The organism is Thermocrispum sp., assembly GCF_002919275.1.
GTDB classification, from domain to species: Bacteria; Actinomycetota; Actinomycetes; order Mycobacteriales; family Pseudonocardiaceae; genus Thermocrispum; species Thermocrispum agreste.
The window spans coordinates 115,343-172,417 of sequence record NZ_PKFA01000059.1; the positions used below are offsets into that span (position 1 = coordinate 115,343).

Annotated in this window: 52 protein-coding genes and 1 pseudogene (1 of these 53 running past the window's edge); 30 read left to right on the forward strand and 23 right to left on the reverse strand. The window is 70.9% G+C overall.

What is annotated here, in order from left to right; all coding sequences use genetic code 11:
* Positions 1–251 precede the first annotated feature (251 nt).
* The 4 genes from CXP56_RS15790 to CXP56_RS15805 all read left to right on the forward strand — a co-directional run bounded on the left by CXP56_RS15790 (position 252) and on the right by CXP56_RS15805 (position 5,417).
* Positions 252–2,993 carry a DEAD/DEAH box helicase gene (locus CXP56_RS15790; RefSeq protein WP_286901754.1) on the forward strand — a complete coding sequence of 914 codons (2,742 nt, stop codon included), beginning with the start codon at positions 252–254 and terminating at the stop codon, positions 2,991–2,993.
* Between the two features lie 102 nt (positions 2,994–3,095).
* Positions 3,096–3,698 carry a DUF4333 domain-containing protein gene (locus tag CXP56_RS15795; protein WP_286901730.1) on the forward strand — a complete coding sequence of 201 codons (603 nt, stop codon included), beginning with the start codon at positions 3,096–3,098 and terminating at the stop codon, positions 3,696–3,698.
* Between the two features lie 54 nt (positions 3,699–3,752).
* Entirely contained in the window at positions 3,753–4,961 is a 1,209-nt protein-coding gene (locus CXP56_RS15800; RefSeq protein ID WP_028846033.1) for a GNAT family N-acetyltransferase, read from the forward strand.
* 51 nt (positions 4,962–5,012) lie between these two features.
* A complete protein-coding gene (locus CXP56_RS15805; protein ID WP_051309422.1) occupies positions 5,013–5,417 on the forward strand; it encodes a DUF4333 domain-containing protein in 405 nt (134 codons plus the stop codon).
* Between the two features lie 410 nt (positions 5,418–5,827).
* On the opposite strand, the gene CXP56_RS15810 is transcribed toward CXP56_RS15805, so the two are convergent.
* On the reverse strand, positions 5,828–6,805 hold the full coding sequence (locus CXP56_RS15810; protein ID WP_028846031.1) for a 5'-3' exonuclease: 978 nt from the start codon (positions 6,803–6,805) through the stop codon (positions 5,828–5,830).
* 66 nt (positions 6,806–6,871) lie between these two features.
* On the opposite strand from CXP56_RS15810, the gene CXP56_RS15815 reads away from it, so the two are divergent.
* Both CXP56_RS15815 and CXP56_RS15820 read left to right on the forward strand, forming a co-directional pair.
* A complete protein-coding gene (locus tag CXP56_RS15815; RefSeq protein ID WP_028846030.1) occupies positions 6,872–8,023 on the forward strand; it encodes a M24 family metallopeptidase in 1,152 nt (383 codons plus the stop codon).
* A complete protein-coding gene (locus CXP56_RS15820) occupies positions 8,020–8,475 on the forward strand; it encodes an Lrp/AsnC family transcriptional regulator (RefSeq protein WP_028846029.1) in 456 nt (151 codons plus the stop codon). The genes CXP56_RS15815 and CXP56_RS15820 overlap by 4 nt, the downstream gene beginning before the upstream one ends.
* 57 nt (positions 8,476–8,532) lie before the next feature.
* Here the strand turns inward: CXP56_RS15820 and CXP56_RS15825 are convergent, their stop codons facing one another.
* The 4 genes from CXP56_RS15825 to CXP56_RS19095 form a co-directional block, all read right to left on the reverse strand.
* On the reverse strand, positions 8,533–8,913 hold the full coding sequence (locus CXP56_RS15825) for a hypothetical protein (protein ID WP_051309420.1): 381 nt from the start codon (positions 8,911–8,913) through the stop codon (positions 8,533–8,535).
* A 105-nt stretch (positions 8,914–9,018) separates the two neighbouring features.
* Complete coding sequence (locus CXP56_RS15830) at positions 9,019–10,101, reverse strand: GDSL-type esterase/lipase family protein (protein ID WP_051309515.1); 1,083 nt, start codon at positions 10,099–10,101, stop codon at positions 9,019–9,021.
* Positions 10,102–10,321: 220 nt separating this feature from the next.
* Positions 10,322–11,149: a DivIVA domain-containing protein gene (locus CXP56_RS15835; protein WP_051309417.1), complete on the reverse strand. Its 828-nt coding sequence runs from the start codon at positions 11,147–11,149 to the stop codon at positions 10,322–10,324.
* Positions 11,136–11,645, reverse strand: coding sequence for a MerR family transcriptional regulator (locus tag CXP56_RS19095; protein ID WP_084608747.1), 510 nt, complete (start codon positions 11,643–11,645; stop codon positions 11,136–11,138). Before CXP56_RS19095 ends, CXP56_RS15835 begins: the two co-directional genes overlap by 14 nt.
* 528 nt (positions 11,646–12,173) lie before the next feature.
* Here CXP56_RS19095 and CXP56_RS15845 point away from each other — a divergent pair.
* Positions 12,174–12,647: a hypothetical protein gene (locus CXP56_RS15845; RefSeq protein WP_156899035.1), complete on the forward strand. Its 474-nt coding sequence runs from the start codon at positions 12,174–12,176 to the stop codon at positions 12,645–12,647.
* Positions 12,648–12,775: 128 nt separating this feature from the next.
* On the opposite strand, the gene cydD is transcribed toward CXP56_RS15845, so the two are convergent.
* Genes cydD through CXP56_RS15860 form a run of 3 tightly spaced genes read right to left on the reverse strand, consistent with a single transcriptional unit; the run spans position 12,776 to position 18,606 of the window.
* Positions 12,776–16,108, reverse strand: a complete 3,333-nt coding sequence (gene cydD / locus CXP56_RS15850) for a thiol reductant ABC exporter subunit CydD (RefSeq protein WP_051309513.1) — start codon at positions 16,106–16,108, stop codon at positions 12,776–12,778.
* On the reverse strand, positions 16,108–17,115 hold the full coding sequence (gene cydB / locus CXP56_RS15855) for a cytochrome d ubiquinol oxidase subunit II (RefSeq protein WP_028846026.1): 1,008 nt from the start codon (positions 17,113–17,115) through the stop codon (positions 16,108–16,110). Before cydB ends, cydD begins: the two co-directional genes overlap by 1 nt.
* A 9-nt stretch (positions 17,116–17,124) precedes the next feature.
* Positions 17,125–18,606, reverse strand: coding sequence for a cytochrome ubiquinol oxidase subunit I (locus tag CXP56_RS15860; protein ID WP_028846025.1), 1,482 nt, complete (start codon positions 18,604–18,606; stop codon positions 17,125–17,127).
* A gap of 333 nt (positions 18,607–18,939) precedes the next feature.
* Here CXP56_RS15860 and CXP56_RS15865 point away from each other — a divergent pair, with 333 nt between their 5' ends.
* A complete protein-coding gene (locus tag CXP56_RS15865) occupies positions 18,940–20,664 on the forward strand; it encodes a sensor histidine kinase (protein ID WP_028846024.1) in 1,725 nt (574 codons plus the stop codon).
* Between the two features lie 42 nt (positions 20,665–20,706).
* On the opposite strand, the gene CXP56_RS15870 is transcribed toward CXP56_RS15865, so the two are convergent.
* Positions 20,707–21,372 carry a response regulator transcription factor gene (locus CXP56_RS15870; protein WP_281168961.1) on the reverse strand — a complete coding sequence of 222 codons (666 nt, stop codon included), beginning with the start codon at positions 21,370–21,372 and terminating at the stop codon, positions 20,707–20,709.
* Positions 21,373–21,581: 209 nt separating this feature from the next.
* Between CXP56_RS15870 and CXP56_RS15875 the strand changes: the two genes are divergently transcribed.
* The 4 genes from CXP56_RS15875 (at position 21,582) to CXP56_RS15890 (ending at position 24,713) form a co-directional block, all read left to right on the forward strand.
* Positions 21,582–22,241, forward strand: a complete 660-nt coding sequence (locus CXP56_RS15875; RefSeq protein WP_028846022.1) for a response regulator — start codon at positions 21,582–21,584, stop codon at positions 22,239–22,241.
* Between the two features lie 127 nt (positions 22,242–22,368).
* Positions 22,369–22,788, forward strand: coding sequence for a hypothetical protein (locus tag CXP56_RS15880; protein ID WP_028846021.1), 420 nt, complete (start codon positions 22,369–22,371; stop codon positions 22,786–22,788).
* 188 nt (positions 22,789–22,976) lie between these two features.
* Positions 22,977–23,858, forward strand: coding sequence for a PaaX family transcriptional regulator (locus CXP56_RS15885; RefSeq protein WP_038044209.1), 882 nt, complete (start codon positions 22,977–22,979; stop codon positions 23,856–23,858).
* A gap of 63 nt (positions 23,859–23,921) precedes the next feature.
* Positions 23,922–24,713 (forward strand): type 1 glutamine amidotransferase, encoded by a 792-nt coding sequence (locus CXP56_RS15890; RefSeq protein ID WP_286901738.1) that lies wholly within the window; start codon positions 23,922–23,924, stop codon positions 24,711–24,713.
* 74 nt (positions 24,714–24,787) lie between these two features.
* Here the strand turns inward: CXP56_RS15890 and CXP56_RS15895 are convergent, their stop codons facing one another.
* The 5 genes from CXP56_RS15895 to CXP56_RS15915 all read right to left on the reverse strand — a co-directional run bounded on the left by CXP56_RS15895 (position 24,788) and on the right by CXP56_RS15915 (position 28,200).
* A complete protein-coding gene (locus CXP56_RS15895) occupies positions 24,788–25,627 on the reverse strand; it encodes a class I SAM-dependent methyltransferase (RefSeq protein ID WP_286901740.1) in 840 nt (279 codons plus the stop codon).
* Between the two features lie 191 nt (positions 25,628–25,818).
* Positions 25,819–26,385, reverse strand: a complete 567-nt coding sequence (locus CXP56_RS15900; RefSeq protein WP_286901741.1) for a cysteine hydrolase family protein — start codon at positions 26,383–26,385, stop codon at positions 25,819–25,821.
* A gap of 194 nt (positions 26,386–26,579) precedes the next feature.
* A complete protein-coding gene (locus tag CXP56_RS15905) occupies positions 26,580–27,092 on the reverse strand; it encodes a gluconokinase (protein ID WP_028846019.1) in 513 nt (170 codons plus the stop codon).
* A 116-nt stretch (positions 27,093–27,208) separates the two neighbouring features.
* Positions 27,209–27,523 carry a hypothetical protein gene (locus CXP56_RS15910; RefSeq protein WP_028846018.1) on the reverse strand — a complete coding sequence of 105 codons (315 nt, stop codon included), beginning with the start codon at positions 27,521–27,523 and terminating at the stop codon, positions 27,209–27,211.
* Positions 27,524–27,606: 83 nt separating this feature from the next.
* Positions 27,607–28,200 (reverse strand): D-alanyl-D-alanine carboxypeptidase family protein, encoded by a 594-nt coding sequence (locus CXP56_RS15915; protein WP_051309511.1) that lies wholly within the window; start codon positions 28,198–28,200, stop codon positions 27,607–27,609.
* A 309-nt stretch (positions 28,201–28,509) separates the two neighbouring features.
* On the opposite strand from CXP56_RS15915, the gene CXP56_RS15920 reads away from it, so the two are divergent.
* From CXP56_RS15920 to CXP56_RS15935, 4 genes are read left to right on the forward strand one after another with little or no spacing between them, the layout of a single operon-like run.
* A complete protein-coding gene (locus CXP56_RS15920; RefSeq protein WP_286901742.1) occupies positions 28,510–29,172 on the forward strand; it encodes a phosphatase PAP2 family protein in 663 nt (220 codons plus the stop codon).
* A gap of 8 nt (positions 29,173–29,180) precedes the next feature.
* A complete protein-coding gene (locus tag CXP56_RS15925) occupies positions 29,181–29,864 on the forward strand; it encodes a response regulator (RefSeq protein ID WP_028846016.1) in 684 nt (227 codons plus the stop codon).
* A 50-nt stretch (positions 29,865–29,914) separates the two neighbouring features.
* A complete protein-coding gene (locus CXP56_RS15930) occupies positions 29,915–31,339 on the forward strand; it encodes an ATP-binding protein (protein WP_028846015.1) in 1,425 nt (474 codons plus the stop codon).
* Positions 31,336–31,824, forward strand: coding sequence for a GerMN domain-containing protein (locus CXP56_RS15935; protein ID WP_051309413.1), 489 nt, complete (start codon positions 31,336–31,338; stop codon positions 31,822–31,824). Before CXP56_RS15930 ends, CXP56_RS15935 begins: the two co-directional genes overlap by 4 nt.
* A 36-nt stretch (positions 31,825–31,860) precedes the next feature.
* Here CXP56_RS15935 and CXP56_RS15940 read toward each other — a convergent pair whose 3' ends face one another.
* Entirely contained in the window at positions 31,861–33,384 is a 1,524-nt protein-coding gene (locus CXP56_RS15940) for a flagellar basal body protein FliL (RefSeq protein ID WP_286901744.1), read from the reverse strand.
* Positions 33,385–33,439: 55 nt separating this feature from the next.
* The gene (locus CXP56_RS15945; protein ID WP_286901745.1) at positions 33,440–33,907 is read right to left on the reverse strand and encodes a hypothetical protein; all 468 of its coding nucleotides are present in this window, start codon (positions 33,905–33,907) and stop codon (positions 33,440–33,442) included.
* Positions 33,908–34,162: 255 nt separating this feature from the next.
* Between CXP56_RS15945 and CXP56_RS15950 the strand changes: the two genes are divergently transcribed.
* From CXP56_RS15950 to CXP56_RS15970, 5 genes are read left to right on the forward strand one after another with little or no spacing between them, the layout of a single operon-like run.
* On the forward strand, positions 34,163–35,500 hold the full coding sequence (locus tag CXP56_RS15950; protein ID WP_479267043.1) for an NlpC/P60 family protein: 1,338 nt from the start codon (positions 34,163–34,165) through the stop codon (positions 35,498–35,500).
* A gap of 40 nt (positions 35,501–35,540) precedes the next feature.
* A complete protein-coding gene (gene mobA, locus CXP56_RS15955; RefSeq protein WP_286901747.1) occupies positions 35,541–36,116 on the forward strand; it encodes a molybdenum cofactor guanylyltransferase in 576 nt (191 codons plus the stop codon).
* A gap of 52 nt (positions 36,117–36,168) precedes the next feature.
* Entirely contained in the window at positions 36,169–37,257 is a 1,089-nt protein-coding gene (locus tag CXP56_RS15960) for an AAA family ATPase (RefSeq protein WP_425426095.1), read from the forward strand.
* A gap of 6 nt (positions 37,258–37,263) precedes the next feature.
* On the forward strand, positions 37,264–38,199 hold the full coding sequence (locus CXP56_RS15965) for a DUF58 domain-containing protein (RefSeq protein WP_028846010.1): 936 nt from the start codon (positions 37,264–37,266) through the stop codon (positions 38,197–38,199).
* Entirely contained in the window at positions 38,196–39,179 is a 984-nt protein-coding gene (locus tag CXP56_RS15970; RefSeq protein WP_028846009.1) for a VWA domain-containing protein, read from the forward strand. The genes CXP56_RS15965 and CXP56_RS15970 overlap by 4 nt, the downstream gene beginning before the upstream one ends.
* A gap of 108 nt (positions 39,180–39,287) precedes the next feature.
* On the opposite strand, the gene CXP56_RS15975 is transcribed toward CXP56_RS15970, so the two are convergent.
* Positions 39,288–39,809, reverse strand: coding sequence for a winged helix-turn-helix domain-containing protein (locus CXP56_RS15975; protein ID WP_245566506.1), 522 nt, complete (start codon positions 39,807–39,809; stop codon positions 39,288–39,290).
* 445 nt (positions 39,810–40,254) lie between these two features.
* On the opposite strand from CXP56_RS15975, the gene CXP56_RS15980 reads away from it, so the two are divergent.
* Complete coding sequence (locus tag CXP56_RS15980) at positions 40,255–41,022, forward strand: IclR family transcriptional regulator (protein ID WP_028846008.1); 768 nt, start codon at positions 40,255–40,257, stop codon at positions 41,020–41,022.
* Here CXP56_RS15980 and CXP56_RS15985 read toward each other — a convergent pair.
* The 4 genes from CXP56_RS15985 to CXP56_RS16000 form a co-directional block, all read right to left on the reverse strand.
* Positions 40,952–41,590, reverse strand: coding sequence for a CBS domain-containing protein (locus tag CXP56_RS15985; protein ID WP_286901748.1), 639 nt, complete (start codon positions 41,588–41,590; stop codon positions 40,952–40,954). The genes CXP56_RS15980 and CXP56_RS15985 overlap by 71 nt on opposite strands.
* 130 nt (positions 41,591–41,720) lie before the next feature.
* On the reverse strand, positions 41,721–41,909 hold the full coding sequence (locus CXP56_RS15990) for a CsbD family protein (RefSeq protein WP_028846007.1): 189 nt from the start codon (positions 41,907–41,909) through the stop codon (positions 41,721–41,723).
* 132 nt (positions 41,910–42,041) lie between these two features.
* The gene (locus CXP56_RS15995; protein ID WP_286901749.1) at positions 42,042–42,650 is read right to left on the reverse strand and encodes a LuxR C-terminal-related transcriptional regulator; all 609 of its coding nucleotides are present in this window, start codon (positions 42,648–42,650) and stop codon (positions 42,042–42,044) included.
* Between the two features lie 17 nt (positions 42,651–42,667).
* The gene (locus tag CXP56_RS16000) at positions 42,668–44,902 is read right to left on the reverse strand and encodes a sensor histidine kinase (RefSeq protein WP_286901750.1); all 2,235 of its coding nucleotides are present in this window, start codon (positions 44,900–44,902) and stop codon (positions 42,668–42,670) included.
* A 300-nt stretch (positions 44,903–45,202) separates the two neighbouring features.
* On the opposite strand from CXP56_RS16000, the gene CXP56_RS16005 reads away from it, so the two are divergent.
* The 5 genes from CXP56_RS16005 (at position 45,203) to CXP56_RS16025 (ending at position 51,214) form a co-directional block, all read left to right on the forward strand.
* Entirely contained in the window at positions 45,203–45,454 is a 252-nt protein-coding gene (locus CXP56_RS16005; protein ID WP_028846004.1) for a Smr/MutS family protein, read from the forward strand.
* Between the two features lie 362 nt (positions 45,455–45,816).
* Positions 45,817–46,299, forward strand: a complete 483-nt coding sequence (locus tag CXP56_RS16010) for an SRPBCC family protein (protein ID WP_028846003.1) — start codon at positions 45,817–45,819, stop codon at positions 46,297–46,299.
* Positions 46,296–47,909, forward strand: a complete 1,614-nt coding sequence (locus tag CXP56_RS16015) for a phytoene desaturase family protein (RefSeq protein WP_028846002.1) — start codon at positions 46,296–46,298, stop codon at positions 47,907–47,909. The genes CXP56_RS16010 and CXP56_RS16015 overlap by 4 nt, the downstream gene beginning before the upstream one ends.
* Positions 47,910–48,284: 375 nt before the next feature.
* Complete coding sequence (gene gdhA / locus CXP56_RS16020) at positions 48,285–49,631, forward strand: NADP-specific glutamate dehydrogenase (RefSeq protein ID WP_245566504.1); 1,347 nt, start codon at positions 48,285–48,287, stop codon at positions 49,629–49,631.
* 284 nt (positions 49,632–49,915) lie between these two features.
* Positions 49,916–51,214 (forward strand): S8 family peptidase, encoded by a 1,299-nt coding sequence (locus CXP56_RS16025; RefSeq protein WP_051309400.1) that lies wholly within the window; start codon positions 49,916–49,918, stop codon positions 51,212–51,214.
* Positions 51,215–51,283: 69 nt separating this feature from the next.
* Here CXP56_RS16025 and CXP56_RS16030 read toward each other — a convergent pair whose 3' ends face one another.
* Positions 51,284–52,690: a KamA family radical SAM protein gene (locus tag CXP56_RS16030; RefSeq protein ID WP_286901751.1), complete on the reverse strand. Its 1,407-nt coding sequence runs from the start codon at positions 52,688–52,690 to the stop codon at positions 51,284–51,286.
* Between the two features lie 122 nt (positions 52,691–52,812).
* Between CXP56_RS16030 and CXP56_RS16035 the strand changes: the two genes are divergently transcribed.
* The 3 genes from CXP56_RS16035 to CXP56_RS16045 are packed head-to-tail and all read left to right on the forward strand — an operon-like array spanning position 52,813 to position 56,830.
* Positions 52,813–54,429, forward strand: a complete 1,617-nt coding sequence (locus CXP56_RS16035; RefSeq protein WP_028845999.1) for an amidohydrolase — start codon at positions 52,813–52,815, stop codon at positions 54,427–54,429.
* Positions 54,430–54,482: 53 nt separating this feature from the next.
* Positions 54,483–56,057, forward strand: coding sequence for an apolipoprotein N-acyltransferase (gene lnt, locus CXP56_RS16040; protein WP_028845998.1), 1,575 nt, complete (start codon positions 54,483–54,485; stop codon positions 56,055–56,057).
* A complete protein-coding gene (locus CXP56_RS16045; protein ID WP_028845997.1) occupies positions 56,054–56,830 on the forward strand; it encodes a polyprenol monophosphomannose synthase in 777 nt (258 codons plus the stop codon). Before lnt ends, CXP56_RS16045 begins: the two co-directional genes overlap by 4 nt.
* A gap of 129 nt (positions 56,831–56,959) precedes the next feature.
* On the opposite strand, the pseudogene CXP56_RS19100 reads toward CXP56_RS16045, so the two are convergent.
* Positions 56,960–57,075 (reverse strand): annotated as a pseudogene (locus CXP56_RS19100) (trypsin-like serine protease) (its annotated part continues 274 nt past the right edge of the window); the annotation flags it as partial.

The following is a 57,075-nucleotide window of genomic DNA, read 5'->3' on the forward strand; positions in this document are numbered from 1 at the left end:
CCCTCGTGTGCCCATCCGGTCACGTCCGGCCGGTCAGGAGCCGGCTCACGGTGTCGGAGCGCAGGATGCGCACGGCTCGGCCCACCAAGACTTCGCTGCGCGAAGGCAGCAGGCTGCGGCAGCACGGCGCGACACGCCTGCGACGACGCCGGTGACTGGGCTACGGCGCGTTCCAGGTGGCGGGTGTTCCTGCATGGCGCAAGCTGGTGTGAAACCCTGGCAGTGTGGCAGACAGCCCGATGACCCGGACGATGACACCGGCCGAGCGGTACCGCGCGGCGAAGGAACGGGCCCGCTACCCGCAGCTCACCGCTTTCGCCGCGGACATGGCGTTCGAGTTCGACGAGTTCCAGTTGCAGGGATGCCGCGCGCTGGAGGACGGTCACGGCGTGCTGGTCTGCGCCCCGACCGGCGCGGGCAAGACGGTGGTCGGCGAGTTCGCCGTGCACATGGCCATGGCCGAAGGGCGCAAGTGCTTCTACACCACGCCGATCAAGGCGCTGTCCAACCAGAAGTACACCGACCTGGTCAAGCGCTACGGGCCCGAGGCGGTGGGTCTGCTGACCGGCGACACGGCGATCAACGGCAACGCCCAGGTGGTCGTGATGACCACCGAGGTGCTGCGCAACATGCTCTACGCGGGCTCGTCCACGCTGCAGGACCTGGGCTACGTGGTACTGGACGAGATCCACTACCTGGCCGACCGGTTCCGCGGCGCGGTGTGGGAGGAGGTCATCCTGCACCTGCCCGAGCACGTGCGCATCGTCGGCCTGTCCGCCACGGTGAGCAACGCCGAGGAGTTCGGCGAATGGCTGGTCACCGTGCGCGGTGACACCGCCGTGGTGGTCGACGAGAACCGGCCGGTCCCGCTGTGGCAGCACATGATGGTCGGTGGCAAGCTGTACGACCTGTTCGCCGACGACGGCCGCGGCGAACGGCCGCGGATCAACCCGTCCCTGCTGCGGCGCACCGACGAGGTTGGCAGGCAATACGCCGCCGGCCACTTCCGCGCACCGCGCGGACGCAAGCGGTCCTACCGCAGGCCGCCGCGCTTCCGGCCCCCGTCGCGGGTGGAGGTACTGGAGCGCTTGGATCGTGCCGGACTGCTGCCCGCGATCGTGTTCATCTTCTCCCGTGCCGGATGCGACGAGGCCGTCCAGCAGTGCGTGCGGGCCGGGGTGCGGCTCAACACCGACGACGAGCGGATGGAGGCCAGGCAGATCATCGACCGCCGCGCGGCCGATCTGCCCGAGTCCGACCTGCACGTGCTCGGTTTCTGGGAATGGCGCGAGGCCTTGGAGCGTGGCGTCGCCGCCCATCACGCCGGGCTGCTGCCCGCGTTCAAGGAAACCGTCGAGGACCTGTTCGTGCGGGGCTTGATCAAGGTGGTGTTCGCCACCGAGACCTTGGCGCTGGGTATCAACATGCCCGCCCGGACGGTCGTGCTCGAGCGCCTGGTGAAGTTCAACGGCGAGGCACACGTGGACCTGACCCCCGGCGAGTACACCCAGCTGACCGGGCGGGCAGGCCGCAGGGGCATCGACGTGGAGGGCCACGGCGTGGTGGTGTGGCAGCCCGGCCTGGACCCGAAGCAGGTCGCCGGCCTGGCTTCCACCCGCACCTACCCGCTGAAGTCGTCGTTCCGGCCCGGCTACAACATGGCCGTCAACCTGGTCGACCACCTGGGCGCCAAGCAGGCCCGCGAGCTGCTCGAGCAGTCGTTCGCCCAGTTCCAGGCCGATCGATCGGTGGTGGGGCTGGCCCGCACGATCGAACGCAACAACGAGGCCCTGCGCGGCTACGCCGAAGCGGCAGGGGACAAGGACGAATTCGAGCAGCTGGTCGGCTACGCCGAGCTGCGGCGGAAGATCTCCGCCAGGGAGAAGGAACTGGCCAGGCAGAACAGCGCGGCCCGCCGTCAGGACACCGTCGCGTCGCTCGCCAAGCTCCGCAAGGGCGACGTGATCGCGGTGCCGACGGGCAGGCGGGCGGGGCTCGCGGTGGTGATCGACCCCGGCCTGGACCCGGTACGGGACCCCCGGCCACTGGTGGTGACCGAGGACCGGTGGGCGGGCACGCTGGCGGTGACGGACTTCGCCGGGCCGGTGGAACCACTCGGCAAGCTGCGGCTGCCCAAGCACGTCGCGGTGCGCTCGCCCAAGGTCCGCCGCGACATCGCCTCGGCACTGCGGGAAACCGGGATCACCCCGCCGGGTGGGCGGAAGCGACGGAAGGTCGACGTCAACTCGGATCCCGAGCTGGCCGGCCTGCGGCGGGCGCTGCGGGCGCACCCGGTGCACGGCCTGGCCGACCGGGAGCAACGGCTGCGCTGGGTGGAGCGCTACGAGCGGCTGGCCGCGGAGAACGAGAAGCTGCGGCAGCGGGTGGCGGCCACCACCCACTCGTTGGCCAGGGCGTTCGACCGGATCCGGCGCCTGCTGACCGAGCGCGGCTATCTGACCGACGAGGGCGAGCGGGTGACCGAGCACGGCAGGCGGTTGGCCCGCATCTACGGGGAATCCGACCTGCTGGTCGCCGAGTGCCTGCGGCACGGGGTGTGGGCGGATCTCGGCCCCCCGGAACTGGCGGCGGTGGCCTCGTCGGTGGTGTTCGAATCCCGCCGGGACAGCGCAGGCGAGCCGCGGATCCCGGCGGTGGTGGTGCCCGCGTGGCGGGAGACCGCCAGGGTGTGGACCGAACTGGTCGACGACGAACGGCGGCACAAGCTGGAGCGCACCCGCGAGCCGGATCCCGGGTTCGCCTGGCCGGTGTACCGGTGGGCGCGCGGCGAGAGCCTGGAAAGCGTGATGAGCGCCGCCGAGATCAACGGCCAGGAGCTGTCCGCGGGCGATTTCGTGCGCTGGTGCCGCCAGGTGATCGACCTGCTCGAGCAGCTGCGCGACGTGCTGGGCGGGGAGCACCCGGTAGGCAGGACGGCGGCGGAAGCCGCTCGGTCGCTGCGGCGGGGTGTGGTCGCGGCGGGAAGCGTGTAGCGGGAAAGATCACGGGTCCGACAAGGTGAACACCGCCGGTTCGTCGCTCGGAGAGGTCATGTGGTTTGATCCTGCGCAGAATGCGGTCCGACTGGAGGCACGATGAGCACGCCCTATGGAGGCAACGGCCCACAGCAGTGGGGTCAGCAGCCTGGGGGTCACCCGCAGGGTGGTCACCCCGGACAGCAGAGTGGCGGGTGGGGACAGCAGTACCCGCCGAGCGGCCCGCAACCGCAGCAGTACCCGCCGAGCGGGCCGCTGCCGCAGCAACAGCCGCCTGCTTACCAGCAGCAGCCGTACGAGCAGCAGTGGCAGCAGCCCGGGCAGGTCTACGGTGGCCAGTACCCCGGCGGCGGCTACCAGCAGCCCGAGGAGAAGAAGTCCAAGACCTGGCTGTGGGTGACGATCGCGGTCGTGGTGGTCGCGCTGGGCGCGGTGGGCGTCCTGGGATTCTGGATGCCGGGCTTCTTCGTCTCCAAGACCTTCGACTCGGCCGCGGTCGAGCAAGGCGTGGTGAAGATCCTGCGCGAGGAGTACAAGATCGAGAACGTGCAGAACGTGAACTGCCCGGACGGGCAGAAGGTCGAGCAGGACCACTCGTTCACCTGCACGGCGACGGTCGACGGCCAGGAGAAGAAGATCCCGATCACGGTCACCGACGCCGACGCGGATCCCCCGGTGTACCGGGTGGACAGCCCGCAGTAGGCCCGGAGCGTAATTCGGTGGCTGCGGCGTCGGTCGTTCCGCAATCATGCGCTGGTGACCGACTACCAGATCAGGATTGCGCAGGAATCGGAACACCGCGCCGCCAACGCCATGTTCCGCGGCACCATGCACGAGCCGCCGATCGGCGACGATCGGTGGGAGCGGGTGTCGCGGGCGTACCAGCCGAACAGGCTGCTGGCGGCGTTCGAAGGTGACGACGTCATCGGCATCGCGCGGTCGGTCGATTCGGCCTTGGTGGTTCCCGGTGGGAAGCAGGTGCCGATCGCCGCGGTTGCCGCGGTGGGCGTGCGCGCGGACCGGACACGCCGCGGCATCGCCACCGAGCTGATCCGCCGTCAGCTGGCCGAGGCGGGCGAACGCGGAATGACGATGGCCGCGCTGCACGCCAGCGAGGCGGTCATCTACGGCCGCCACGGGTACGGTGTGGCCACTCAGGAGCGCACCGTGATCCTGGATCGCAAACGGGCCAAGGTGCGCAATCGGGTCACCGACGGCCGGGTCGACCTGTACGACCTGGCCGACGCCGTGACGATCCTGCCGGAGGTCTACGCCCGGTTCGAAGGGTCCCGCGTCGGCATGATCACCCGCCCGTCGTACCTGTGGGCGATCTGGGAAGAAGTACTGAACGAGCAGCCGCAGCAGGTGGCGCGCGTGGCCGTGTACCGCGGCCTGGACGGCGTGGAAGGCTTCGCCGCCTACCGCGTCAACAACCCGTGGCCGGAGGACGGCGATGCGGTGCTGCACCTGCTGGACATGGTGACCGGGTCGGACGAGGCCTACCGGGCGCTGTGGCAGTTCCTGATCGGCGTGGACTTGGTGGACAAGATCAAGGCGTGGGCGCGTCCGCTGGACGAGCCGATCGAACCGATGCTGGTGGACTCCCGGGCGTGCACCACCCAGCACATCGGTGACGAGGTGTGGCTGCGGCTGATCGACGTGGAGTCCGCCCTCCGGGCACGTGCTTACCAGCCGGGCACCGGCGTGGTGATCGAGGTCGTCGACACCGTGCTGCCGCAGAACAGCGGCCGGTACGCGGTGTCCGCCGACGGTGTCGAGCGCACCGATGCGCCTGCCGGCCTGACAATGGACGCCGAGGTGCTGGCGATGCTGTACCTGGGAGCCTGGCGGGCTTCCGCCCTGGCGCGGGCCGGGCGGATCAGCGTCGCCGATCCTGCGGCGCTGGCGGCTGCGGACGCGGTGTTCGCCGCCGAGCAGGTCCCGTGGTGCGGAACGTTCTTCTGAGTACTCCTTTTGCAGTAGTCTGCCCACGCGCAGACCACGGAAGGAGCGCTGGTGAAGATCGGGGTCACGTGCGGTGCTGGACTGGCTGTGCTGGTCGCCGCCACGCTCGCGGCGGGATGTGAGCAGCGGCAGGATCCGGGGTCGCATCCGGATCCTGCCCCGCAGCCGAGTGCGAGCCCGCCCAGCACGTCGAATCCGGAACCGCCGGCGCCGGTCACGTCCTACGAGCCCGCCCCGCGCGAGTTCGACCACGCGGCGATGCAGGACGCGGTGCACCAGATCCTGACCGAGTACCACCAGATCGACGATCTCGGCACGGTGATCTGCCCGCCGGGGAAGCCGGTGGAGGTGGGCCTGAAGTTCCACTGCACGGCGACGATCGCGGGGGAGAAGAAGCAGGTGCCGATCACGGTGACCAGCGACGAGGGTGACTATCGGGTCGGCGCTCCGCAGTGACGCCGTGCGCGAGCGACGCTGACGGGGAGCTCGGCGGCGAAGGACCAGCCTCCGCATCCGCGGTCGGACACCGTGGATCGAGCTTGTGGTGTTCGGGACGACGGGCAATCCGGCGCGTAGCGGGCGGCGGGGCCGAGACGCGGAGGCGGGCTGGTGACGCGCGCCTCGAGGTTTTCGGGCCCGAGGTCGGCTTCGGCACGCGGTGACAAGCGCCTCGAGTTCGGTGCGGACCAGGATGCGCCTCGAGTCCGGTGCCGGGCGGGCTTCGGTGCGGATCGGGACGTGCCTCGACGTGCCGATGGGGATCCCGGCCTCGGCGCGTGGACCGGCGGCGAACCCGCTACCCGGGGCGACGGGCGGGGTGACGATTGGTCGGCGGACCTGTCACGGCCGGCACGCCGCCGGCCCGGTCACGTGCCGGCGGCGTGCTTCTCGAGTGCCGCCAGCAGCCGGGAGGTCGACTGGCCAAGGTTCCACTTCTCCGACAGCTCGGCGATGCGGTCCGGGTCGGCCGGGGCGGAAGGCACGGCGTCCGGTCCCGACGTCTCCACCGGGGCGTCGGTGACCACCCGTACCACCTTCGGTACGGCCGCCAGATAGTCCGCCGCCGCGACGATGCTGGTCTTGGCTCGTTTCGGTACCGCCGGGTCGTCGTCGTGCGCGGCGCGTACCAGGGCGTCCAGCGAGCCGAACTGGGTGATCAGCTTGGCTGCGGTCTTCTCGCCGATACCGGCGACGCCGGGCAGGCCGTCGGAGGGGTCGCCGCGCAGCATGGCCATCTCCGCGTAGCCGTCCCCGGCACGGTCGGCGGGCAGGCCGTAGCGTTCGGCGATCTCGGCCGGGCCGAGGACTTCCGCTTTCGCCCACCCTTTGCCCACGTAGATCACCCGCGCCGGGGTGGGTTCGTCGCGGACGAGCTGGAACAGGTCCCGGTCCCCGGTGACGACCTCCACCGGGTCGGCCGTCTCCCGCGCCGTCAGCGTGCCGATCACGTCGTCCGCTTCGAACCCGTCCGCTTCCGCCACGCACAGGCCGAACGCGTGCATCAGGTCGATGATGATCGGGATCTGCGGGCTGAGCGTGTCCGGCACTTCCTCGGTGGCCTGCCCCAGCCCGGCCGCCAGCAGCACCGGGTCCGGCTGCTCGGCCACCCGGTGCGCCTTGTAGCTGGGCAGCAGGTCGACCCGGAACTGCGGACGCCAGTCCGCGTCCAGGCACGCCACCAGGCGGGACGGCCGTCGGTCGGTGACGATGCGGGCGACGGTGTCCAGGAAGCCGCGTACCGCGTTGACGGGCGTGCCGTCCGGTGCCCGCAGGGACTCGGGCAGTGCGTAGAAGGCCCGGAAGTACAAGCCTGCCGCGTCCAGCAGGGCGATCGGAGCGCTCATGGTGCGAGCCTGCCACACCATCGGTGCACTCGGCCGGGGGTGTGCTCGCGAAGTACGCTTCAAAGCATGTCGAGGCGCTCACTCCACACTCCGGCTCCTGCCCCGGCGACGCTGCGCGCCCGCCTGGACAAGGCGCGGGTGGCCGCGGCGGACGCGGGCACCGACGCTTTGCTGGTCTCGCCGGGATCGGACTTGAAGTACCTGCTCGGCCAGGCGGGTGGCTCGTTCGAGCGGCTGACCACCCTGGTGGTGCCCGCGGGCGACGCCCCGGCGGCGCTGGTGCTGCCCAAGCTGGAGGCCCCCGGCTACCACGACGTGCCGTTGGACGAGCTGGGTGTCGAGCTGGTGACGTGGGTGGACGGGGAAGACCCGTACCACGTCGTCGCACGGCTGGTGGAACGTGGTGGCAAGCCCGGCCGGGTCGCGGTGAGCGACGCGATGATCGCGCTGCACGTGCTGGGGCTGCGCAGCCGTGTCCCCGCCGACCAGGTGCTGGCCGGGCCGATCCTGCGTCAGCTGCGGATGCGCAAGGACGCCGAGGAGATCGCCGCGCTGCGTGCGGCCGGGGAGGCGATCGACCGCGTGCACGCCCAGGTGCCCGAGTTGCTGCGGGCCGGGCGGACCGAGGCCGAGGTGGGCAAGGACATCGAGCAGCTCATCGTCGCGGAAGGGCACCTGGCCGCGGATTTCGTCATCGTCGGGTCCGGCCCGAACGGGGCGAGCCCGCACCACGACGTCTCGTCCCGTGTCCTGCAGGAAGGCGATGTCGTCGTGGTCGACATCGGCGGCCCGCTGCCGAACGGATACAACTCCGACAGCACCCGCACCTACAGCCTCGGTGAACCCGCCGAGCCCGACGTGCGTGAGACGTATGCGGTGTTGCAGGCGGCGCAGGAAGCCGCGGTGGCGGCCGTGCGGCCAGGGGTGACGGCGGCGCAGGTCGACGCGGCGGCCAGGCGGCCGATCACCGAGGCCGGGTTCGGGGATCAGTTCATCCACCGCACCGGGCACGGAATCGGACTGGACGTGCACGAGGAGCCCTACATTCAAAGTGACAACGATCTCGAGCTCGAACCGGGCATGGCGTTCAGCGTGGAACCGGGCATCTACCACAGTGGCCGGTGGGGCGCCCGGATCGAGGACATTGTGGTGGTGACCGAGGACGGGGTGGAACCGCTCAACCGCCGTCCGCACGACCTGCTGGTGGTCGAGCCGTGACCGCATCGCCGCTGGAACCCATCGACCGGGCCATCGTCCGGGAACTCAACGCCAACGGACGGTGCAGCTTCACCGATCTCGCCGAGCGGGTCGGGCTGTCGGTGTCCGCGGTGCACCAGCGGGTGCGCAGGCTGGAGCAGCGCGGGGTGATCACCGGCTACACCGCGCGGGTGGACGGCGAGCAGGTGGGCCTGCCGCTGACCGCGTTGATCTCCCTGACCCCGAACGACCCTGCGGCACCGGACGACTACCCGCAGCGCCTGGAGCACATCAGGGAGATCGAGGCCTGCTACTCGGTGGCCGGCGACGAGTCCTACGTGTTGCTGGTCCGGGTCGCATCGCCTGCAGGCCTGGAGGACCTGCTGCGGCGGATCCGGGAGGCGGCCAAGGTGTCGACGCGCACCACGGTGGTGCTGTCCACGCCGTTCGAAGGACGCCCGGTCGCCATCTAGCGCGCCCTACCGCCCGGTCGCAATCGAGCGCGGTACGGCCCGGTCGCAATCAGCGCGCTACCGCCCGGCGTCGTCGCCGCCCGGGCCCAGCACCGGCCGCCACCGCTTGGTGGGCTCGTCGACGGCCGACCGCCGCCGCGGATTGCCGGTTTGCAGCAGGATGCTCAGCCGGTGGAACGCGGCGAGGAACGCGCTGCGTGCCTCGTTGTGCTCGGCCGCCTTGGCGTGCGCCAGCCCGGCGCGCACCGACTGCAGCGCCATCGGCTCGGCGGCGGCCAGCAACGCTTCCACACCAGCCACCGTGTCGGCGAGCTGGCCGAGCAGCACGTCGATGTCCGGGTGGTGCTCGACGACGGTCAGTACCGGAACCAGCAGCCGAAGCTGGTGGTGCAGCCGGGACAGGTCGTCGATCGGGCCTGGGCGGCGGGTGATGTCCATGGCGGGCTCCGGGCTCTCGGCGGCTGCGGCTGGCACAGGGACGGACCACCGCGTGGTTCGTGACGTGCCCTGGAGCCGGCTTTGCCTTTCGCGGGGGAGCCTAGCTCACTCGGTCGGCGCGGCGTGCAGGTCGCCGTCGTCGCCCGGCAGGCAGGCCGCGCGCGGTTCCGGCATGGCCAGGAACTCGCTCACGCAGCGGCCGATCTGCCGGTGACCTTCCTTGTTGGCGTGGAAGGACTCCTGGGCGGCGTGGCTGGCGCGCACTTCGTCCCGCAGGTCGTCCCAGCGCACGGTGAGCCGGGTGAACCATTCGCTGGACGGGTCGTCGCCACCGGTGCAGGCTTCGTGTCCCTCGCCGGCCCTGGACAGGTCGAGAAACCGGGCCCCCGCCTCGTCGGCGGCGCGCCGCATGCCTTCGCTCAGCTCCCTGACGCCGGTCGAACGAATCCACTCCAGATCGCTCTTGCGGAACGGGCATCCGTTCAACGAGCGCAACGATTCGGGAATGTCCGGGCTGACCGGGGAGGCATACGACAGCAGCACCAGCTGGTAGTCGCCGCGGCGGTAGCCCGCGTCGGCCAGTGCGGTGCGGATGTCCTGCAGTGCCCGGACCACTTTGGGCACCATGCGCTCGATGATCTGCGGCCAGTCGCGCCGCATGGCCTCCGTGCACGGCGTGGGGCCCCAGTACGCCTTGGCGCAGTCGGTCAGTCGTGCGGAGAACCGAGGGTCGTCGTTGGCACCCACCGCCACGACGACCGCGGTCACCCGGTGCGTCTTGGCGATCCGGCGAAGCTGGGCGGCCTGGGACCCTTCGGTGTACCGGCGTGCCGTGCCGAGGCGGACCAGTTCGGTGGTGGCTCCCGAACAGGCCAGGTTGATCTTGCGGCGGACGCCGGGAAGGTCGACGTGGTGGATGACCGCATCGGGGGAGCGGTGGCACCAGTTGCCGCCCCGGCCGTCGGTCTCCGGGGTGTAGGTGCCGGTGCCTTCACCGGACAGCGTGCTGTCACCGATGCTGACGACGGTCAGCGGTCCGGTCCCCGGCGGGCCCTGGCGCTTGCGCTGAGCGGGTTCCTCGCCAGGCAGGAAGGCGATCGCGGCCAGCACACCGGCGAGGACGCCGAGGGCTGCGGCGACGTGCCACCAGCGAACGCGGCGACGACGGGGCGCGAGCGTTGCGGGCATTGCCGAAATCCTACGCGGATGCACTCGCCGGCGATCCGTCGGCGTGGGACCGGCCGCCACCGGGCCGACGGCACGGCCGGCCCCGTGAACGGTGACCACGAACAGCGACGCAGGGCGGCCGGTCACCGGAGCAATCGTTGCGGCGAGGACGTCACGGCGGAGGACGGAACTGGACGCATCCCGATGGGCGGCCACACGGCGGAATGGCCGCCGACGTCGGTCAGGCGGCTGCGACGCTCTCTTCCACCGTGCCTTCCTCACGCATGGTCGGAACGTGCACGTCGGCCGCGTCGACGTCGCGGATCTCGACCTCGTCCTGCTGTGGTCGCAGCATCGTGTCGGCCTGGTCGAGCAGACGCATCGTCTCGCCCAGCATCGAGCTGATCTGCGCCCGGTGCCGCTCCAGCTCGGCGACCCGGCGCTCGGCCTCGGCCACCATGCGACGGCTCTGCTCGGTCGCCTCCTGCACCAGGCGCTCGGCTTCCGCCTTCGCGGCCGCCTTCTCCTCGGCGATCTGGCGCACGGCTTCGCTGCGCCGCTTGTTCAGCGCGATGCGGAAGTCCTCGTCCATCTGCCTGCGCAGCTCGGCCGCCTGCTCGTCGAGCTCCCGGCGCCGCTGTTCGGCTTCGGTGACCAGCTCGTGGGCCCGCTTGCGGGCGCGTTGCATCAGCTCCTCGGCCGACCGTGCGGTGTCCCAGCCCTGCTGCGCCGCCGCCTGGGCGCGTTCGGTGATCTCCTTGGCCTCCTCCTGGGCCAGTTCCACCATGCGGCGCATGCGCTCGGTGAGCGCGTCGGGGGAGATCGGCTCGCGCGCGATCCGGTCGACCTTCTCCTGCAGCGCGCGGATCTCCGACTGGGCCTCGGTCAGCCGGTCCGCCAGTGAGTCCGCCTTGGCCAGCGCGGCGTCCCGGTCCATGGTGAGCATGCGCAGCTCCTGCTCCACCGCCGCCACGTAATGCTGCACCTGCTCGCGGTCGTAACCACGCCACACCACGTCGAAGTCCGTCTTCAACGGCACAACCTCGGTGTTCGCCTCAGGCGTCGTCACTGCCGTCATCCTCCTTGTTCGCGTCGTCGGGCCCGTGCTGGGATGCGTGGTCACCGGCGGCAGCCTCGCCGCGTGCGTGCTCGCCGGGAGTCTTCGTCTGCTCGGCTTGCTCGGCCTGGGTGGTCTGCTCGGCCGGCGCGCCGGTGGCGTCGGCGAGCTGGGCGCGCAGCTGGGCGATCTCCTCTTCCGCGGCGCGCAGGCGCTCCTGGGTCTGCTTCAGGTCCGCGCGCGCCGCCGCCAGCTCGTTCTCCAGGTCCAGGATGTGCGACGCGGCGGACAGGGTGTGCCCGTTGTCCAGCTGCTCGCGTAGCCGGGAGACCAGCTCCAGCTGACGGCGCGAGTAGCGCCGGTGGCCGCCGGGTGACCGGTGCGGGGAGACCACGTCGGCGGTGTCCAAGCTGCGCAGAAAGGCCTGCTGCACGCTCAGCAGTTCGGCGGCCTGACCGATCGTGAAGGCCGGATAGTCCGGATCGTCGAGCTTGTTGAGCTCAGACACCCTGCGTCCCTTCCGTGCGAACCTACGGCTCCGCGCTGCAGCCAATTGTCGCTCATCCTTGACATATTTCTATAGTATCGACTGTAGAAATCTGTCAGTCATCGGGCCACTCTCCTTGTGGCCGCCGGCGGTGGGATCGATGGGCGATGGGATGACGGAGCCGCCGAAGCGCGCCGGAAGTGTCTGCTTTGCCGTGTTCTCCCGTGCTTGCGCGTCCCGGAGCGCGCCAAATCGTGGTGGCGCACTCCACAAGACTTACAGCGTCGGGAACAAAAAAGCTTGAGTCGATGTTGAATGGTTGAGCAGCCGTGCCCTGCGGCTGCCTCACGGAGAAGCAAGGAGGATCGCCGATGGTGATGCGGACGGATCCACGCGGTGGATTCACGCAGCAGGGCGTCGGCAGCGTCCGGCCTACCGTGATGCCCGACGATCCTGATCGTGGTGACGCCCCAGCCGGAGAGCGCGGGACCGGCGCCGGTGCACCAGCGCGACGCCGGTGTCAGGACGGGGTCTGGGGGAGTTGACGACGTGAGCACCGTTGCGTCACCGACATCGGAGATTTCTGGCGACGTCATGCATCACGTGCACCGCGCGATCGGACGCGCGACGAAGGAGCTGACCCACACCACCGACATCGACCGCCTCCACGCCATCGCCGAAGGCGTTCAGCAGATCGCCACCGCCCTGACCGGACTGATCGACGTGCTGGCCGAGCGGTCTCCGGCCGCGGTGACCAGGGCCGGGCACCCCGACGTGGGCGAAGAGCTGGTGCGCGATCTGCGGGCGGCACGGGGGTGCCTGACCACGGCGGGCTTGCTGCTGGCCCCGGCGGTCAGCGACCTGCGCGAGATCGCGGAGGGCAAGGCGCCCGCCAAGGACACCAAGCGCCGCCGCTTGTACGACGACGTGACGACGCCGGAGCCCACAGCGGCGACCGTCATCGACGGCAAGACGGTGCCACGTGAGATCACCGCCGCGCCGGAGGCGGCGAACGCCTCGTGACCGGGCGGGATCGCCGCCCCACGGCGTGACGCGCACCCCGGGCACGGGGCGGGCCGTCGCAGTTGCGCTCGCCGGCCAGGTGCCCGGCGGGCGAGGCCGAGGTGAGCCCGGTGGGTGTCTCGTGGCGATCAGGCGGTCGCCGGTTCGGATCGCCTCGCCACGGGGCTCGCAGCGGGCCCGACGCGGCCGTCGCGCACCTCCAGCACCACGTCCGCGTGCGCGGCTTCCTCGGGCCGATGGGTCACGTGGACGACCGTGTGGCCGGCCAGCAGCGTGCGCAGGTTGTCGAACAGGGCAGTCGCCGTCGGCCGGTCGAGGTGGGCGGTGGGCTCGTCCAGGAGCACCACCCGTGGCCCGCCGGGGCGGAGCGCGGCGAGCAGAGCACGAGCGATCGCCAGCCGCCGGGCCTGGCCGCCGGACAATCCTGCGCCCGCGCTGCCCAGGACGAGATCCAGCCGGTCGGCGAGCTCGGGCAGCCGGGCGGTGCGCAGCGCGGACACGAGCTGGTCCTCGTCCGCGGCGGGGTCGCCCAGGCGCAGGTTCTCCGCGACCGATGCCGAGATCAGCTGCGGATCCTGCGGTGCCAACGCCACCGATCCGGGCAGCGCCGCCGTGCCGCCCTCGCCCGGCAGCAGCCCGGCGAGCGCGGCGAGCAACGTGGACTTGCCCGCACCCGACGGACCGACGATCGCCACGTGCGTCCCCGGCTCGATGCGCAGCCGGACGTCACGCAGGGCGGGCTCGGCCGCACCCGGCCACCGGAGAGTCACCGACCGCAGTTCGATGGTGCCGTCGTCGGTGCGGCGCACCGCGGAGCTGCCGGGCGGCTGCTCGTCGAACAGCTCCGCCAGCCGCCGGCGAGCGCTGTCGAGCACCGGGGCGTGCACGGCAACCGGGGGCAGGAGGGCCAACGCTTCGGCCAACGTCAACGGCACGAGCGCGATCGGCACCGCGAGCAGCGGGTCGAGCTGCCCGGCGGCCACCGCGTCCGCCGCGAGCCAGGTGGCCCACACCGACGCCAAGCCGCTCGCCGCGGTGATCACGGCGGAGGCCAGCCCGTCGGCGAGTGCGGCACGGCGAGCCAGCCGGGTCAGCCGGTGGTCGGCAGCGGTGAGCGCGGCTTGGTGCCTGCGCAGGCGGCCGAACGCCATCAGCTCGGCGGCACCTTCGAGCAGGGCGAGCACGCGCCGATGCACGTCGCGCTGGGTGTCCGACTGCAGCATCGTCGCCCGGCGATCGGCATACCACTGGGCGAGCACGGCCAGCACGGCACCCGCGGTGGCGAGCACAGCCAGCACCGCGCCGGCCTCGGGCAGCATGAACGCTTCGACGACGACGGCCGTCGCGATCACCGTGGCCACCACGGCAGGCGGCGTGACGACCCGGGGGAGCAGGTCACGGACGTGATCGACGTCGTCGACAACGGCACCCTCACCCGAGCCAGCCGACCGTAGCTGCGCCGCGCGCGCCGGGCCGATGCGCACCAGGGCGGCCCAGAGGCGCTGCCGCAGCCGGTTGGCGACCTGGAACGCGGCATCGTGCACGGCGAGACGTTCGACGTAGCGCAGCGCGGCCCTGGCCAGCCCGAAGGTGCGCACCCCGACGATGGCCACGGTCAACGTGAGGATCGGTGGCTGCTGCGCGGCCTTGGCGATGAGCCAAGCGGACACCGCGGTCAATGCGATCGCCGACAGCAGCGCCAGCGCGCCGAACATCGTCCCGGTCAGCAGTTTGCGATGCAGGATGTCCCGCCACGGCAGCAGCCGGCCGGAGTGCGGTGCAGCGTCTTCCAGCTCGTCACGGCGGCCCGGCACGGTCGTCCGGGCAGGCGCCCGCGAGTCGTCCCTGGCCGCCTCGTGCGCCGCGATCAGCACGGTCGCGCCGTCCTCGGCGGCGGCGCGAATCCGAGCCATCACCCGCGCGGCGTTCGCCTCGTCGAGATGAGCGGTCGGCTCGTCGAGCAGCAACACCCGCGCGCCGCAGCGCACCCGGAGCAGGGCGCGGGCGACAGCCACGCGTTGCCGCTGCCCGAGCGACAGTGTGCCCGGGTCGCGATCCAGCAGATCGAGGCATCCGAGCGCGGTGGCCATGTGCTCGACGTCGTCCGCCGACGGCTGCCGATCGAGGTCTTCGGCCGCGGTAGCCAGCTCGGCCCGCACGGTCTCCTCGGTGAACACCGGGAACTGCGGCACCCAGGCCACCATGCGCCGCCAGTGCGCGGGATCCAGCTCGCGCAGTGGACGTCCGTCGACGGTCACCGAGCCGGCCGAAGGCGGGACGAACCCCAGCAGCACCGCGAACGTGGTGGACTTCCCGCCGCCACTCGGCTCGGTCAGCCAGGTGATCTGCCCGGGCAAAGCGAGAAACGAGGCACCGTCGGGGCGGAATCCGCCGCGACGGCGGACGCGCAGACCGCGGACCTCGATCACCGCGCCAGGGTCCGCCACCGGGGTGTGCGCACGACGGCCGGCCATGGCCGGTTGCTGGGCGAGCACGTCGACGACCCGGCGCACGGCTTCGGTCCCGTCCGCGCTGGCGTGGAACGCCGCCCCCACGGCGCGCAACGGCTGATAGCACTCCGGCGCGACGATGAGCACGGCCAGCCCCACGGCCAGGTCCATGCTGCCGCCGACCAGGCGGACGCCGATGGTGACCGCGATCAATGCCACCGACAGCATGGCGGCCAGCTCCAGCACGAACGACGAGGAGAATGCCAGCCGGAGCGTGGTCATGCTGGCGCGGCGGTGCCGCTCGCCGAGCCTGCCGACCGCCGTCCGCTGCGCGCCGGCCTGACCGAACGCGGTCAGCACCGGCAAGGCGCGGATCAGCTCCCGCAACTGGCCGGACTGCCGCTCGGTGGCGTCCATCGACGCCTTGGTGCGGTCGGCGGTGTGCATGCCGACCAGCGCCCCGAACAGCGGCAGCAGGGGGACGGTCAGTATCAGGATGACCGCCGACGGCCAGTCGGCCAGCAGCACCGCACCGCCGACGACGACCGGGACGACGGCGGCGGTGACCAGCGCAGGCAGGTACTCGGTGAAGTACTTGTCCAGCGCGTCGAGCCCGCGTGCGGCGACGACGGCCAGTTGCCCGGTGCCACGCCCGGCGATCCACTCCGGGCCGAGTTCGACCGCGCGCCGCACGACGGCCTCGCGCAGCTGCTGTTTGGTGCCCGCGGCCGCGCGCGCGGCCACCGTCCGGTGTGCCCATGCGACCACGGCCCGGCCTGCGGTGACCCCGATCAGCAGCCACCACTGGCGGGCGGCCACCGCCTCGCCCTGCACGATCTTCGCCAGGACGTCGGCGAGCAGAAAGCCCTGTGCGACCAGCAGGCAGGCGGAGATCAGCGCAAGCGCGGCCAGGACGGCCAGCGCGCGGCGGGCCGTCCTGGACAACGCGGGCAACGGGCCGAGCGGGCCGCGGCCGGGCCGCGCTCGCGAGGCGGTTGCACGCTGCAGCATCACGGCACCTTCACCGGGGGCATGTGGTGCACGGCGATGCGCTGCCGGAACACCCAGTAGGTCCAGCCCTGGTAGATCAGCACCGCCGGGGTGCCGAAAAGCGCCACCCAGCTCATCACTTCCAGCGTGTACGGGCTGCTTGCCGCATCAGCGATGGTCAGCGAGAACGCCGGGTCCACGGTGGAGGGCACCACGTAGGGGTGCAGTGCGGCGAACAACGTCATCACGGTGCCGACCACGGCCAGGCCGAGCAGCGCGAACGCCTGGCCTTCCTGCCATGCGGCCAGCCGCAGCCACGCGATCACCGCGGCGGCCAGCACGATCGCCACCGCGATCCACCCGAACGTGGTGTTCTCCCGCAGGCCGACCAGCACCAGCAGCGCCACCAGCGGCACCACGGCGATCGGTCCGGCCCGCAAGGCCAGCCGCCGGGCCCGTGCGCGGATGTCGCCCTCGGTCTTCAGCGCGATGAACACCGCGCCGTGCACCAGCGCGTAGCCGGCCACCGCGAGCCCGCCGAGCACCGAGTACCAGTCGAGCATCGCCAGCGGGCCGCCGACCCGGTTGCCCGCCTCGTCGATCGGCAACCCGAACACGTTGGTCACCAGCACCGCGCCGACCCCGATCGTGGCGACCCAGGAGCAGACGACGAGGATCCAGTCCCACACGTTGCGCCACCGGTCCGAGTCGACCTTGCCGCGGTACTCGAACATCACGCCGCGGCCGATGAGCGCCAGCAGGAAGATCAGCAGCGGCACGTAGGCGGTGGAGAACAGCGACGCGTACCAGCCGGGGAAGGCGGCGAACGTGGCGCCGCCCGCGACCAGCAGCCACACCTCGTTGCCGTCCCACACCGGGCCGATGGTGTTGATCAGCACCCGCCGTTCCGGCTCGGTGCGGCCGAGCACCCGCAGCAGCATGCCGACGCCGAAGTCGAAGCCCTCGAGAAACAGGTAGCCGAGCCACAGCACGGCGATGATGACGAACCACAAGGTGGCCAGGTCCATGGCAGCCTCCTAGTAGGCGAACGACAGGACGTTGTCGTCGTCGGCTTGGTCTGCTCTGCGCGGTGGCATGGCGCCTTCCACGCCGCCGCGGACGTACTTGCGCAGCAGGTAGATCTCCACCACCGCCAGCACCCCGTACACCGCGGTCAGCGTGATCAGCGACGCCCACACCTCGCCTGCGCTGAGCCGGGAGACAGCTTGCGCGGTGAACATCCACATCCCGTCGATGCCGACCGGGTTGGGCACGACCACGAACGGCTGGCGGCCCATCTCGGTGAAGATCCAGCCGAAGCTGTTGGCCGCGAACGGCAGCGCGATGCTCCACAGCGCCGCCCGGACGAGCCAGCGCGACCGCGGCAGCCGCCCGCCCCTGGTCAGCCACAGGGCGAGCAACCCCACCCCGGCTGAGATCGCGCCCAGCCCGATCATCAGCCGGAAGCTCCAGTAGGTGACCGGCAGGTTCGGCACGTAGTCGATGGGCTTTCCGGCCAGCTCACCGAGCGCCGGGTCGTCCGGGTAGTACTCGCCGTAGCGCTCCTGGTATTCCGCGACCAGGTCGTTGACGCCCTTGACCTCGCTGGTCAGGTCGCCGTTGGCCAGGAACGACAGCAGCGCGGGCACGGTCAGGCTCTTCACCTGCGTGCAGTCCTGCCCGGTCAGCTCACCGACCGCGAACACCGAGAACCCGGCGGGCTCCTCGGTGGCGCACAGCGCTTCCGCGGCGGCCATCTTCATCGGCTGCTGTTCGAACATCAGCTTGGCCTGCGCGTCGCCGCTGACCAGCAGCGCCACGAACGAGACGGCTCCCACCCACGCACCGAGCTTGAGCGAGGCCCGCCACACCGGCCGGTGCTCGTCGTCGGTGTCGCGCCGCCGCCACAGCCACCACACCGCGATGCCGACCAGGAACGCGCCGGCGACGGCGAACGCCCCGGCGATGGTGTGCGGGAAGGCCGCCAGCACGGTCGGGTTGGTCAGCACGTCCCCGATCGAGGTCATCTGCGGCTTGCCGTCGACGAAGCGCACGCCGACCGGATGCTGCATCCACGAGTTGGCGGCCAGGATGAAGTACGCCGACACCATCGTGGCCAGCGAGAAGGCCCATGCGCACGCCAGGTGCACCCGCTTCGACAGCCGGTCCCAGCCGAAGATCCACAGGCCGAGGAAGGTCGACTCGACGAAGAAGGCCAGCAAGCCCTCCATCGCCAGCGGGGCGCCGAACACGTCCCCGACGAAGCGGGAGTACTCGTTCCAGTTCATGCCGAACTGGAACTCCTGGACGATGCCCGTCACCACGCCCATGGCGAAGTTGATCAGGAGCAGCTTGCCCCAGAACTTCGTCATCCTCAGGTACTTGTCGTCGCCGGTGCGCACCCATGCGGTCTGCATGCCCGCGACGAGCAGCGACAGGCCGATCGTCAGCGGCACCATCAAGAAGTGGTAGACCGTGGTGATGCCGAACTGCCACCGCGCGAGATTGAGTACGTCCACTCCAGTCCCTCCAGGTGTCCGTCCCGCGCGGCCGGGCGGGCAGCCGGGTCCCCGGCTGCCCGGCGACCACGCGCGGGAAGGGTGAACGCAACCGCCGCGTCGGATCGGTCGGCGGGCGGCACGCTCGTGGTGGTCACATCGCGAACGTAGGTGCGCGGTGATCGACTTCGGCAGGTCCACAAGTCACCGCGCGGTAGGGACACCTGGCCGGGAATCCGCGCCGGAGCAGCGGAAACGTTGCTTCCGTCACGCTCGGGCGACTCCGCCGTTGCTGGCCGCGGCCCGGGGTGCCACCCTTGGGATGCGGGGTCGTGCGAGTGAAGGCGGGGCGCGATGAACGAGGACGTTCAACCGGACGTATCGCCTTCGGGCAGTGTCGTGCCGAAGGAGCTCCGGCTGGACGAGCTCATGCGCGAGGTCGCCGACCGGCTGCACGAGATCATGCACACCCGCGACGCGCTGAAGTCGCTGCTCGACGCGGTCGTGGCGATCGGCACCGGGCTGGACCTGGACGCGACGCTGCAGCGTATCGTGCGCGTCGCCACCGAGCTGGTGGATGCCCGCTACGGCGCGCTCGGCGTGCTCAACCCGGACGGCAACGGCCTGTCGGAGTTCGTCTTCGAGGGCATCACCCAGCAGGAGCGGGAACAGCTGGGCAACCCGCCGGAGGGCCACGGCCTGGTGGGGCTGCTGATCAAGGACCCCAAGCCGATGCGGCTGAAGGACCTGACCAAGCATCCCGCGTCGGTCGGCTTCCCGCCCGGGCATCCGCCGATGTACAGCTTCCTCGGGGTGCCGATCCGGGTCCGTGACGAGGTCTTCGGCAACCTCTATCTGACCGAGAAGCGCGGCGGGTCGGAGTTCACCGACGACGACGAGGCGATCATCCAAGCGCTGGCGTCCGCCGCGGGCGTGGCGATCGAGAACGCCCGGCTGTTCGCGCAGGCGCGGGACCAGGCGCGCTGGCTCAGCGCCAGTGCACGGGTGAACGCTCAGCTGCTCGGCGGGGCGTCGGAGAACGAGTCGCTGACCTCGATCTGCCGCCTGGTGCTGGATTTGGCCTCGGCATGCTGCGTGGCGGTCCTGCTCGAGGACCCGGCGGACGTCGACTCGCTGGTGGTCCGTGCCGCGGCGGGACAGGACGCCGAGGGCATCGAGGGCACCATGCTGCCGAAGAAGACCCCGGTGGTGGCCGAGGTGCTGGCCAGCGGGGCGCCGCAGCTGACCGACGAGCTGGGCAAGTACCTGCCGGACGACCTGGCGCTGCCCGCCGGCCTGGCCGGGCCCGCGGCGGTGGTGGCGATCCACAACACCGCGCAGGCGAACGGGGTGCTGCTGGCGGGCAGGCAGAAGGGTGCGGAGACGTTCAGCCGCGACCAGGTGCAGGTGCTCGCCTCGTTCGCCGACCAGGCGTCGGTGGCCATGGAGCTGGCCGACAAGCAGCGGCAGCAGCGGATGCTCGACGTGCTGGCCGACCGTGACCGCATCGCCGCCGACCTGCACGACCACGTGATCCAGCGGCTGTACGCGGGCGGGATGCGGCTGCAGAGCATCCTGCCGCGGATCACCGACCCGGTGGCGCAGAGCAGGGCAGAGGCGTTGGTCGCCGAGCTCGACGAGACCATCAACGAGATCCGTACCGCCATCTTCGACCTGCACACCTCCGGTGATCAGCGTCGCCCCGGGCTGCGCCGCCGGGTGCTCGACGTGGTCACCGAGACCACCGGCGACACCGAGCTGAGCCCGTCGGTGCGCATTCACGGTGCGATCGAGACGGTGGTGCCGAAGGAGGTCGGCGAGCACGCCCTGGCGGTGCTGCGCGAAGCGCTGTCCAACGTCGTCCGGCACGCGAACGCGTCGGTCGTGTCGGTGACCGTGTCGGCCGACGATGCGCTGCTGGTGGAAGTGGTCGACGACGGTGACGGGATGGCCGAGGTGCCGCACCACCGCGGGCTGGCCAACATGCAGCGGCGTGCCGCGCACTGCGGTGGCTCGCTGCAGATCACCAGCGAACCGGGCGCGGGCACGACCGTGTCCTGGCGCGTCCCGCTCCGGTGATCGGCGCGCCGGCGGCGCCCGGTGTGGCGGTGAGCCGAGTGGTCAGGTTCCCGGTTCGCGCCGTGGCGTGTCGAGCTCGGCGGCCATCGCGGCGAGCTGCGCGCGGCGCTGCAGGTCGAGCTTGCGCAAGATCTGCGACACGTAGTTCTTGACCGTCTTGTCCGACAGGAACATGCGCTGGCCGATCTGCTTGTTGGTCAGACCTTGGCTGATCAGATCGAACACCTCGCGCTCCTTGGCGGACAACTCGGCGAGCGGGTCGATCCGCCGGGAACGCATGCGCGCGCGCAGCGCGTCGACGTCACGCGGCTGGAGCAAGGACTTGCCTTCGCCGACCGCCCGCACCGATCCGATCAGGTCGACCCCGAGCACCTGCTTGAGCACGAAGCCGCTGGCTCCGGCCATGACCGCGTCGAGCAACGCGTCGTCGTCGGTGTAGGAGGTCAGCATCAGGCACTTCAGCTGGGGTATCCGGTTGCGCAGCTCGCGGCACAACTCGACCCCGTTGCCGTCCGGCAACCGCACGTCGAGGATTGCCACGTCGGCGTCCGCTGGGACGGTGGCCAGCGCGTCGGCCACCGAACCCGCCTCCCCGACGATGTGCAGATCGGGATGGTCGGCGAACAGCTCCCTGATTCCTCGCCGCACGATCTCGTGATCGTCGACAAGAAACACCCGGGTCATGCCCACCTCCCGTGCGCGGTCCATTGCCACACAGGCGACGGTATGCCGCGCGGCTCGCCATGACCAGCCCGAAGGGCCCCGACCGGAAGGGCCTTTCGGACGTTGTCCGCACCGGGGCCGAGCCGACGGCATAGAAAGGTGGCCCGACGGGTGACCGCGCGACGCGCGGAAGCCGCCGCAGCCGGCGGGTAGGCTCGGCGGTGACCAAGGGGGCGGGCGCAGGAGGCGGGAAGATGATCGAAGTCTTCGTGGTGGACGATCACGAGATCGCCCGGCTCGGCGTCGCGAGCCTGCTCGAGGAACAGCCGGACATGACGGTGACCGGGCAGGCCTCGACCGCCAGGCAGGCACTGGCCCGGATCCCGGCACTGCGGCCGGACGTCGCGGTGCTGGACGTGCGGCTGCCCGACGGGGACGGGGTCGAGCTGTGCCGCGAGCTGCGCGGCAAGCTGCCCGAGCTGAAATGCCTGATGCTGACCTCGTCCACGGACGAGCAGGCGATGCTGGAAGCGGTACTCGCCGGGGCCGCCGGGTACGTCGTCAAGGACATCCGCTCGGCACGGCTGGTGGAGGCGATCCGGCTGGTGGCCGCGGGACAGTCGCTGCTCGACGCGAGGGCGTCGGCCGTGCTGTTGCGCAGGCTGCGCGGGGACGATGCGGACGCCGGTCCGCTGAAGGACTTGTCCGACCGGGAACGCGAACTGCTCGAGCTGATCGGCGAGGGCCTGACCAACCGTCAGATCGCCGAACGCATGTACCTGGCCGAGAAGACGGTGAAGAACTACGTCTCGCGCCTGCTGGCCAAATTGGGCATGCGGGGACGTGCCCAGCTGGCGGCACTCGCGGTGCGGCAGCGCGGCGCCGCGGGCAAGCCGCCGCCCGGGCTCGGCTGACCCGGCGCGCGGCGACATCACGACATCAGACCCCATGATCACGGGCCGATCGGCCGGGCCCGAAGGCCCGGTGCCGGGTGCACACTTGCGGTGACGCACCCATCAACGCACGTCAGGACGGTGAACGATGACGCAGCTTGCGATCGCGGTGACCTTCGTGTGGCTGGGCATGGTGCTGGCGATCTCCTTCCTGGAGGCGCCGCTGAAGTTCCGGGCGCCGGGCATCACTGTGCCGCTGGGCCTGGGCATCGGCCGGATCGTCTTCCGCGCCTTGAACACGGTCGAGGTCGTGCTGGCCGTGGTGCTGGTGGTGGCTGCGATCGTGGCCGGGATCACCGGGCTCGAGCTGGCGCTCGGTGTCGTGGTGATCGCCATCCTGGCCGTCCAGCTGCTCGGCGTCCGTCCGCGCCTGACGCGCCGTTCCGACCAGGTCCTGTCGGGCAAGTCCGACGGCTCGCAGCGGTCCCGCACCCACTACGTGTACGTCGCGTTCGAGGTGGCCAAGGTCGCCGGGCTCATCGCGCTGGGCGCCGCCCTGCTGGCCTGAGCCGCTCCGCCGGCCCCGTCACGAAGCTTGCGCCGAGTCCGGCACCGAACGCAGCCGGTCACCTACGTGGCGTGTATCTCAAACCATCGTGGGACACCCGTGCTAGGCCGAACAGCCCAGCCGACTGCTCTGAACGGGGTAGCGTGGCCACGCTACCCCGTTCGGCACGGCAAGGGAGTTCGGACTCCATGGCTTCGGCAGTCAGACAGCGCAAGCGGCCCGGGCGCGGCGAAGGGGTGATCGCCGATCTGCGCGACATCGCCCTGCGCAGCGCTCCCGCGCTTCTGCTGGTCATCCTCGGCGAGTTCGTGCTTCCCCGGCGGCAGCCGGTGTGGTCGAGCACGTTGATCCGGGCGCTGGGCGAATGCGGCGTGGAAGCGGTCGCGGCGCGCAAAGCCATCCAGCGCACGGCCGAGCGCGGCACCATCACCGACGTCCGGCACGGTCGCAAAGTGCGCTGGATGCTCACCGGCACCGGGACCACCATGATCACCAAGGGGGCCGAGCGGGTGCTCGGCTTCACCGGCGAGACCAGGGAATGGGACGGCACGTGGCTGATCGTGAACACCACCGTGCCCGAGTCCCATCGCAATCTCCGCTACCACCTGCGCACCAGGCTCACCTGGGCGGGCATGGGATCCCCGGCGCCAGGGACATGGATCAGCCCGCACGCCGCGCGGGCCGACGAGGTGGCCGGCATCATCACCGGCCTGGGACTGGCCGACTGGTCCATGTCCTACGTCGGCCGGTTCGGCCCGGTCGGGGACGAACGCCGCACCGTACAGCGCGCGTGGGACCTGGAGGATCTGCACCGCCACTACGCCGAGTTCCTGCAGCAGTTCCGGCTGGCCGCGGTCGACGACGAGGCGTCGGCCTTCCGGCAGCAGGTCGAACTCGTCCAGGCGTATCGGCGGTTCCCCTACCTCGATCCTGCCCTGCCCGCGGCGTTGACGTCCGGGGGATGGATCGGCGTGGAAGCGGCGAAGTTGTTCCACAGCAAACGCAGCGAGTGGTCGGAGCAGGCGCACCGCTACTGGGAGCGGTTGTGCGCGGAAACCGAAGGCGGCTAGCCCGCAGCCGGCGGGCGGGCGACGGGTGCGTCGGTCGCCCGCCGGTTCCGATAGCCTGCGGGCATGGCGGGTGCATCAGCCGAGCACACGAGCGGGCCGGCCGTTCTGGTGATCCAGCCCGACGACATCGTCGGCATTGCGCGGTTCGGACGGTGGCTGGCCGATGCCGGGGTGGAGTGCCGGATCGTCCGGCCCTATGCGGGCGAGCCGGTGCCCGACCGGATGGCCGAGCACGGCCTGCTGATCCTGGGCGGGCGCATGAGCGCCAACGACGACCACGACCATCCCTGGCTGTCCGACGTCCGGAAGCTGCTCCGGCACGCGGTGGAGTCGTCGACTCCGACACTGGGCATATGCCTGGGCGGGCAGCTGCTCGCGCGCGCCATGGGTGGCACGGTCGAACGCGGCGACCGCGGCATGGAAACCGGTGTGGTGCGGGTGCGGTGGCGGCCCGAGGCGGATGTCGACCCACTGGTCACCGGCTTGCCGTCGCCGCTGACCGCGGTGTCGTCACACCGCGACATGGTCGCCGTGCTCCCGCCGGGCGCCAGCTGGCTCGGCAGCAGCGAGATGTATCCGCACCAGGCGTTCCGGGTGGGCGCCCGGGCCTGGGGTGTGCAGTTCCACCCGGAGGCGTCGATCGACGACTACCGGCGCTGGCGGGCGGTCAGCACGGCCTCGGACCCGGAGACGCTGGAGCGGATGCGCGTCGGGGAGCGTGAGCTCGAGCGGCTGGACGCCCAAGTCGCGGCGCACTGCAGGCAGCTGGCGGCCCGGTTCGGCGAGCACGTATGCGCGCGGTGGAGGCAACGAGCCGCGGCGCAGGCGTCATCGCTGCGAGGTCACGGCCGGTGATGCCCAGGGGCCTGTAGGGGGCGGTTGGCCGCGTCCGTCCCCGTCACGACATCGCGGGCGGTGTCAGGCCGATCTCAAGGGCGGCGAGCCGCCCACGCCATCCGCTCGGCCCAGACGGCCAGGTCCGGTCGGTGGCACACGCAGCGCGGGCTGTCCTGATCGACCAGGTCGTCGAGTGCAGCAAGATCTTCGGCCGGCACGAGGCCGGTCACTGCTTGCCGCAGGCGCCGCAGGCTCATGAGCGCGTACGCGCCCACCGCTGGGCGGCCGGCTCCGCTGACCTCGATCGTCAGCGATGTGGTGTCCTCGACGCGGAATCCCGCCGAGGTGAGCTTGGCCGCCCAGTCGGCGCCGATGTGGGGAAGCCGCTCCGCCTGCCGGTGCTGGTGCGCGGCGTGGCATCGCTGCTCCAGGCCCGGACGGAACTCCGGGCCGTCCGGCGGCAGGAAGCGGGCGAAGCGGGTCAGTTCGACGACCGCGAGCAGCCCGCCGGGGGTGAGCATCCGGTACGCCTCGGCCAGGGCTCGGTCCGGATCCGCCAGGTGGTGCAGCGCGTTCGCCACCCACACCAGGTCAGCCGGGCCGATGTCCGGCCACACCGCGTCGAGGTCGGCTTGCACCAGGCGGACCCGGGAAGCCACGCCACGGACGTCGGCTGTGCGCTGCAGGTGGGAGAGGTGGTCCTCCGCGGAGTCCACGGCGATGACACGGGCATCGGGGAATCGAGCCAGCAGCGCGAATGTCCCGGCGCCGGTGCCGCAGCCGAGGTCGACGATCGTGCGCGGGGGAGTGGACACGGGTAGCCACGCGGCGATCTTCGCGGTGTGGTCGGCGAAGATCTCGGCTTGCAGGGCAAGCATCTCGGCCGAGGGGTCGGCATGGCCGGAGTGGTGGGCGTCGTGCGTGCCGTGCATGCGTTGCACGGTAGTCGCGGCAGTGCCTCGCGTACGTGGCGTCCGCGGCAAGCGAACTCAACGCGGCGTGATCCACCCCGGCGTGGTGGCTCGGCGATCGCGGCGGTCTCGCCCCGGCCCGGCCACAATGTCATCCGTGGTCATTCGTGGTCATCCGTGGTCATCCGTGGGGATTCGCCGCGGTTGCTGACCTAGGGATGCTCCTTGAGCAGAGCGGCAGCTTCGTCGGTCGCCACCACGGAGCCGAAGTAGCGCATGATGTCCTCCAGTGAAGCCCGCTCGAGATGCTGCCGATCGGAGTTGGTCGCTTCGCGGGGAACCACCACGGCGAAGCCGTGCGCGAATCCGTCCTGGCAGGTGGCGCGGACGCACACGTTGGTCTCCACTCCGGCCACCACGATGCGCTCGATCCGCTGCTCGTGCAGGGTCAGTGCCAGGTCGGTGGCGAAGAAGCCCGAGTACCGCCGCTTCGGCACCACCAGCTCACCCGGCCGGTCGACGGGGTGAAACCCGGGGTGGAAATCGGCTTCGAACGATCCGGCCAGGCAGTGCACCGGAATCTTCGGCTGTTCGGCGTCCGGCACGTTCGGCCGGTGCCGTTCGACCGTGTGCACGACGACGGCGCCCGCGTCGCGGGCGGTCGCCAACAAGTGCGTGAGCGGCTCGACCGCCTCCCGCACACGCGGGTAGTAGTGCGGCCCTGCGGGGTCGAAGAAGGCGTTGATGACGTCGACGAGGATGAGAGCCGTCTTGCTCATGCCTGGGCGCCCTCCGCAGTCGGGTCGTGGCCTGCTTGTCCCTGCCGCGGCAGGCGTCGTTGCCCGTACGTCGGCACCTACCAGGTGTACCGCGTGAAAGGCCGCAGCCCAGCACCGGCCAGGTGATCAGCCGAGGGCAAGGGGCCCGTCCGCGGAAGATCAGTTCGGCGGGGAGCGGGTCGCGGAAGATCGTGCTACGCGCGCTGCATCGCCAGCCACGCGGAGACGCGGTCGACGATGTCGTCGACGGGAAGGTCGAAGCGAAGCGTGATCCCGGCTTCGTCGGCGGCCAGCGGCTCCAGCGTCGCTTGCTGGGAGTCCACCAGCTCCGCTGGCATGAAGTGGTTCGTACGCCGCCGCACCCGTTCCCGGGCGATCTCGATGTCGCCGACCAGGTGCACGAACACGGTGGTGGGCGACGAGTCGCGCAGAACGTCGCGGTAGGCGCGGCGAAGTGCCGAACAGGCGACGACCGCACCGGCCTCGTGGCGCGCCAGCCAGGCACCGATCCGGTGCAGCCACGGCATCCGGTCGCTGTCGGTGAGCGGGGTGCCACCGGCCATCCTCGCTTTGGCCTGCGGGCTGTGGAAATCGTCGCCGTCCGCGAACGGCACAGCCAACCGGTCGGCGAGCGCCCGGCCGACGGTCGACTTGCCGGAACCGGTAATGCCCATGATCACCACCACGGGTGCCGATCGGCTGGGCATTACTGGTTCTCCCTCCGTCGCGGACGGCTCGACGCTATCCGACGACGGCGGGGTCCGGTCGTTCGCCCGCTGAGACGAAGGCCCTGCGACGAGGCCTGGTCAGCGGGCGAGAAGCGTCATGCCTCCGGGTGGTCGGCGTCCCCGGGCGCGGCCTGCGTGCCGAGCACGAAGCTGGCCTGGCCTTGCTCGTCGACGGTGGCGTCGAGCACCTTGTCGTCGAGCATCATCGCGGCCTGCGGGTCCAAGAAGACCCGGGCCCCCGAGCTGTCCACCAGCTGGTCGTCCGCCTCAGGCGCTGCCGCGATCTCGACGTGCAGCCCCGGAGCAGGCGCGTCCGGGTGCGACGAAATGCGCAGGCCTGCGCCTTCCTCGCCCACCGCGCTGGTGAGGTTGTTGACCACGGCGACGGCGGTCGGCGTGAGTACGAGCATGTGTTCCTCCTGCTTCGGTTTCGTGGAGTCCGCCAGGGTAGCCGGGGCCGGGCGGGTTCGCTCGTTCTGTGACGAGGCGGGTGTCACCCGGACACCTGCCCGGCGGTCTCCGACACCGGATGCCCAGGACGCGCACAGCTGAAACGTGGCGACGGCAGCCGTCGGGGCCGGACGTCGGGGTGATACTCGAAGTGCCACCACTCGTTGTCGTACATCCGGTACAGACCGTGTTTGCCGCCGTGCCGGTCCAGCCAGTGAGCTCCGGCCGGTGGCCGGACGTCGACGGCGATGCCGCGGACGTGCGCGGACTCGTCCGGCGGGAGGACGCGGGTGCGGGCGGCCCACGCCGAGCCGGTCCGGTGGACCTCGCGCCGGAACAGCAGGCGTTGCTGGTCCAGGTCCCGGTATCCGGAGGTCACGCCGATCAGGACGCCGTGCCGCCACAACGCCTCACTACGCGCCGCCTCCAGCGCCTGCCTGGTCCGCGGCGTCAGGCCGTGCAGGGACTCGGTGGGGAACCGCAGCGCCAGCGCCCAGTTCGCCGCCACCCGCAACGGGTGGCCGGGGCTGCGCAGCGCGGCGACCGGCACCAGGAGCACGGCCAGGGCGTAGGTGAGCACCGCGAACAGTCGTTGCCGGGCAATGGAGCGAGCGGCCAGAACGTGTGATTCGGTCATGGTGCCCACGCTCGGCCACCGATGTCCGGTCGCTGCGTCCGTCGAGTGATCACGCCGCATCGGATGTGTCATCATTCGGCACGTTGGCCCGACATTCCGCCCAAATCAGACGTATTGCCGTGAACGGCGAGGCGGTCGCGGCAGTGTCGTGCGGTGAGGAGTCGTGCGGTGAGGAGTCGTGCGGTGAGGACGCCTGCAGGAGCGGTTCCCGGCCGGTGCGCAGTTGTGACAAGACGATGACATTCCTCGCACCGAACACGGACATCGCGCAGCGAAGATCGAGATGTGCTGACCGAAACCGCAACTGCCGTGACCACACCGTTGAAGCAGCCGCTGTCCCGGCCGAGCTGGTGGGGTGCCCTGTGCGGGGCGATCGGCTGCGCGGTGGGGGTGGCGCTGATCTGCGTGGCGTTCGTGCGCACTCCTCTGGGGCAACACGTGGACGACGCGCTGATGCCCGAAGCGGCGCGTGGCGGCTATTACGCGGGAACGTCGGATGCCTACCAGGCAGCCAGGAGTGTCCTTCGCCTGGTGGGCAATCCCGTGCACATAGCGATCTTCGTCGCCGTTCTGGTGGTCGCGGGCCTGCTGGCCCGCCGGGTCGTCGCGGCGGTGGCGGGAGTGGGAGTGCTGTTCGGGTCGATCGGGGCCGCGCGGGTGCTGAAGGCGGAGATCGTCCGGCCGGACTTCGACGTGATCGGCACGTCTGCTCACAACAGTTTCCCCAGCGGGCACGTGGCGGCCGCGGCGGGGATGGTGTTCGCGGTGGCGTTGCTGATCCGTGCGGGGCACCGTCGGTGGATGCTGCTGCCCGGGGTGATCGTGTGCGCGGTGGTCACCGTGGCGACGATGGTGGCGGGATGGCACCGGCTGTCCGACGGCCTCGGGGCCGTTCTGGTGGCGGGCACGCTGTACTTCGTGGCGGTTGCCGTCGATCGGGTGATCAACCAGGACCTGGCTGACCTGCGATAGTGGGGGCCATGTCGCGCGTACTGCTGATCGAGGACGACGAGGCCGTACGAGACGGGTTGACCCTGGCGCTGGAGCGGCAGGGTCACAGCGTGGACGCGTTCGACAACGGTGAGCAAGCGCTGGCACGTCTTGGCGCGGTGCAGCCGGAAGTCGTGGTGCTCGACTTGATGCTGCCCGGCATGGACGGCTTCGAGGTGTGCCGCCGCATTCGCGCCGACGGCAACCTGCCGATCATCATGCTGACCGCCCGCAACGACGACATGGACGTCGTGGCGGGCCTGGAGGCGGGGGCGGACGACTACGTGGTCAAACCGGTCCAGCCACGCGTGCTGGAGGCCCGGATCAGGGCCGTGCTGCGCCGGGCGGTGAGCGAGCCGAAGCAGCCGCAGGGGGTGGAGGTGCACGGCGCGCTGACCATCGACCGGGTCGGCCTGGAGGTGAGCAAGAACGGCACGCCGATCGCGCTGGCGCCGACCGAGCTGCGGCTGCTGCTGGAGCTGTCCCGGGTCCCTCGGCGAGTGCTGAGCAGGCAGCAGCTGCTGGAATCCGTCTGGCAGCACGACTACCTGGGCGACTCCCGGCTGGTCGACGCGTGCGTGCAACGGCTGCGTGCCAAGATCGAGGACGACCCGGCCAAACCCGTCTACGTGCAGACCGTGCGTGGCTTCGGGTATCGCTTCGGACCTGTGTGACCACAGTGGATCGCGCACCCCAGCCGGATCCGGCCCGGCCACCGGGCCGGATGGGCCTGCGCACGCGTCTGTTGCTGGCGTTCGCCGCGTTGGCCGTTGTGACCACGACGATCACGGCCGGGGTGCTGTACTGGCGGGCCCGGTCGGCCGTCCTGCAGGCCACCCAGGACGCCGCAGCGACCGCGCTGACCGACCGGGTCAAGACGCTGCTGCCGCTGTCGTCGGTGCCGCCCCGCCGCGCCGACCTGGAGGAGCTGGTCGAGGGGCTGAGCGATCGCGGGTCCGGGGCGGTCGTGCTGTTCCGCGGCCAGCAGGCGTCGTCCGGAATGCACCCGCAGTCGCTGCCCGCCGAGCTGCGGTCGGCGGTGCGCTCCGGGCGCGTGGTGTGGCAGCGGGTGATGTGGGGGGACACCCCGACGCTGCTGGTCGGAACCGAGCTCCGGATCGGAACCGGGATGGGGGACAGCGTGCCGAGCGGGCTCGAGGTCTACCTGGCGCGGGATCTGCTGGCCGAACGGGATTCGATCGAGGAGCTCACCTGGTGGGCGGGGGCGGTCGGCGCCGGGTCGCTCGGGCTGGCAGCGGCACTGGCCTGGGTGGCGGCCAGGGGGGTGCTGCGCCCGGTGCGTGAGCTCAGGCACGCTGCCCGGCGTCTCGGCGAAGGCGACCTGAGTGCCCGCGTCACCGTGCGCGGCGCCGACGAACTGGCCGAGGTGGGACGCACCTTCAACGCCACCGCCCAGGTGCTGGAGCACCAGGTCAACGAGCTGCGCCGGATGGAGGCCGACGCCCGGCGGTTCGTCGCCGACGTCTCGCACGAGCTGCGGACCCCGCTGGCCGCGATGACCGCGGTGACCGACGTGCTGGACGAGGAAGCCGGCGACCTGCCCGGAGACGCCGGGCGGGCCGCCCGGCTGGTCAGCAGCGAAACGGCCAACCTCACCCGCCTGGTCAACGACCTGATCGAGGTGACTCGCTTCGATTCCGGGTCGGCGGCGTTGGCGCTGGACGATGTGGACGTCGCCGCCATCATCCGGGCGTGCTTGCGCTCGCGCGGGTGGCTGGACCAGGTCGAAGCCGACCTTCCCGAGGGCATCACCGCGCGGCTGGACCCTCGACGGCTGGATGTCATCGTGGCCAACCTGGTCGGGAATGCGCTGCGGCACGGCGAGCCTCCGGTGACGGTCCGGCTGACCGCCGACGAGGCGTGGGTGATGGTGGACGTCGAGGACAGCGGTCCCGGCATGGACGACGCCGTCCTGCCGCACGTGTTCGACCGGTTCTTCAAAGCCGACACCGCCCGCAGCCGATCCCAAGGCAGCGGGCTGGGCCTGGCGATCGCCTGGGAGAACGCCCGCCTGCACCGGAAAGGCGACCGGGTCGGCACGTTGACGGCGGCCAACCGGCCTGGCGGGGGCGCGGTGTTCACGCTGGCGCTGCCCCGCTACGGCGAGGGAACGGGGGAGAAGCGGTGAAGCGGGCCGTTGTCGGCTGCGTGCTGCTGTTGGTGACCGCGTGCGGGGTACGGCCCAGCGGGGTGATCGCCGGGGGTGCCGCGCCGGAGGGCCCGATCCTGGCGCCGGTGGTGTTCTTTCTGGTCGGCGACTCGCTGGCGCCCGCCGTCCGGCGCTCGGAGGGCGTCGATTCCCTGCTCGGTTGGCTCACGGCCGGGCCCACGATGCGGGAACGCCAGGAAGGGCTGCGCAGTGAAGTGCCGTCCGGTGTCACGCTGCGCGAGGAGGTGCGGGACGGCCGGCGGGTGATCACCGCATCGGTCGATCCGCGCACTCTGTCGCCGCTGGCGCTCGAGCAGATCGTGTGCACCGTGGCGTTCGCCGTCGACGGCGCCGGGCCGGTGATCATCGCCGGCGAGTCCGTCACCTTGCCGCCGCGCTGGTGCGGCGACCAGCGCTCCCGGCCCGCGGAGGAACTCCCCACGGGCCGGGTGGCGCCACGATGACGTCGGCCGGCGCGGTTGGTGCCGGCCGAGGACGGCTCATCGCCCGAAGACCTCGATCAGCGTCTGGACGTGCTGCGGCTCGACCGCCTTCAACATCGTCACGCCGAGGTCGCTGTAGGTGCGCAGCGGGCTGACGTAGTGCTTGCCGTCGACCTCGACGGTGACCACGCCGAGGCTCTTGGTGTAGAGGTTCTGCACGATCTGTGCCACCGCATCGCTCGCCTGCGGCGGCATGCCCTCCAGCTCGGCGCGGATCATCCGGCCGAGGTCGTCGGCGCACATGCCCTGCTGCCTGCCGTTCTGGATCACGGTGTAGCAGTCGCCGTCCTTGACCAGGCCCACCTGCTGCGGGCCGCTGCCGGTCTGCACGGTGATCTCGAGTTTCCGCAGCGTCAGCCGGGTGCCGCCGGTGACCTCCTCTTCGTCGGTCTCCAGCGTGGTCACGTCGAACGGCAACGGAGCCTGCCCGGGCGGGCCCGCCTCCTCGACCAGCAGCTGGCCGACGTCGTGCAGCACCGCCATCTCGTCCGGCGGCAGGATCTCGATGACCTTCTGCACGTCCTTGGTGCGGATCGCGTCGATCAGCTTCATCAGGGCGGCGTTCGGCGAGTCGGCGCCGACGGCCGGGATGGGGTTGGCCGGCCACTCCTTGCCCGCGTCCTGCACCGCGTAGTAGGCAGCGGTGTAGAACAGGCTCGGGTACCACTTGCCGTCGACGTTGACCGTCGCGATGTAGAGCGGTTGGCCGCTCCGCTTGACCGCTTCGCCGATGTCGACCGTCTGGTCGATGTTTTCCTTGGCCAGCTCGGCCCGAGCGGCCGGGGTGATGACGGCGTCCTTGAACGACTTGGCCAGCGGGACGTCGTCGAAGTTGCTGCTCACCCGCAGCGTGCCGTCGACCAGCGCGGCCATCGTCAGACGATCGTTGATCTTCTTGGCCCGGCTGTCGTCGAACACCAGCTCCTCGGTCTCCTCGATGGTGACGCCGGAGACGTCCTCCGGGTCGGCGCTGGAGTCGAGCACCTGGATCCGCTTCAGCTCGTTGACGTAGTCGGTGACCATGTCGGACAGCACCGCGGCCTCGGCGGGCGCGAGCGAGTCCATCATCCCGACGACGTCACCCTGCTGCATCGCGGCGAGCATGGTGTGGGCCGCCTCGCCCGGCGAATCCGCGCCGGAGTCGCCACCGCTGAGCGACAGGGCGATCCAGGTCGCCACGCCACCCAGCACGGCGACCAGCGCCACGACCAGCCCGATGATCAGGCCGCGCTTGCTCTTGCGCTGCTGCGGGCCCTGAGGTCCGCCCGGCTGCCCGCCGGGTGGCACCTGCTGGTACTGGCCCTGCCCCTGGTACTGCTGCTGGGGGAACTGTGCGGTGGGCTGGTACTGCCCGCCCTGCGGGGGCTGGCCGCCCGCCTGCCACTGCTGCTGGGGCTGCTGCCACTGCTGCTGAGGCTGCCAGTTCTGCCCTGGTGGTGTCGGCTGGCCCGGCCCTGACTGCTGCTGCCACTGGGGATTGTTGGCCGGGTCGTTCGGGTTCCCCTGTCCTGGATACGTCATCCGGAGGTCCTCTCCTCGAGCCGCGGGCTGCCCGGGGCTGGTGATGTGCTCGGGATCAAGCGATGCCGGACGGGCGGCCTCCCCGCCGTCCGAGCAGCGCTCCGACGGAGCCGACGAGGGCGACCGCCGCACCGATGCAGGTGGTCAGCGGGCCGGTGCCGACGACGGCGACGGCACCGGAACCGCCTGACCCTAGGACGTATGTCGCCAGAGCGACGGTTCCCGCTAGCAGGGAGACGATTATCGCCGATGCGGCGGCCGACCGGAGCAAGCCGAGGGTGAACAGGCCGACGCAGATCACACAGACGAGTGGAATCGCCACCCAGCACGCGAACATCACGTCGAGTATCGGGTACGCCCGCGAGCCGAGTCGTTCCGCAATGCCCGCGATTTCGAAGCTGGAGCGCACCACCAGGCCCGAGCGCACCCACGGCAGGAAACCGCCGATACCGACCGCGAGCAGGCCCGCGATCGCGACGATCGCGCTGACCAGCGCTGCCGGCGGATATCTCGACGTCAACACGGCTGGTACTGACCTCCCATGAAGGCGACGGCGGACCCGGGACCCGCAACGACAGTAGCCGGACCGCGGCCCGCCGTACCGGGGCACGCCGTGCCTGCCGACGGTGCCCGTCGTGTCCCTGCCGATGACGTGCTGTGACGAATGTGCTCGGTCGTCCGCGCGTGACAAGTGGTGCCAATGGGCCGGATGTGGCACAGTCAGCCTACTGAGGCAGGCGGTACACGCGGGTGGAGGGCCGTGTACCGCCGACGGGAGGTGGAGACCGTGACCACGCAGTCGTCCACGCACGCTCGGGGGCGTAGGTGGCTCGCCGCACTGGCGGTGGGGGTCGTGCTGGCCGCCGGTCATCCGGCGGTGGGGCAGGCCGTGCCGCCACCTCCGCCGAATCCCAGCGACGAGGAGCTGAAGAGCAGCCGCTGGCAGGCGCGCAAACGGGCCGGTGAGGTCGGTGAGCTGACCAACCGGCTGGCGTGGGCGACGGCGCGACTGAACCGGCTGCGGGACGAGGTCGCGCGGAAGCAGGAACTGGCCAACAAGGCCAGGGTCGACGCGCAGCGGGCCAAGGAGAAGGCGGCGGAGGCCAAGCGGGAGGCGAAGAACGCGCGCAACGCGTCCCGTGCGGCGGCCAGGAAGCTCGCCATGGCCGAGCAGGCCAAGGACGAGTTCGTCGCGGGCAGCTACCGCCAGGGCAGCACCATCGGCGGGCTGTCGGCCTACCTCTCCTCGGACAATCCGGGGGAGGTGCTGGCGCGCGCCCAGGTGCTCTCTGCGGTCAGCGCCAGCCAGCTGGACGCCATCGAGAAGCTGAAGAAGGCCCGCATCGCCAAGGCGAATGCGGACGCCGCGGCGCGCAAGGCGCTGCAGGTGGCCGAGCAGCGGAAAGCCGAGGCCGAGGAAGCCGAACGTGCCGCGCAGGCGGCCTTCACCGAGGCCGTCGAGGCCCGCAAGTCGCAGTACTCCCGCACCGCCGAGCTGCAGGCGGAAAAGCAGCGGGTGGCCACATTGCTGTGGCGCGCCCAGCAGAAGGTCCGCGGGCTGGAGAACCAGCGGCAGCGCTACGAGGAGTGGCTGGCAGCCAAGCGCCGCGAGGAACAGTTGAAGGCGCGGCAGGCGGCGCTCAACGCTGCGGGCAACGGCGGCGGTGCAGTCCCGTCCGGCTCGTCGAAGTCGTCGAACGCCCTCATCGAGGAGGTCGTCGCCAGGGCAATGTCGCAAATCGGCGTGCCGTACGCATGGGGCGGTGGCAATGCCAACGGGCCGACCTACGGCATCCGCGACGGCGGCATCGCGGACGCCTACGGCGACTACAAGAAGATCGGGTTCGACTGCTCGGGCTTGATGATCTATGCGTTCGCCAAGGTGAAGCCGCTGCCGCACTACAGCGGCTACCAGTACCACGCGGGCAGGCACGTGCCGCTGTCCCAGGCCCGGCGCGGCGACATGCTGTTCTGGGGCAGGAACGGCATCCACCACGTGGCGCTGTACCTGGGCAACGGGCAGATGATCGAAGCGCCGCAGTCGGGCATGCACGTCAGGGTCACTTCGGTGCGCTACGACGACATCCTCCCGTACGCGACGCGGTTGATCGAGTAGCCCGGCCCGGCGCGGCCGGCCGGGCACGGATACTGGGGGCATGGCTGACCGGCCGCTGCACGCGGTGATCCTGGCCGGTGGCGCAGCGAGGCGCATGTCCGGCACGGACAAGCTCATGCTGCAGGTGGGCGGTAGGACGTTGCTGGAACACGTCGTCGCGTCGGTGCGAGCGGCGGCGGAGATCGTGGTGGTCGGCCCTCAGCGCCCCGCTGTGCCGGACGTGCGCTGGACCAGCGAGGAACCCGCAGGCGGCGGTCCGGTCGCCGGGTTGGCCGCCGGGCTCGCCGCGCTTCCCCGGCCGGCGGGCGCGCACGTCGCCGTGCTGGCCGCTGACCTGCCCGGGCTCCGCGCCGACACGATCGAGCGGTTGCGGGCGGCGCTGGACGCGAACGAACACGCCGACGGAGCGGTATTGGTCGACGAGAGCGGCCGGCGGCAGTGGCTGACCGGCGTGTGGCACGGGTCCGCCCTGCTGGCGGCGGTGCCCGGCGACCCGGCCGGGCGCTCGGTGCGGGCCACGCTCGGGCCATTGCGGGTGGTGGACGTGGCGGCGCGGGCCGGCGAAGCGGCCGATGTCGACACGCCGGACGACCTGATCCGGCTCCGGCGCCGGTGATGTGCTTTCACAGCGGTCACACCGGTGATCGCGCACCCTGGACGATGCAGCGGTGGACAAGGAGGCAGTAGTGATCGATCCCGGCCAGTCGTCCGACGAGCGGCAGCCGACCCCCGCGCTGGACGCCGAGCAGCTCGAGCGCACGGTGTTCGAGGTCAAGCGGGTCATCGTCGGCCAGGACCGGCTGGTGGAACGCATGCTGGTCGGCCTGCTGGCCAAGGGGCACCTGCTGCTGGAGGGCGTGCCGGGCGTGGCCAAGACGCTGGCGGTGGAGACGTTCGCGCGGGTGGTCGGCGGCTCGTTCTCCCGCGTGCAGTTCACCCCGGACCTGGTGCCCGCCGACATCCTGGGCACCCGCATCTACCGTCAGGGCGAGGAGAAGTTCGACGTCGAGCTCGGCCCGGTGGTGGCCAACTTCGTGCTGGCCGACGAGATCAACCGCGCGCCGGCCAAGGTGCAGTCGGCGCTGCTGGAAGTGATGGCGGAGCGGCACGTGTCGATCGGGGGCAAGACGTTTCCGATGCCGGACCCGTTCCTGGTGCTGGCCACGCAGAACCCGATCGAGAACGAAGGCGTCTACCCGTTGCCGGAAGCGCAGCGGGACCGGTTCCTGTTCAAGATCGTGGTGGACTACCCGACGGCGGAAGAGGAACGCGAGATCATCTACCGGATGGGGGTGGAGCCGCCCACTCCGGCGCAGGTGCTCACCCCGGCGGAGCTGGTGCGCCTGCAGGGCGTGGCCTCCCGGGTGTTCGTGCACCATGCGCTCGTCGACTACACCGTGCGGTTGGTGATGGCCACCAGGACGCCTGCCGAGCACGGGCTGTCCGACTTGGCGGGCTGGGTGTCCTACGGTGCGTCGCCCCGGGCGAGCCTGGGCATCATCGCCGCCGCGCGGGCGCTGGCCCTGGTGCGCGGGCGCGACTACGTGCTCCCGCAGGACGTGGTCGACGTGGCTCCGGACGTGCTGCGGCACCGGCTGGTGCTGTCCTACGACGCGTTGGCTGACGGCGTGCCGCTGGACCACATCATCACGCGCGTGCTGCAGACGGTTCCGCTTCCCCAGGTGTCCGCACGGCCGCACGGCAACGGCGGGGCGAATGGCCCCGGGCAGCCGTTGCCCAGTCCCGCGGGACGGTAACGCGTCGTGGCTCGGCGAGGAGAGCATCCGTGGGCCCCGCCGGTGCTGCAGGGCGACCGGCTGGAGGCGGGGCTGCGCATGCTCGAGCTGGAGGTCAGGCGGCGCCTCGACGGGCTGTTGCAGGGCAACCACCTCGGCCTGGTGCCCGGCCCTGGTTCGGAACCGGGGGAGGCGCGGCCGTATCAGCCGGGTGACGACGTGCGCCGGATGGACTGGGCGGTGACCGCGCGCACGACCGTTCCGCACATCAGGGACACGGTGGCCGACCGGGAGCTGGAGACGTGGGTGGTCGCCGACCTGTCGGCCAGCCTGGATTTCGGGTCCGCGGTCTGCGAGAAGCGGGACTTGGTGGTGTGCGCCGTCGCGGCCATCGCGCACCTGACCGGGGGCGGCGGCAACCGGATCGGGGCGCTCATCGCCAACGGGGAGACGACCAAGCGCATCCCGGCGCGCGGTGGTTCGGCGCACGCCCGCGGCCTGGTCAAGGCGGTGGCCCAGACCCCGCGCGCCCCGGAGGGCACCAGAGGGGATCTGGCGAAGGCGATCGACCAGCTGCGCAGGCCGCCCCGCAGGCGTGGGCTGGCCGTGGTGATCTCCGACTTCCTGGGGGATCTGAGCTGGCAACGTCCGCTGCGGGCGCTGTCGCAGCGGCACGACCTGATCGGTGTGGAGATCGTCGACCCGCGGGACGTGGATCTGCCGGAAGTGGGCACCGTCGTGCTGTCCGATCCGGAGACGGGCAAGCAGCGGGAGGTGCACGCGTCCGCCCTGTTGCGCCGGGAGTTCGCGGCGGCGGCGCAGGAGCACCGGGACAAGGTCGCCAGTGGCTTGCGGCGAGCGGGTGCGGCGCATCTGGTGCTGCGCACCGACTCGGATTGGATCGCCGACGTGGTGCGGTTCGTCGTGGCACGCAAGAGACGCTGGTCAGGAGCGGTCCGATGAGCTTGTCCGACTTTTCCTCGCCAGGCTGGTTCCTGCTGCTCGTGGTGGTGGCAGCGCTCGTCGTGGGCTATGTGCTGGTGCAACGCAGGCGTCGCAAGCGGACCTTGCGGTTCGCCAACCTGGAGCTGCTGGAGAAGGCGGGCGCGAAGTCGCAAGGGCCGATCCGGCATCTGCCCGCCGCGCTGCTCACCGTGTCGCTGATCCTGTTGATCACCGCGATGGCAGGGCCGACCGCCGATCAGAAGGTCCCGCGCAACCGGGCGACGGTCATGCTGGTGATCGACGTGTCGCTGTCCATGGAAGCCGACGACGTCAAACCGACCCGGCTGGCCGCCGCCCAGGAGTCGGCGATCTCGTTCGTGCGCAACATGACACCCGGCATCAACCTCGGCTTGATCTCGTTCGCCGGCACGCCGAGCCTGCTGGTTCCTCCCACCACGGACCGGGAGAGCGCGGTCCGGGCGATCAAGAACCTCAAGCTGGCCGAGTCCACCGCGACCGGGGAGGGCATCTTCGCCGCGCTGGACGCGATCGAGGGGTTCTCCGCGGTCACCGGCGGGGCGTCCGGGCCGCCTCCTGCCCGGATCGTGCTGATGGCCGACGGCAAGCAGACCGTGCCGACGACGGACATGGACGACCCGCGCGGCGCCTACACCGCGGCGCGGGAGGCGAAGAAGGCGAACGTGCCGATCTCCACCATCTCGTTCGGGACCGAGCACGGCACGGTCGACATCGGCGGCCGCACCTTCGACGTCGAGGTGGACGACGAGGCGATGCGGCGGATCGCGGAGATCTCCGGCGGTCAGTTCTACAAGGCGGCGACCGGGGAGGAGCTCAAACGGGTCTACGCGGACCTGGGCGAGCAGATCGGCTACGAGATCAAGAAGGCGGATGCCAGCAGGCCGTGGTTGATGCTCGGCACGCTGCTGTTGATCGGGGCCGCGGGCTCGTCGCTGCTGATCGGCCAGCGCCTGCCGTAGGTGCCCGGCGGGCGGGTGGCCGCTGCTGTTGGTGGCGGACGGCGCCGTTGCCACCGTCGTGCCGGATGCCCCTGATCGAGCGCACGGACTGCGTGCAGCAGCGTGCCGTCAGGCAGAGCGCTGAACGGTCTCGTGCTCCTCGATGCGTACGAGGCCGGCATCGGGCACGCGGTACCCGACCCCGCGCACGGTGTCGATCAACTCCAGGTCGTCGCCGAGCTTGCGGCGCAACCGCCGGACGTGCACGTCGATGGTGCGAGAGCGATACGGTGCGGAGAGCTTCCACACCGCTGCCATGAGCGCGTCCCGGTCGTGCACCCGGCCGGGATTGCGGCAGAGGAAGAGCAGCAGGTCGTATTCCAGCCGCGTCAGCGGCACCTCCTGGCCGTCTCGCAGAACCCGGCGCTCGGCGGCGATGATGCGCACGCGTGGCTCGAGCTTGAGCCGCGTGGGCGGAGCGAACGAGGCCTCGGCGCCACCGGTGCCCCGGTCGCGCACGGTCAGCCTGGCGTTGCCCAGGGCCGCCACAGAGCGAATGGCCTGGGCGATCTGAGCCCCGACCAGGTCCGCGCGATCGGCGTCGATCGTCACCTGGACGACGACGGTCAGCGTGGCATTTGTGCTGCTCACACTCTGACACTGGCAGTGATCACCACAAGTGGAAAGATTTTCCATAATATGGAAACAGTTGGCAGGGCGGCTGGCGCTTACGACGCGGCAAATGTGTCGCAGAGATACCAGCCGTGTTGCCGGCGTGGACCCGGAGCTCTTCCATGCAGTGGTCGATTCCGCTCGCACCTGCCGGAACTGTCGGCCCACGGGCCACGAACGGCAAACGATCCGGTCGCGCACGTCGACGTGAGCAGGCGGGGTAGAACACCCGCGGGTGATGCGACGGGCGTAGTCGGCGCGCGACGAACAACTCCGGTGGCGGCGCTGCCACCGCGCCTACCCGAGCCATTGGAACAGCTCGAGGAGGGGTGTCTCCGTTCGAACGGGGCGGCGGTACCCGCGTGAACCACTCCGGCGGGCGGGTGCGGCCCGTCCGCGGGCGCAGCTGTGCCAGGATTGACCCGTGCCTGATCAGCGCCATCGCACCGGAGCCCAAGCCATCGAGCGCGCCATAGGCGTGCTTCGCTGCTTCGAGACGGCGACCGACCTGGGCATCACCGAGATCGCCCGCAAGCTGGGGCTCAGTATCAGCACGGCCCACCGGGTGACCAAGGCCCTGACCGAGGGCGGCCTGCTGGCCCAGGATCCGAAGACCGAGCGGTACCAGCTGGGGCCGACCCTGGTGGTGCTGGGCGACAAGGCGGCGCGGGGCCTGGGATACGAAGCGGCGTTGCCGTCGCTGCGGGCGCTGTCCACGGACACCGGGGAGTCGGTGAACCTGGGGATCCGTGCGGGCACGGACGTGCACGTGGTGCTGGACGTCGCCTCGCCGCAGCCGCTGCGGTTCTCCCAGCAGCCGGGGACCAGGGTTCCGCTGCACACGTCGGCGATGGGCAAGTGCCTGCTGGCGTTCGCCGGGGACATCGAGGCGGAGATCGCCGGGCTGGGTGAGCTGGCGCCGGTCACCGAGAAGACGATCACGGACCCGGAAACGCTGGCGGAGGAGCTGCGCCGGGTGCGCGATCGCGGGTGGGCGCTCAACGACGAGGAGCGGCATGCCGGGGTGCGCACCGTGGCCGTTCCGGTCATGGGATCAGACGGCCGGGTGGTGGCCGCCATCGCGGTGCAGGGCCCGACGGTCCGGATCACCGAGGACAAGATCAGCGCACTGGCCGAGCGGTTGCAGAGCGCTGCCGAGGAAGTCGGTCCGCTGCTGGTCGCCGCGCGGTAGCGTCGTCCGCCACCGACACCTGGGCCCGGACGATTCCCGGGACGGACTCGGCCAGGACACGGGCGATATGCCGGTCGATGGGATCGTCGAGCACGTCGGTGATGGTTGCGACCCCGTTGTGCACCGCCACCGTCCAGCGGCCACGGCCGCCGTAGCGCTCCAGCCGGCGGCGGATTTCCTGCCGTGCCGCGGTCTGGTCGACGTCGACGGTCCGGACGAGGTCGCGGCGGGTGATCACGCCGACCACCCGGGAGTTCTGTACGACCGGCAGGCACCGGACGCCGCGGTCGAGCATGGTGGTCACCAGATCGGCCAGATCGGTGTCCACCTCGGCGGCGACCGTGGCCGGGGACATCATGTCGGCGACCAGCCGGTCGTCCTGCCGAGCCGACTCGCTGGCCACAGCGGTCAGGTCGGCCACGGAGACCACGCCCACCAGCAGATCACCGCTGCCGACGACGGGCACCAGGGGAAACCCGGACTCGGCCGCGAGATGAGCGGCGGTACCGACCGGGGTGTCCCGGTGCACCGTCACTGCCGGGCTGGTCATGATGTCTCGTGCCCGCATGCCGCGCTCCCGAGTGCTGCCGACGCTGGACTCCGAAACGACGATGCCGATCGGAGCTCGACAGCGCTGGGGTCTTTGGTCCTCGCCGACGCCGACGGTGGTCACCGGTGGGCGTGGTGCGTGATCGTGGCTACCGGTCGCGGTCGGTCATGTCCCGCGCGGCTTCCTTGATCTTGCTCGCCGCGTCCTTCACGGCGTCCTTCGCCTTGGCGACACCGTGCTGGGTGCGGCCCTCGTTCTTCAGGTCGTCGTCGGTGGCTTTGCCGACGCCTTCCTTGGCTTTGCCCGCGACCTTGTCGATCTTGTCTCCGGCGGCCATCGTTCGTCCTTTCGTTGGATGGCATCGGCTACCCGGGATCGGCACGGCCGACACTTGCCCACCCGCGCGGCAGCGGCGCGGACCCCGGCCCAGGTCGCTCGCGGGATGGCACGGGATGGCCCGTCCCGCCGGTCAGAGCTCTTCCAACGTGATGATCCCGTCCTGGATGGCGCGCACGACCAGTGCGGCCTTGGTCGGTGCGGGACGGCCGACGTTGGCGTACTTCAGCCGCACGCGATCCAGGTAGGTGCCCACGGTGTTGGGGGTGATGCCGATGCGCCGGGCGACCGCCTGCTTCGACTCGCACTGGAACCACTCGATGAGCACTTCCTGCTCCCGGGCGGACAGCTGGGGCCGGTGCGACTTGGTGTCCGCGGCGAACGCTCCGGCCAGGGCCGGCGCGATGTACGGCCGGTCGTGTGCGGCGGCGATGGTGGCGTCCACCAGGTGCTGCTGTCCTTCCGCCTTGGTCAGGAAGGTGAACGCGCCCAGCTCCAGGCAGGTGAGCGCCACCTGCTCGTCCTCGCGCATGGTGTAGACGATGACCCGCCGTCCGGCGTCGGCCAGCCTGCGCAGATCGCCGTAGCACTCCGGATGGTCCGGGGCCAGCAGCAGATCGAGCACCACGACGTCGGCGTCCCGCCCCGGCGGGAGCCAGGCGGTCTGTGCGGTGCTGCCGGACGCCACGACGCGGATCGGCGGATCACTGGCGGCGTACCAGGCCTGAATGCCTGCGGCCACGGCCGGATGGTCGTCGATCACGGCGACAGTGATCTCTCGGCCGATCTCCCGGCCGCGGTCTCGGTCCGGGCCGTTCGGCCCGGTGCCTCCGGTGTCTCCGGTGGGGCCGTGGTCGATGTCCGTGCCGGTGGTCGAGCCGGTGTCGGCGGCCATGTTGCCTGGACCCACAGGGCACCTCCTTCGGTGTCGGTGCTGATGTCGACGTCCGGGTGCGACGGCGGCGGGCCCGCGGTGTGCACCGCGTCGTCGCAGTAACTGCTCAACCGGACGTGCGTTCCGGTGCGCAACACGGTGATGCGCGCGGAGGTCCGTGCGGTGAGCACGCCGTTGAGCACAGCTTGGATCAAGGTTCTGCGCACGTCCCGTGGGATGGCCAGCGGCTTGCCGCGCACCGCCAGGTGCACGGTCAGGCCGCGTCGCTCCGCCACGTCGATCGCTGCGCGAAGTTCGTGGATCAACGTGTCGTCTGCCGCGTCCCGCTCGGCGAACAACACCCGCATGCGGGCCGCCTCGATCGCGCACCGGGTGCGCGTTTCCTCGGAGTTCGGATCCAGCGTGCCGTCGGCGAGCCCGGTCAGCAGCGGAACCGCCTCCCGGCTGAGCTCGGCGTAGCGGCGGGTGTGGTCGGCATGGGTGTGCGCGGCGACGGCGGCCTCGCGCCGCATCGCCTCGTCGCGTTCGGCCAGCTGCGCGGCCTCGGTGGCGGAGCGCCGGATCAGCACCAGCGCGGCGGCGACGGCGAACTGGAACCCGGTCACGCCGACCGGGACGAGCCCGACGGCGGCCAGATCCTGCGCGCTGCCACCGTGTACTGCGACCAGGGCCATCAGCCACCCGGCGTGCGCGGCGAGCACGACACCGATGACCGGCAGGGGGAGGTCGAGCAGCAGCACGATCACGAACCAGCCGACCAGCCCGACGTACCAGTGGGTGCCGAGCAGAACCGGATCGTCCGGCACCGCAGGCGTGATCACGACACTGGCCGCGCCGATGGCCACCAGCCCCAGCCACCGCAGTGGCCCGGCGATCGGCCTGCCGGTGACCATCGACACCGACAACCCGGCACCGACGACGGCGAGCAACGCCCAGGCGGCGAACCCGCCCATCCCGCCGTCGGCGATCTGCTTGACACACGCCACGACGAGCTCGGTGAGCACCACGCACAGCAGACCGGCGCGATACCCGTCGAACATCCGCTCGTTGATGAACCTGGCCAGGTTGTTCGGTGGCCGCGCGGGAGCGTCCGACCCGGCGGCGTCGACCTCCCAGCGGATCGTCGTGCCTCGGCCGGGCGCCGACCGCACCGTGGCGGTCGCCCCGGCCATCGCGCAGCGGCCTTGAATCGAATCGGCGATCCCGCGATGCCGGGCGGGAAGCTGCGCGGGGTCGAACCCGCGGCCGTGGTCGACCAGCTCCACCCAGACGGTGTCACCCGTCCGGCCTGCGCGCAGCCGCGCGACATCGGTTCCGGCGTGCTGCGCGACGTTGACCACGGCTTCCCGCACCCCGTACAGGATGGCCGAGGCGGCGCGGGCGGAGGTGGGCAACGGGCCGGAGATGCCGGCCGCGAGCCGGACGCGATGGTCGAATTCCGCCTCGTGCAACATGTCCGCGAGATCGACCACGCCGGTGATCTCGGTGCGGCGGCGCAGCGCGTCCAGATCGCGCCGGGCGCGCGCAGGCAGCCACGAGGCGTCCGACTGGGCAGCGCCGGTCGAGACCATCATGAGCGTGGTGCACGCCGTGTCGTGCAGGGTGGCCAGCGCCTCGCGTTCGGCGAGGCGGCGCGCGGTGGCGACGGCGGCCTGCCGTTGCTGTTCGGCGATTCGCTCGTGCGCGTGGTCCACGGCTCGAGCGGTGGCCCGGAGCACCACGAACACCACGCGTGCCAGCGCCGTGTGGATGGTCAGCAGAGCGGTGAGGCCAAGCGCCTCCGGCAGCGGGCCCACGGCCACGGTTCCGGCGGCGTACCCGCCGATCGCGGCGAACGAGACCGCCCACGCGGCACGGGCGCTGCGAGGCCAGTCGTAGTGGGCGACGACGGCGCAGAGGAACGCCACACGCGCGCCCCAGCTGATCACGGTCGGTGGGCCGAGCCAGAAGGCACTGAGGCCGACCAGGGCGGCCAGCGCCACGTCGCCGCAGAGAGCGATCGCGTCCGGCAGGCCGCGCAAGCGGAGCAGCAGCCACACCACCAGGCTGGAGCCGATGACGGCGATGGCGGTACGAGCGCTGCCCGTCGTCGCCACCACGCCCAGCACCGTGCACAGACCGACGGTGACGAGCTTGGCCAGCAGCCCGAACCGGACCGCGACGGCGAACAGGGGCTCTCGCTCGATCCCGGTGACCGGATGTCACCGACCAGCGCTCGCCACATCAGTCCCTCCGACCGCGGACCGCCCGATTCGGGCACAGTACCGCGCCCAGTGGCAGCCGCGCTGGTTCCGAGTCGGATCCGCCAGGCCATAGGGTGGTCTGGCCGCTGAGGTGAACCGCGTGCGCCGGAGCATGCGTGTCCCGGAGCGGCACCCGACCGACCGCGAGGAGTGATCGTGCCCGACAAGCTCACGGTGGACCTGCACCCGTTCTTCCGCAACGAACGGGACATCGACCGAGCGGTGCGTCAGCTGGTGTTCCGCGCCGCCCAGAGCAAGGTGCCGGTCGCCGAGATCATCGTCGGCAAGGGCAAGGGCCAGCTGCGGCATCGGGTGCTGCGGATGCTCGACGCCAAGCACATGCGCAACCTCTACCGTTCGGTGGAGGTCGACCCGAAGAACTCCGGGCGCATCCTGGTGCATTTCTGATCGGTGCCGGGCGCGCAGGTCGAGGCGACCGTGGCCGCTCATCGGCCCCTCCCGGTGCGGTGCCGCCGGGTGCTCCCCGTGACCGCGACGTAGCGACCCCGGACGTCAGCCATGCTCCGCCGCCGTCGGGCTGCGCCAGAGGGGTGCCCAGGTTCGCGAGGCGCTGGCGCCGCGCTTCGGCGACGGAGCCTCGCACCGACGCCGACCAGGAGCAGGCCGTCCGCCCATGTGTGTCCCCCTCGAGCCGGGGGTAGTTCCGAACCAGACCGTGTCACGGTGCGACGCCGTGACCGGGGACGGACATGCCGGAACGCGACCGGCAGACCGGTCCAGGCCCGGTGGCCGACGACGGAGGTGGGCGAATGGTGGAAGTACGGCGGTTCATCGCGGCGGAACCCCAGAAGGTGTTCGACGTGCTGTCCGACGGCTGGCAGTACGCGAACTGGGTGGTCGGCGCGGCGCACATCCGCGCGGTCGACCGTGGCTGGCCGGCCGCAGGCTCGCGGATTCACCACAAGATCGGGGCGTGGCCGGTGCAAATGGCCGACGTGACTCGCGTGCTGAAGCTCGATGCGCCTGCGCTGCTGGAGCTCGAAGCCGAGGTTCGCCCGCTCGGTACCGCCTGGGTCAAGATGGAGCTGTCGCCGGTGGACGGCGGCACCGAGGTACGGATGACGGAGCGGATCGTGCACGGACCGATGGCGGCGATACCGATCGGGGTGCAGGCGTTGCTCCTCAAACCGCGTAACGCCGAGTCGTTGTCCCGCCTGGCCGATCTGGTGCAGGGCCGCATCGCCCTGGCCGACGCGGCGACCGCAGCTCCCGGACAGTCCGGAGTGTCATGACGGCAGCCGCCGACACCGCCGACGCAGTGGTCGTCGGCGCGGGCCCGAACGGGCTCGTGGCAGCGAACATCCTGGCCGACCGCGGGTGGGACGTGGTGGTGCTGGAAGCCACCCCGAATCCCGGCGGGTCGGTGCAGACCGCCGAACTGACCAGGCCCGGTTTCCGCAGCGACCTGTGCAGCGCGTTCTATCCGCTGGGAATTGCCTCTCCAGTGCTGAACGCACTGGACCTGCAGCGATACGGGCTGCGGTGGCGGCATGCCCCGGACGTGCTCGCGCACATCCTGCCCGACGACCGCTGTGCCCTGCTGTCCCGCGACATCGGCAGGACGGCGGAATCGCTCGACACGTTCGCGCCCGGTGACGGCGACGCGTGGCGTCGCTGCTACTCGGAATGGCAGCGCGTTCGCGACGACTTGCTGCATGCTGTCACCGGTCCGTTCCCTCCGGCGAAGGCGGCCGCTCGCCTCGTTCGTCGCCTGGGCGCCGCCGACATGCTGCGCTTGGCGCGCATGGTGACGTTGCCCGCCCGCCGGTTCGGGACGGAGAACTTCCGCGGCCTCGGCGCGCAGGCATTGGTGGCTGGTTGTGCCCTGCACACCGATCTCGGTCCGGACAGCGCGGCCAGCGGGGTGTTCGGCTGGTTGCTCGCCATGCTCGGGCAGGACGTCGGATTCCCGGCGCCCGAGGGGGGAGCGGGGTCGTTGACCAAGGCGCTCGTCGCACGGCTGATCGACCGCGGCGGGAGGGTGTATTGCTCGCGGCCGGTGTCCGAGGTGCTGATCGCGCGCAACCGCGCGGTCGGTGTGCGTGACGTCCACGGCGAGCTGGTGCGGGCACGCCGTGCCGTGCTGGCCGATGTCCCCGCGCCGACGCTGTACCGGGACTTGGTCGGGGAAGAGCGGCTGCCCGCACGGTTCGTCGGCGATCTGGAGCGGTTCCAGTGGGACGACGCCACCGTGAAGATCGACTGGGCGTTGTCCGGGCCGGTGCCGTGGCGGGCCCAGGAGGCCAGGACGGCCGGCGTGATCCACTTCGACGCGGACGTCGACGGGCTCGCGGATTTCGCCACCGACCTGGCCTGCGGCCGGATGCCGGAGCGTCCGTTCGTGCTTTTCGGGCAGATGACGACCACGGATCCGACCCGGTCACCCGCGGGTACCGAATCGGCGTGGGCCTACACCCACGTGCCGCACGGCACCACCGACCGCGACAGCGTGCGCAAGCAGGCCGACCGTGTCCAGGCGCTGATCGAGCAGCACGCACCGGGATTCGGTGGCCTGGTGCTCGACCGGGTGGTGTCCGGTCCCGACGACCTGCGGCGGCACAACCCGAGCCTGCTCGGCGGGTCGGTCAACGGCGGGACCGCCGCGATGCACCAGCAGCTGTTCTTCCGGCCGGTTCCCGGCCTGGGACGCGCGGACACTCCGGTGGACCGACTGTTCCTGGCCAGCGCGTCGGCTCATCCCGGAGGGGCCGTGCACGGTGCGCCGGGGGCCAATGCCGCCCGTGCCGCTCTGGCGCGTGCCGGTTTGCTCGGCGACGCCTACGGCTCGGCCATGCGATTGCTGCACGGCAAGCTGTACGAAACCGCGGCCGAGCGGCCATGACGGACCCCATCGGCTCGAGCGCGCCCGTCGGCCGGGAGGAAATACGAGTGTTCTTCAACACAAGCTTCGTCGCGGACACGGCGGCACGGCGTCCCGCCGGTGCGGTTGCAGCGCGCTGAAGAATCCTGGTCAGGGGGTTGTCCGCGGGTGATCGGGGGCCGGCCGACGGCGGGAACGACGATGAGAAGTCGGTCGCAACCACAGGCTCGCCGGTACCCCGGTGACTTACGTTTGTGGTCGTGCCCACGCCCGTGCAGTCGCTTGCCCAGGCGGATGGCGACCGGACGGATACACACCAGCACGCCGCCGACGCCGTGCCCGGTGTGGCGGGTTGGGCACGGTGTCCGCGGGAGCATGGGACGTGAGGAGTCATCGTTGACGACGACGTTGGACGACAGGCTGCTCGACGTATACCGCGAGGTGGTACGTCGCAATCCGAACGAAAGCGAATTCCACCAGGCCACGCACGAGGTGCTGGACAGCCTCGGCCGCGTGGTGGGCAAACACCCGGAATACGCCAGCGTCATCCAGCGGCTGTGCGAGCCGGAACGGCAGATCATCTTCCGGGTCCCGTGGGTGGACGACAACGGTACGGTGCAGATCAACCGGGGCTTCCGGGTCGAGTTCAACTCGGCACTCGGCCCGTACAAGGGCGGCCTGCGGTTCCATCCCAGCGTGAACCTGAGCATCATGAAGTTCCTCGGGTTCGAGCAGACGTTCAAGAACGCGCTCACCGGCCTGCCCATCGGCGGGGGCAAGGGCGGGGCCGACTTCGATCCGAAGGGCCGGTCCGACGGCGAGGTCATGCGGTTCTGCCAGTCGTTCATGACCGAGCTGTACCGGCACATCGGTGAGTACACCGACGTGCCTGCCGGCGATTCCGGTGTCGGCCAGCGGGAGATCGGCTACCTGTTCGGCCAGTACAAGCGCATCACCAACCGCTACGAGTCCGGGGTGATCACCGGCAAGGGGCTGTCCTGGGGCGGCTCGCAGGTGCGGCGGGAGGCCACCGGCTACGGTACGGTCTTCTTCGTCAACGAAATGCTCGCCACCCGCGGCGAGGACTTCGACGGCAAGCAGGTGGTCGTGTCGGGTTCGGGCAACGTCGCGCTGTACGCCATCGAGAAGGTCCACCAGCTGGGCGGCAAGGTGGTCGCGTGCTCGGACTCCACCGGGTACGTGGTGGACGACAAAGGCATCGACTTCGAGGTTCTTCGCCAGGTCAAGGAAGTCCGTCGCGCGCGCATCTCGGAATACGTCGACCAGCGTGCCGGTTCGGCCCGCTATGTCGAGGGGCGCACGGTGTGGGAAGTTCCTTGTGACATCGCCCTGCCGTGTGCCACCCAGAACGAACTCACCGGGGCGGACGCCGAGGTGCTGGTGCGCAACGGCTGCAAGGTGGTCGCCGAAGGGGCGAACATGCCGTGCACGCCCGACGCGGTCCGGCTGTTCGCCGAGGCAGGCACGGCATTCGCGCCGGGCAAAGCGGCCAACGCGGGCGGAGTGGCCACCAGTGCGCTGGAGATGCAGCAGAACGCTTCCCGCGATTCGTGGGACTTCGGCTACACCGAACAGCGGCTGGCCGCCATCATGAAGGGCATCCACGACCGCTGCCTGGAGACGGCGGAGGAGTACGGGGCGCCGGGCAACTACCTGGTCGGCGCCAACATCGCCGGGTTCACCCAGGTAGCGGACGCCATGCTGGCCCTCGGGGTCATCTGAGCCCGGCGGCGCACGGCGGCAAGCATCCACGATCGCATCGAACGGCCGGCGTGAGCGCTCCACCCCGCCACGGAGCGCCGTCGCCGGCCGTTCCGCGCGTCACGTCACCCGCAGAGTGACGATCACTGTGCGCACACCGTCTCGCGTCGGCTTCCTACGAACGGCTGTATTGATGTCGGAAATTTCCGAGTATCTTCCGGAACTTACTCGTCGTTAACCGGAAAAATCAGCCAGATCGCCCGCTCCACGGACACCATCGGGTGAGCGCGAGAAGGGGTGCCAGCATGACATCACGCAGATGGCGACCGACCGTCGTCGCCGCGGCCGCGGCGCTGACCGCCGCGGCGCTGTCCGTTCCCGCCACGGCGGCGGCCGCGCCGCAGGCCGCCGCCGCCGCGCCACCGCCGGTGAACGCGATCTCCACCGACTCGATCATCGTCAAGTTCAAGTCCTCGGCGACGGCCGGGCAGCGGTCGGCGGTGCAGAAGCTGGCCGGCGTGGTCGGCAAGGTCGCCAACATCGCGGGCACCGGAGCGATGACCTTGCGCGTCGCCGGTGACCCGCGGAAAGCGGTGGAGCGGCTGAACAAGTCGGCGGTGGTGGAGTACGCCGAGGTCAATGCGGTGCTGACCACCCAGGCGCTGCCGGACGATCCGAGCTTCGGCGAGCTGTACGGCTTGCACAACGCCGGCCAGACCGGCGGCACCGTGGATGCCGACATCGACGCACCGGAGGGTTGGGACAACGCCGGGCTGAGCGACTTCCCGTCCACCGGCGGCGTGAAGGTCGGCGTCGTCGACACCGGCATCCAGAAGTCGCACGAGGAGTTCCAGGGCAAGATCGCCGACTGCGGCGGGGTGACCAGCTTCGGCATCAGCCTGATCATCATCGTCATCGGTGCCGACCCGACCATTTCCGACGATCCGGCCAAGTGCGAGGACGACAACGGTCACGGCACCCACGTGGCGGGCACGATCGCCGCGCGGGCCAACAACGGCAAGGGCATCGCGGGCGTGGCGTTCAACTCCGAGCTGGCGATCTGCAAGGCGCTCAACTCCAGCGGCTCCGGCACGCTGGACATGGTCGCCAACTGCATCACGTGGCTGAACCAGAAGGGCGCGAAGATCATCTCGATGTCGCTGGGCGGCACCACCGGGTCGCAGACCCTGCAGGCGGCGGTGCGGAACGCGACCGACAACGGATCGCTGATCATCGCCGCGGCCGGCAACGGCGGCAACTCGACGCCGAACTATCCGGCCGCGTATCCGGAGGTCGTGTCGGTGGCGGCCACCGACCACAACGACCAGAGGGCCAGCTTCTCCACGTACAACTCCGACGTGGAAGTGGCCGCTCCGGGCGTGGACGTGCTGTCGACGTGGAACAACGGCGGGTACCGCAAGGCTTCGGGCACGTCGATGGCCACGCCGCACGCGTCCGGCGTCGCGGCGCTGATCGCGGCGCAGGGCGGCACGCCGGAGGACTGGCGCGCCAAGCTGACCGCGTCCGTGGACGACCTCGGTGAGCCAGGGCGTGACGTCTACTTCGGTTTCGGCCGGGTGAACCTGGCGAAGGCGACGTCCTGACGATCCCGCAGACGACGAACGCCCCGCAGGCAGAGCCTCCTGCGGGGCGTTCGTTCGTGTCCGGGCGGATCACTTCGCCGAGTGCTCGGCCCACCACTGCTTGCCCTCGGCGGGCAGCGTGCTGATCGGGTCGTAGTACTCGTAGCGGCGGGTCAGCGCGTCCAAGTCGTTGCGTTCGAGCGCGGTGCGGTAGTTCTTCGTCCAGTACGAGATGCCCCGCTTGCGGTCGTAGTCGGCGAGCTGGTGCACCCACCGCTTGCCCACGTACGGCACGTCGCAGATGATCCGCGGGGTGGCGTAGCCGGGCAGATAGCCCATGATGGCGTGCTGGAGCTCCTGGGCCTCCCACACCGCGAGCCGCCAGTGCTCGGAGTTGGGAATCATGTCGCACATGTAGAAGTAGTACGGGAGGATGTTGGCTTCGCCCTGCAGCGCGAAGCACAGGTCCAGCAATGCCTCCGCGGTGGCGTTGACTCCCCGCATCAGCACGCCCTGGTTGCGCACGTCGCGCACGCCGACCTCGAGCGCGGTCCTGGCCGCCTCCGCCACCAGCGGCGTCACCGACTGCACGTGGTTGATGTGCGTGTGGATGGCCAGGTTGACGCCGCGGCGGGCAGCGGTACGGGCGACCCGCTCGAGCCCTTCCACGACCTTCGGCTGCAGCCAGTGCTGGGGGAGGCCGGCCAGCGCCTTGGTGGCCAGCCGGATGTCCCGGACGGTCTCCACGTCCAGCAGCCGCATCAAGAACGACTCGAGCTGATGCCACGGCACGTTGGCGACGTCGCCGCCGGAGACCACCACGTCACGCACGCCCGGCGTACGGCGCAGGTAGTCGATCATCTGGTCCTGCCGGTCGGCCGGCTTGAGCTGCAGCTTGTGCTTGTCGATCAGCGGCGTGGAGTTGCCGACCAGGTCCATCCGCGTGCAGTGGCCGCAGTACTGCGGGCAGGTCGACACCAGCTCGGCGAGCACCTTGGTGGGATAACGGTGGGTCAGGCCTTCCACCACCCACATCTCGGCCTCGTGCAGCGAGTCGCGTTGGGCGTACGGGTGGGACGGCCAGTCGGGGTCCCGGTCGGACTTGACCGGGAGCATGTACCGGCGCACCGGGTCGGCCAGGAAAGCGTCGGTGAACTCCTTCGGCGTGGTCGGCGCGTTCGGCGCCATCGTGTTGAGGATCTGCGGCGTGATCAGCATCGACATGGTGGCCATCTGCTTCTGGTCGGCCTCCAGGTCGGCGTAGAAGCGGTCCTCGAGCAGATCGCCCATCACGGCACGGAGCTGGCGGATGTTCCGCACGCACTTGACGCGCTGCCACTGGGCATCCCGCCACTCGGCCTCGGTGACGTCCGCCCAGCCCGGGAAGCGTCGCCAGTCGGGCTCGACCAGCTCGGTGCGCCGGTAGACGTACGGCTGTTCGAGCTCGCTCGCCGGTTGGCTCGCCAGGTTCTCCGGCGGGTTGACTACGGCGGTCATCTGGTCTCCTCACGGCGTCGATCGAGTACAAGAAAACATCCTGCCACAGTGCAGCTGGCCCGTAAATCTTCCGACGAAACGGGCCTTTTGCCGGTGATACGCACAGCAGGCAGACTGCACACGTGGCATCAACCAAGGCAGCGACGACATTGCTCACCGGCGGCCGGATCTACAGCCCCGCCGCCCCGGACGCGACCGCCATGGCGATCACCGGCGACACGATCGTCTGGGTGGGGCAGGACGGGCCGGGGCGAGCCCTGCACCCGGATGCCGAAGAAGTCCCGCTGGACGGCGCGTTCGTGACACCCGGTTTCGTCGACGCCCACGTGCACGCCACGGCGTCAGGCCTGCACCAGGCCGGTGCCGACCTGACCGGCGCCCGCGGGGCGCAGGACGTCCTGGCGCTGCTGCGGAAGGCGGCCGAGCGGACCCCGCCGGAAGGAGTGCTCGTCGCGCACGGATGGGACGAATCGGCGTGGCCGGATGCCCGCCTGCCGAGCCGGGCCGAGATCGACGACGCCGTCGGTGGTCGTCCTGCCTACCTCACCCGCATCGACGTCCACTCCGCGTTGGTCTCCACCGCACTGGTGGAACTCGCTCCGCACGCGCGTGAGGCCGACGGCTGGTCAGCGGAGGGGCCGGTTCGCGCCGAGGCCCATCACGTGTTGCGGGCGGCTGTCCGTTCGGCCGTGACGCCGCAGCAACGCGATGCCGCCCAGCACGCCTTCCTGACCGCGGCCGCCGCCCGTGGCGTGGTCTGCGTGCACGAGTGCGCGGGCCCGGATCTGTCCGGTTGGGAGGACGTGGCGGCACTCTTGGACAAGGCCGGGCCGGGCACCCCGGAGGTGATCGCGTATTGGGGTGAACTGGCCGACGACGCGGTGATCGACCGCGCCAAACGTCTCGGGATCCGAGGTCTCGCCGGAGACCTGTTCGTGGACGGAGCCCTTGGCTCGCACACCGCGCGGCTGCGAGCGCCCTACCAGGACGAACCGGACCACAACGGCCGCTTGTACCTCGACGCCGACGACGTCGCCGAGCACGTGGTCGCGTGCACGCGAGCCGGTCTGCAAGCGGGGTTCCACGTCATCGGCGACGGGGCACTCGACGTGGTGATCGAAGGCTTCACCCGCGCCGAGGCCGAGGTCGGCGCTGCGGCCCTGGCCGCGGGCATGCACCGGCTCGAACACGTCGAGATGATCGGCAGGCCGGAAGCGGAAGCGCTGGCCAGGTGGAACGTCACCGCGTCCGTGCAGCCGCTGTTCGACGAGCTGTGGGGTGGGCCGGACGGCATGTACGCCCAGCGCTTGGGCAAGGAGCGAGCAGCAACGCTCAACCCGTTCAGCATGCTCGCCGCCACCGGAGTGCTGCTGGCCGGCGGGTCGGATTCCCCGGTCACCCCGGTGGATCCGTGGCGGTCGGTCCGGGCGGCCGTGCATCACCGCACCGAAGGATCGGGCATCTCACCGCGTGCGGCGTTCACCGCCCACACCAAGGCCGGCTACCGCGCAGCAGGCGTCGACGACGGCATCTCGGGGACCCTCGTGCCCGGCGCGCCGGCCACTTACGCGGTGTGGGAGGCCGGCGAGCTGGTCGTCGCGGCCCCGGACCCGCGGGTGCAGCGGTGGTCGACCGACCCGCGTTCCCGGGTGCCGGGCCTGCCGGTGCTCGAACCCGGCACGCCGTTGCCGTCCTGCCTGCGCACCGTCCGGCGCGGGGTCACGATCTACGCCGCCTGACGACACCTGACACCGGCTACACCGGGTGGAGTCATAGGCTTCGGGTTGTGACTGTGACCGCGTCAGAGGACGTCGACGTCGCGGGGCGCGTCCAGAGAAGCTGGCGCGGCGTGCTGACCGGGGTGCCGGGACGGATGGCGCTGGCCGTCGCGTCCGGCGTGGTGCTGCAGCTGAGTTTCCCGCCGCGGGAGCTGTGGTTTCTGGCACCCGTGGCGTTCGCCGGCCTCGGCGTCGTGCTGTACGGGCGGCGCTTCCGCGCCGGCTTCGGCTACGGCCTGCTGTTCGCGGTGACGTTCTTCCTCTGGCACCTGGTGTGGATCGAGGACTTCCTGGGTGCCGATTTCGGGTCCGCGCCGTGGCTGGCGTTGTCGTTCGTGGAAGGTCTCTACGTCGCCCTGGCTTGTGCGTGCGCCACGGTGGTGCAGCGACTGCCTGCCGCGCCGGTGTGGATGGCCGCGCTGTGGGTGGGACAGGAGACGCTCCGGTCGTCCTTCCCGCTCAACGGGTTCCCGTGGGGGCGGGTGGCGTTCGGCCATCCGTCGGGCCCCTTCACCTCGCTGGCCTCGATCGGCGGCGCACCGCTGGTCAGCTTCGCCGTGACGCTGTGCGGCTTCGGCCTGGCCCGGGTGCTGCTGCGCATCGGCCGCCGGGAAGTGCGCGTGATCCCGGCCGTGGCGTGTGCCGTGGTGCCGGTTCTTGCCGGGCTGGCGGTGTGGCCGACCGTCGGCGTCGAGCCGACCCGCGGCGAGGTCACCGTCGCGGTGGTGCAAGGCAACGCCCCCGACATCGGCCTCGGCCTGCTGGGTGCACGCGACCGGATCCGGGCGAACCACCTGGCCACCAGCGAGCGGCTGGCCGGCGAGATCGCCGCCGGCGGCATCCCCGAGCCCGACCTGGTGGTGTGGCCGGAGACGGCGACCGACCTGGGCAACCAGGATCCGGAGCTGGACCGCCTGGTCGACCGTTTCGATGCACCGACCCTGATCGGTGCGCTCTACACCCGCCCGGACGGGCTGAGCGAGAACTCGGTGTTCGTCTGGGAGCCCGGTCGCGGCGCAGGCTCGCACTACGTCAAGCAAGAACTCGTACCGTTCGCCGAGTACGTGCCGTGGCGGCCGGTCGCTGCGTGGTTCACGCCGTTCCTGGGCAGGACCAGGGACATGCGGTGGGGGACCGAGCCGGGCGTGCTCACCCCGGGCGGCATCCGGGTGGGCCTGCAGATCTGCTACGAGGTCGCCTACGACTACGTCGGGCGGCAAACCGTGGAGCGGGGCGCGCAGCTGCTGGTCGTGCCCACGAACAACGCCTGGTACGGGCCGGGGGAGATGACCTACCAGCAGCTGGCCATGTCCAGGCTGCGGGCGGTGGAGCACGGCCGGGCCACCGTGGTCGCCGCGACCAGCGGGGTGAGCGCGATCGTCCGGCCCGACGGGTCCGTCGTCCGCTCCTCCGGCCTGTTCACCTCCGAGATCCTCGTCGGAACGCTGCCGCTGCGGGACACCACGACCGTGGCGAGTGTCGTCGGCCCGTGGCCGGAACGGGTGATCGTCGCCGCGGGAGTCGCCGCCCTGGCCATGGCAGCGGTTTCGGTAGGGTGGCGAATCCGTGACCGGAGGAGGGCCGCATGACTGATCACCGCGTGCTCGTGGTGATCCCGACCTACAACGAGCGGGAGAACGTCGAGCCGCTGCTGCGCCGGCTGCACCGGGCGCTGCCCGAGGTGCATGCGCTGGTGGTCGACGACGCCAGCCCGGACGGCACCGGTGAGCTCGCCGACCGGCTGGCCGCCGCCGACGAGCGCGTGCACGTGCTGCACCGCACGCACAAGGCGGGGCTGGGCCCCGCCTACATAGCGGGATTCCGCTGGGGGATGGACCGCGACTACGACGTCCTGGTGGAGATGGACGCCGACGGCTCACACGCGCCGGAAGACCTGCCGCGGCTGCTCGCGGCGCTGGACGAGCGGAGCGCGGACCTGGTGATCGGTTCGCGCTACGTGCCGGGCGGCAAGGTGGTCAACTGGCCCAAGCACCGGGAACTGCTGTCCCGGATGGCGGGCGTGTACTCGCGGACCGCCCTCGGCGTGCCGACCAGGGACATCACCGCCGGATTCCGGGCCTACCGGCGTTCGGTGCTGGAGAAGCTGGAACTCGACGACGTCGCGTCGCAGGGCTACTGCTTCCAGATCGACCTGACCTGGCGCACCATCCGCGGCGGCTTCACCGTGACCGAGGTACCGATCACGTTCACCGAGCGCGAGCACGGCAAGTCGAAGATGAGCGGCGCGATCGTGCTGGAGGCGGTCCTGCAAGTCGGCCGGTGGGGTCTGCGGCACCGCGTGGCGCAGCTGGTGGGCCTGCTGAAGAAGCTGACCGGCCGGGCAGGCCGCCAGGCCCGCTGACCCCGGCGACGGCAGTCGCGGCGGGAGCGAGCGCGCGGTAGCGGTCACGCATCTGCTTGGGGTGGCCGCTGGATGGCTTCCGCCGGGCCCGGCGGAAGCCATCCGGTGCCGGCCGATCGGCCGCACGCAGTGCGCGGCGGTCAGCACCGCCCAGGGGTGGATCAAGGTGCCACCGCAGAAGTGTCGGCCGCGACCGTTCTCGTCCTCGTACTGCAGGCTCATCACGAACGGGAACACGCCGTCCG

Coding starts and splice junctions, on each gene's coding strand:
- CXP56_RS15790 (WP_286901754.1), top strand. CDS start 252: ATGACACCGGCCGAGCGGTACCGCGCGGCGAAGGAACGGGCCCGCTAC.
- CXP56_RS15795 (WP_286901730.1), top strand. CDS start 3,096: ATGAGCACGCCCTATGGAGGCAACGGCCCACAGCAGTGGGGTCAGCAG.
- CXP56_RS15810 (WP_028846031.1), bottom strand. CDS start 6,805: ATGAGCGCTCCGATCGCCCTGCTGGACGCGGCAGGCTTGTACTTCCGG.
- CXP56_RS15815 (WP_028846030.1), top strand. CDS start 6,872: ATGTCGAGGCGCTCACTCCACACTCCGGCTCCTGCCCCGGCGACGCTG.
- CXP56_RS15825 (WP_051309420.1), bottom strand. CDS start 8,913: ATGGACATCACCCGCCGCCCAGGCCCGATCGACGACCTGTCCCGGCTG.
- CXP56_RS15830 (WP_051309515.1), bottom strand. CDS start 10,101: ATGCCCGCAACGCTCGCGCCCCGTCGTCGCCGCGTTCGCTGGTGGCAC.
- cydD (WP_051309513.1), bottom strand. CDS start 16,108: ATGCTGCAGCGTGCAACCGCCTCGCGAGCGCGGCCCGGCCGCGGCCCG.
- cydB (WP_028846026.1), bottom strand. CDS start 17,115: ATGGACCTGGCCACCTTGTGGTTCGTCATCATCGCCGTGCTGTGGCTC.
- CXP56_RS15865 (WP_028846024.1), top strand. CDS start 18,940: ATGAACGAGGACGTTCAACCGGACGTATCGCCTTCGGGCAGTGTCGTG.
- CXP56_RS15870 (WP_281168961.1), bottom strand. CDS start 21,372: ATGGACCGCGCACGGGAGGTGGGCATGACCCGGGTGTTTCTTGTCGAC.
- CXP56_RS15875 (WP_028846022.1), top strand. CDS start 21,582: ATGATCGAAGTCTTCGTGGTGGACGATCACGAGATCGCCCGGCTCGGC.
- CXP56_RS15880 (WP_028846021.1), top strand. CDS start 22,369: ATGACGCAGCTTGCGATCGCGGTGACCTTCGTGTGGCTGGGCATGGTG.
- CXP56_RS15885 (WP_038044209.1), top strand. CDS start 22,977: ATGGCTTCGGCAGTCAGACAGCGCAAGCGGCCCGGGCGCGGCGAAGGG.
- CXP56_RS15890 (WP_286901738.1), top strand. CDS start 23,922: ATGGCGGGTGCATCAGCCGAGCACACGAGCGGGCCGGCCGTTCTGGTG.
- CXP56_RS15895 (WP_286901740.1), bottom strand. CDS start 25,627: ATGCACGGCACGCACGACGCCCACCACTCCGGCCATGCCGACCCCTCG.
- CXP56_RS15900 (WP_286901741.1), bottom strand. CDS start 26,385: ATGAGCAAGACGGCTCTCATCCTCGTCGACGTCATCAACGCCTTCTTC.
- CXP56_RS15905 (WP_028846019.1), bottom strand. CDS start 27,092: ATGCCCAGCCGATCGGCACCCGTGGTGGTGATCATGGGCATTACCGGT.
- CXP56_RS15910 (WP_028846018.1), bottom strand. CDS start 27,523: ATGCTCGTACTCACGCCGACCGCCGTCGCCGTGGTCAACAACCTCACC.
- CXP56_RS15915 (WP_051309511.1), bottom strand. CDS start 28,200: ATGACCGAATCACACGTTCTGGCCGCTCGCTCCATTGCCCGGCAACGA.
- CXP56_RS15925 (WP_028846016.1), top strand. CDS start 29,181: ATGTCGCGCGTACTGCTGATCGAGGACGACGAGGCCGTACGAGACGGG.
- CXP56_RS15930 (WP_028846015.1), top strand. CDS start 29,915: ATGGGCCTGCGCACGCGTCTGTTGCTGGCGTTCGCCGCGTTGGCCGTT.
- CXP56_RS15940 (WP_286901744.1), bottom strand. CDS start 33,384: ATGACGTATCCAGGACAGGGGAACCCGAACGACCCGGCCAACAATCCC.
- mobA (WP_286901747.1), top strand. CDS start 35,541: ATGGCTGACCGGCCGCTGCACGCGGTGATCCTGGCCGGTGGCGCAGCG.
- CXP56_RS15970 (WP_028846009.1), top strand. CDS start 38,196: ATGAGCTTGTCCGACTTTTCCTCGCCAGGCTGGTTCCTGCTGCTCGTG.
- CXP56_RS15985 (WP_286901748.1), bottom strand. CDS start 41,590: ATGCGGGCACGAGACATCATGACCAGCCCGGCAGTGACGGTGCACCGG.
- CXP56_RS15990 (WP_028846007.1), bottom strand. CDS start 41,909: ATGGCCGCCGGAGACAAGATCGACAAGGTCGCGGGCAAAGCCAAGGAA.
- CXP56_RS16010 (WP_028846003.1), top strand. CDS start 45,817: ATGGTGGAAGTACGGCGGTTCATCGCGGCGGAACCCCAGAAGGTGTTC.
- CXP56_RS16015 (WP_028846002.1), top strand. CDS start 46,296: ATGACGGCAGCCGCCGACACCGCCGACGCAGTGGTCGTCGGCGCGGGC.
- CXP56_RS16025 (WP_051309400.1), top strand. CDS start 49,916: ATGACATCACGCAGATGGCGACCGACCGTCGTCGCCGCGGCCGCGGCG.
- CXP56_RS16030 (WP_286901751.1), bottom strand. CDS start 52,690: ATGACCGCCGTAGTCAACCCGCCGGAGAACCTGGCGAGCCAACCGGCG.
- CXP56_RS16045 (WP_028845997.1), top strand. CDS start 56,054: ATGACTGATCACCGCGTGCTCGTGGTGATCCCGACCTACAACGAGCGG.